Source organism: Aeromonas rivipollensis, assembly GCF_037811135.1.
Lineage (GTDB): Bacteria > Pseudomonadota > Gammaproteobacteria > Enterobacterales > Aeromonadaceae > Aeromonas > Aeromonas rivipollensis.
Genome location: NZ_CP149130.1, coordinates 721,768 through 776,758 on the forward strand (window position 1 = coordinate 721,768; position 54,991 = coordinate 776,758).

A 54,991-nucleotide genomic window follows, 5' to 3' on the forward strand; every position below is an offset into this window, starting at 1 on the left:
GGCGCCAACCTGGGGGATGATGTCATCTACTCTGGCACTGTCGCAGCGGCCACCGAGGGGCGCCACCTCGGCTTCCCCTCCATCGCCATCTCCCTGGTAGGCAAGACCCACTTCGCCACGGCTGCCCACTACGCGGCCCTGCTGGTGAAGGGGCTGATGAAACACCCCCTGCCTGCCGATCAGATCCTCAACGTCAATGTGCCTGACCTGCCCCTCGAGCAGATCAAGGGGATCAGGGTGACCCGCCTTGGCAACCGCCATCCCGCCGAGTCGGTGATCCGCAGCGAGGATCCCCGTGGTCAGCCCATCTACTGGATAGGCCCCCCCGGCAGCCAGCAGGATGCGGGAGATGGCACGGATTTCGCCGCCATCGAGCAGGGTTATGTCTCCATCACCCCGTTGACCATCGACATGACTGCCTATGACAGTCTGGCGAGTCTGGGTGCCTGGCTGGATCTGCAGGGATGACGTTGTGATAGTACAGCGCCTGTTGAATCAACTGATTGCCCAGGACATTCGTGATTTCCGCGTACTCGCGGCGATTGCGAAAGTGCCGCGTCAGCTGTTTGTGGATGAAGCCATGGCCCACAAGGCCTGGGACAATACTGCCCTGCCCATCGGCCACGGCCAGACCATCTCCCAGCCCTATATAGTGGCGCGGATGACGGAGCTGCTGATCCAGAACGATCCGGCCCATGTGCTGGAGATCGGCACTGGATCCGGCTATCAGACCGCAGTACTGGCCCATCTGGTGGAGCATGTCTACACGGTGGAGCGGATCAAGTCGCTGCAGTTCCAGGCCCGGCGTCGGCTGCGCCAGCTCGACCTGCACAATGTCTCTGCCAAGCACGGCAACGGCTGGCTGGGCTGGCCCAACAAGGGACCGTTCGATGCCATCCTGGTGACGGCGGCGGCGAGCGAGGTGCCCAAGGCCCTGACCGATCAGCTGGCCGAAGGCGGGCGTCTGGTGCTGCCGGTGGGGGATAGTCAGCAGACTTTGCAGCTGATCGAGCGATCCGGCTCCCAGCTGACCAGCCGGATCCTGGAGCCGGTGCGTTTTGTCCCCCTGATTGATGGAGATGTGGAGTGAAGTTGTTTTCCCGTTTGTACGTACTGGTGATGCAGTGGGCCCGCCACAAGCACGCCCCCTGGTATCTCTCCATCACCGCCTTTATCGAGTCGGTGTTCTGGCCGATCCCGGTGGACGTGATGCTGGCCCCCATGGCGCTCGCCAAGCCGCACAAGGCGTGGCATTACGCCGGGTTGGCAACCTTCTTCTCTGTGCTGGGGGCGCTGTTTGGTTATGCCCTGGGCTATGCCCTGTGGGAACCCGTGGTTCAGCCGCTGGTGGTCTCTGTTGGCTATGAAGACAAGATTGCGCTGGCCGAGCAGTGGTTCACGCAGTGGGGGATCTGGGTGATTTTCATTGCCAGTTTCACGCCGATCCCCTACAAGGTGTTTACCGTCACGGCAGGCTTGCTTCATATGGCGCTACTGCCTTTTATCGTGACCTCCCTCATCGGTCGTGGCATGCGCTTCTTCCTGGTCGCGGGCCTGATGCGGTGGGGGGGTGAGAAGATGGAGCGCAAGCTGATGCACTATGTGGATGTGCTCGGCTGGCTCTGTATTGGTTTGGCCATTGCGGCCTATTTCTGGTTTAGTCGTTAAGGATCCACTATGCGTTCGCGTGTTTGGCAAGGAAGCAGTGTCGTCGTGTTGTCATGGCTACTGCTTGCCTGCTCTTCCAGCAAGACTGCTGCCCCGGTACAGAGTCTCGGCAATGACCCTATTGCCTCGACCATCCCGACTCGTCAAAGCATGGCCAATTCGGGCATGCAGGGTGGCAGTTACACAGTGGTGAAGGGGGATACCCTGTACTCCATCGCATTCCGTTCGGGCATGGATGTCGCTTCCCTGGTCAGCCTCAACGGGATCAGCCCTCCCTACAACATCTATCCGGGCCAGCAGCTCAGGCTGGATGGCTCTTCCGGCGCCGTGGTCAGCACCGGCATGGCGATGAACCGCCCTGTCACAAGCGGCAACGGCACCTATGAGGTGCGTCGTGGGGATACCCTGAGCAGCATAGGCCGCCAGTTCAATGTCTCCAATCAGACTCTGGCACAGCGCAACAACCTGCAGGCACCCTATTCGCTCCATGTTGGCCAGGTGCTCAACGTGGGGGCGAGTGCGGCGGCAGGCGGCCAGATGGTGGCGGCGACCACTCCGTCGGTGACCAGCTCCGGACCCAAACCGCTGGCGACGGCACCGGCAGGTACGACCACCCCGTTTATTGCTCAGAAAACGATTGCTCCTGCACCGTCAACAGCATACGCTCAGGCGAAAGAACAAAAAAACATCAGTTCCCAGTCAACTCTCTCCTGGCATTGGCCAGCTAAGGGACGGATAGTCGAAGGCTTCTCCGTTGCGGAACAAGGCAACAAGGGCATAGACATCTCCGGCCAGAAGGGCCAGCCCGTTTACGCCGCCAGCGGCGGCAAAGTGGTCTACGCGGGCAGTGCACTCAGGGGTTACGGCAAGCTGATTATTCTCAAGCACAACGATGACTACCTCTCTGCTTACGCCCACAACGACGAGTTGAGGGTCAGGGAGGGAGACTCCGTCAAAGGCGGAGCCGTCATCGCCAACATGGGTAGCACGGATGCGCCGGATGTGCGCCTGCACTTTGAAATCCGGTACAAAGGCAAGTCAATCAACCCGATGGGCTATTTGCCAAAGCGTTAACCCAGAGAGCTAGGTCTTACTCTGGTTCAGGTCAGGGAGACATATCATGAGCCAAGAACAACTGGTAATGCAGGATGCAGAGTTAGAGTTCGACGAAGAGCTGGAGGCCCAGGAGGAAGAAGAGGTTCAGGAGGTGGTTGCCGAGACTGAGGAGACCATCTCCGATGAGCTCATGGTGCCGGAACTGAACAAGGTGATGGACGCCACCCAGCTCTATCTGGGGGAGATCGGCTTCTCCCCCTTGCTCACGGCCGAAGAGGAAGTCTACTACGCCCGTCGTGCCCTGCGCGGTGACAAAGCTGCGCGCAAGCGCATGATCGAATCCAACCTGCGCCTGGTGGTCAAGATTGCCCGGCGCTACAACAACCGCGGCCTGGTGCTGCTGGATCTCATCGAAGAGGGGAACCTCGGCCTCATCCGGGCGGTCGAGAAGTTCGACCCCGAACGGGGTTTCCGTTTTTCCACCTATGCCACCTGGTGGATCCGCCAGACCATAGAGCGGGCCATCATGAACCAGACTCGCACCATCCGGCTGCCTATCCATGTGGTCAAGGAGCTGAACGTCTACCTGCGCACCGCGCGTGAACTCTCCCACCGCCTCGACCATGAACCCACCGCCGAAGACATCGCCTTCGCGCTGGATCGCTCGGTCGACGATGTGAACCGCATGCTCAAGCTCAACGAAAAGATCACCTCGGTGGATACTCCCATCGGCGGCGATCGCGACAAGGCCCTGCTCGATGTTCTGTCCGATGAGCGCGGCATGGGGCCCGAGCTGGAGTCTCAGGAAGATGACATGCGCAGCAGCATAGTCCACTGGCTGGAAGAGCTGAATCCCAAGCAGCGTGAGGTGCTGGCTCGCCGCTTTGGCCTGCTCGGTTACGAGCCGGCCACCCTGGAGGATGTAGGGGCCGAGATCGGTCTGACCCGCGAGCGGGTGCGCCAGATCCAGGTCGAAGGGTTGCGCCGCCTGCGGGAGATACTGCTGGGGCAGGGGCTCTCCATTGAGGCCCTGTTTAGAACCAATTGATCCTAACCAACGGACGGCTACTATGCCGACGACAGATACAACAAAGGGGCCAGAGGCCCCTTTTTTATTGCGAGAGGATCCTTGGGATCACACGGGATCCAGGGTATCCAGTGGCCAGCGCGGCACCGCCTTGACCACCAGCGGCTCGAACACGCCCGCTTTCAGGCGCTGCATGCCGGCATAGGCGATCATGGCGCCGTTGTCGGTGCAATACTCGGTGCGCGGATAGAACACCTCGCCCTTGAGGTTATCCATCAGCTCGGCCAGCTGGGCGCGCAGATGACGGTTGGCGCTGACGCCCCCAGCCACCACCAGACGCTTGAGGCCTGTCTCCTTCAAGGCGCGACGGCACTTGATGGCCAGGGTATCGACCACAGCATCCTCAAACGCCCGGGCGATGTCGGCACGGGTCTGCTCATCGTCACCGTTGGCGGCGATGGTGTTGGCGGCGAAGGTCTTGAGGCCGGAGAAGCTCATGTCGAGCCCGGGTCTGTCCGTCATGGGGCGGGGGAAGGTGAAGCGTCCCGTGGTGCCTTTCTCGGCCAGGCGGGAGAGCAGGGGGCCGCCCGGGTAGTCCAGTCCCATCAGCTTGGCGGTCTTGTCGAAGGCCTCGCCGGCGGCATCGTCGATGGATTCCCCCAGCAGCTGATAACTGCCGATGCCGTCGACCCGCACCAGCATGGAGTGACCGCCGGAGACCAGCAGCGCCACGAAGGGGAATTCGGGAGCCCGCTCCTCCAGCATGGGAGCCAGCAGATGGCCTTCCATATGGTGTACCGCCACGGCGGGTTTACCCCAGGCCATGGCGAGGGAGCGGCCTATGGTCGCCCCCACCAGGATGGCGCCAACCAGACCCGGCCCCGCAGTGTAGGCGATGCCGTCGATGTCATCTTTGCCCAGTCCCACCTCTTGCAATGCGGCCTGGATCAAGGGGATCGTCTTGCGGACGTGATCCCGGCTGGCGAGCTCGGGGACGACGCCACCGTAGTCCGCATGCAGCTTGACCTGGCTGTACAACTGGTGGGAAAGGATCCCTTTTTGATCGTCGAAGATCGCGATCCCGGTTTCGTCACAGGATGTCTCTATGCCCAATACACGCATTGCTAAAAAATTTCACTGCTAAAATGAGACGGCTATGGTAACCTTCGCGGGTTTTTTAAACCAGAGCGATCTCTGCGGGTTTACTTTCATTCCCTGTCCAGAGTATAATTTCGCACCATTTTAAGACATGCTGATCGATTGAAGGTCAGCTAACCATATATCACTGAGGTGAAAGGCACATGCCAGTAATCAAAGTCCGTGAAAATGAGCCGTTTGACGTTGCTCTGCGTCGCTTCAAGCGTTCTTGCGAAAAGGCCGGTATCCTGTCTGAAGTTCGTAGCCGTGAGTTCTACGAGAAGCCGACTACCATTCGCAAGCGTGCCAAAGCGTCTGCCGTCAAGCGTCACGCCAAGAAGCTGTCCCGCGAAAACGCACGTCGTATCCGCCTGTACTAATCGGGGGATCATGCCGTGTCTCTGAAGGATCAACTCAAGGATCAACAAAAACTCGCCATGCTGGCCAAAGACAAGGCTCGCTTGGGAGCGATCCGTTTGTTGATGGCAGAAATCAAGCAGCGTGAAGTCGATACCCGTGTCGAGCTCAATGATGAGGATATCCTCGCTGTCGTGACCAAGATGGTCAAACAGCGCCGTGATTCCATCAGCCAATTTGAAGCTGCCGGTCGTCAGGATCTTGCCGACAAAGAGTCCGCCGAGATCTTGGTGTTGCAGGAGTTCCTGCCGCAACAGCTGACCGCAGAGGAAATTGTCGTGTTGATCGAGCAAGCCATCACCGAAAGTGGGGCTGCCGTCATGGCGGACATGGGCAAAGTCATGGCTGTCTTGAAGCCGAAAATTCAGGGGCGTGCCGATGTCGGCGCCGTCAGTGCTCAGGTGAAAACCCGCTTGGCGTAACAGGCATTTCTCTTGTTAGTCGAAAGAAGCCGTGCTTCCCTGTGAATGCGCGGCTTTTTTATTTTCTCTGCAGTGAAACAGGACGGTTATGGCAGGCAGGATCCCACAATCCTTTATCGATGATCTGCTCGTACGCACAGACATTGTCGAGCTGATCGACTCGCGAGTGCGGCTGAAGAAGGCCGGCAAGAACTATCAGGCTTGTTGTCCTTTTCATAACGAAAAAAGCCCCTCTTTCACCGTCAGTCAGGAGAAGCAGTTCTACCACTGCTTCGGTTGCGGTGCTCACGGCAATGCCATCGGCTTTGTCATGGAGTACGACGGACTCGAATTCCCGGACGCCATCGAAGAGCTCGCCAGCATGCAAGGCATGCAGGTACCTCGCGAGCAGAGCCTGGGCGGCTCTGGCAGTGCCCAACCCGCCGTCAGCAAGGATCTCTACGAGCTGATGAACCAGATCGCCCGCTTCTACGAAAGCAACCTGAAGAGCGCCCACAATGCGGTGGAGTACCTGAAGGGACGCGGTCTGACCGGGGAAGTGGTCAAGCGCTTCAACATAGGTTATGCCCCGGGAGACTGGGATCAGGTGAGGCGCCGTTTTGGGACCAGCCGGGATCACGAGCAGTTGCTTATCTCCGGCGGCATGCTGATCCCTCGCGACAGCGGTCCTGGCAGCTATGATCGCTTCCGCGATCGCATCATGTTCCCCATCCGTGACAAGCGGGGTCGGGTCATCGGCTTCGGTGGCCGGGTGCTGGGGGATGGCACTCCCAAGTACCTCAACTCCCCGGAAACCCCCATCTTCCACAAGGGGCGTGAACTGTTCGGCCTCTACGAGGTGAAGCAGGCACACAAGGATCCTCGCCGGATCCTGGTGGTTGAAGGCTATATGGATGTGGTGGCGCTCGGTCAGTACGACATCGACTATGCGGTGGCCGCGCTGGGGACGGCCACCACCAGCGACCATATCCACACCCTTTTCCGCACCACGGCCGAGGTGGTCTGCTGCTACGATGGCGACAACGCCGGTCGTGAGGCGGCCTGGCGGGCGCTGGACAATGCACTCTCCCATCTGCAGGACGGGCGCGAACTCAAGTTCGTGTTTCTGCCCGATGGCGAGGATCCCGACTCTCTGGTCCACCAGATCGGCAAGGAGGGATTTGAGGCCTTGCTGGATCAGGCCCAGCCCTTCGCCGATTTCATGTTCGAGCGTCTCGGGCGTGATGCCGCCCTTTCTGGCGAGGCGGGCAAGTTTGAAGTGGCCAACAAGGCTGCCGAACTGATCCGTCGCGTGCCGGAAGGCTTTACTCGAGAAGGATTGATCACCCGGCTCTCCAGCATGATGCGCTGGGGGGAGAACAAGCAGCGGATCGCCGAGCTGTTTGCCCGCAATAGTCAGCCCAAGGGCGAAGTCAGCAAGCCCAAGGCCGCCAAACTGACCCCTATTCGCCGTGCACTGGCTCTGATGGTGCAATATCCGGCGGTGACGGCCGAACTGCCGGCCATGCCGGAACTGGCTGGGCTGCGGGTGCAGGGCATCAAGTTCCTGTTGCAGCTGCATCAGCAGATCCTGACTCAGCCAGGGATCACCACCGGTATCCTGCTGGAGCACTGGCGTGGCACCAAGGAGGGGGAGATCCTGGCTCAATTGGCCATGCACGACCTGTTTGAAGAGATCAAGCTCGACCAGGAGCCGGATATTCTGGGAGAATTGCAGGATACCTTCGTCGGTTTCATCAACCAGTTTCTGAAGCAACGAATCGAAGAATTGCAGGCCAAGGTGGCGCAGGAAGGGCTAAGCTCTGAAGAAACACAGGAGCTGATGATGCTGATCAGAGAGGTACAGATTGAGAAAAGAAATGAGAGCGGGGCTTGATATTTGAGTGATTAACCCCAATATGAATACCGTTGCCCGAATCGACGGGATTAAAAGCAAACATTTTATAACCGCCTGGCCCCGACAATACTGCGGGCAGGGGTTTCTCATGACCGACGCCGCAACCAGACATAGCATGTCTGGCGGTTTTCTATTAGAATTGGCTATTTGCGCAGCAGCGCACTGTACGCGCAACCTAGCAACACCAACCGGATGAGTTCTATGGAGCAAACCCCGCAGTCTCAGCTTAAACTCCTCGTTGCCAAAGGTAAAGAACAGGGCTACCTGACCTATGCCGAGGTGAACGATCACCTCCCGCAAGACATTGTCGACTCTGACCAGATCGAAGACATCATCCAGATGATCAACGATATGGGTATCCAGGTAGTGGAAAACGCCCCGGACGCCGATGATCTGATCATGGCTGAAGGTGGTACTGCCGATGAGGACGCTGCCGAAGCAGCGGCCCAGGCTCTGGCATCTGTTGAATCTGAGATTGGTCGCACGACCGATCCCGTCCGCATGTACATGCGGGAAATGGGTACCGTCGAACTGCTGACCCGTGAAGGCGAAATCGACATCGCCAAGCGGATCGAAGACGGTATCAACCAGGTACAAAGCTCCGTTGCCGAGTACCCTGAAGCCATCACTTACCTGCTCGAACAGTACGACAAGTACGAAGCCGAGCAATTGCGTCTGTCCGACATCATCTCCGGTTTTATCGATCCGAACGAAGCGGACGACGTGGCGCCGACCGCCACTCACATCGGCTCTGAACTCAGTGAAGACGATCTCGCTGACGAAGACGAAGATGAAGACGAGGACGAAGACGAAGACGGCGACAGCTCCGACGACGATGGGGACGGTGGTCCGGATCCGGAAGTCGCCCGCGAGAAGTTCGGTGAACTGCGTGCCCAGTACGAAGTCACCCGTCTCTCCATCCAGAAGAATGGTCGCGCCCACGACGACACCCAGGCTGCCATCGCCCAGCTGGCCGATGTGTTCCGTCAATTCCGCCTGATGCCCAAGCAGTTCGATCGTTTGGTCAACAACATGCGCGAGATGATGGAGCGGGTTCGTGTGCAGGAACGCATCATCATGAAGCTCTGCGTTGAGCAGGCCAAGATGCCGAAGAAGACCTTCGTAGCGGCTTTCACCAACAACGAGTGCGAGACTGCCTGGTTTGAATACCAGAAGCAGGCTGGCAAGGCCTGGTCTCCCCGTCTGCTCGAGATGGATGAAGAAGTGCTGCGTTCCATCGGCAAGCTGCAGCAGATCGAAGAAGAGACCGGTCTGTCGATCGCCCAGATCAAGGACATCAACCGTCGCATGAGCATCGGTGAGGCCAAGGCCCGCCGTGCGAAGAAAGAGATGGTCGAAGCCAACTTGCGTCTGGTTATTTCCATCGCCAAGAAATACACCAACCGTGGTCTGCAGTTCCTGGATCTGATCCAGGAGGGCAATATCGGTCTGATGAAGGCGGTGGACAAGTTTGAATACCGTCGTGGCTACAAGTTCTCGACCTATGCCACCTGGTGGATCCGTCAGGCCATTACCCGCTCCATCGCGGATCAGGCCCGTACCATCCGTATCCCGGTGCACATGATCGAGACCATCAACAAGCTCAACCGTATCTCCCGTCAGATGCTGCAGGAGATGGGTCGTGAACCGAATCCGGAAGAGCTGGCCATGCGCATGGGCATGCCGGAAGACAAGATCCGCAAGGTACTGAAGATCGCCAAGGAGCCCATCTCCATGGAGACGCCCATCGGTGATGATGAAGATTCCCACTTGGGCGACTTCATCGAAGATACCACCCTGGCCCTGCCGGCGGATGCGGCGACCAGCGAGAGCCTGCGCAACGCCACCCGTGAAGTGCTGGCCGGCCTGACTGCCCGCGAAGCCAAGGTGCTGCGGATGCGTTTCGGGATCGACATGAACACTGACCACACCCTTGAGGAAGTGGGCAAACAGTTCGACGTCACCCGTGAGCGTATTCGTCAGATCGAAGCCAAGGCACTGCGCAAACTGCGCCACCCGAGCCGCTCGGAAGTGCTGCGCAGCTTCCTGGACGAATAGTCCTGAGGCACTGCCTGAGCCCTGTCTCAAAAGCCCCGCCATGCGGGGCTTTGTTTTATCCGGAAGTCTGGGTGCAAAAGATTAGCGGATTAGTGGACAAAAACTCGCCAAGTGGTTGATCTGCCTATGGACGGCTTATCTCGCATCCCCTATAATCCACGCCGCAAAACCAAGATTTTGGCCCCTTAGCTCAGTTGGTTAGAGCAGTCGACTCATAATCGATTGGTCGCCCGTTCAAGTCGGGCAGGGGCCACCACATTCAGACAAAGCCGCTCATCATGAGCGGCTTTGTCGTTTCTGGCGCTTACCAGCGCCTGTCGAGATCCTCGGCGTAGAGTGCCATGGCGCGCCTGTAGGGGACGAGGGCAGGATCTGCGGTCGTCTCGGCCAGCACCGCCAGCAGCGTCTCCATCCCCTCCTTGTGGTGCCCCAGGTTATGGCAGGTCATGGCACGAAACACCCTGAACTCGGTGGCGTCCGGAAAGCGGGTCAACCCCTGGTCGAAGGCGGCAAGGGCCTCGGCATATTGCCCGGTGCAGCGATAGGAGCTGCCAAGGCCGAGCCAGGCGCCGCGCAAGGAGGTCTCACCCAGCCCCAGCCTGATGGCCTTCTGGTAGAGGGGGATGGCCTGGGCCTCGCGCCCCTGCATGTCGTGCAGGCTGGCTACTTCATAATGCAGTTCGGCGTGTTGCGGGTGCTCGATGAGTTGCAGCAGGCCGTGCTGGCGGGCTTCTTCGATCCGTCCCTCGGCCTTGAGGGTTTCCAATAGTTTCATATGCGCTCCTGCATGGGGATGTGGAGGCAGTATGCCTGCCCGTCGGAAAACAGGGAATGGGGCACGTGATGGTGTCATCGGGCCAATGAAAAGGCCTCCTGCCCTGTGGGAAGGAGGCCATGGGAATGCCCGATGATCAGAGGGGCGTTACGCCCCTGCGGCTTACTGGGCGCTCAGGCTGTAGGCCAGGGTCTGGTCGTTGAAGCGCACCACATAGGCACCGACCACTGCGGTGGTGATGTCGGCTCCGGCCAGCTCGGCCACGCCGTCCTTGTTGGTGTCGCCGTAGTTCTGGGTCCAGTCGCCCTTGACGTCGAACTTGAAGCGCTGGCCGCCGCTGGCATCACCGGCCCCCGTGAAGGTGACACCGGCCTGCCACTGGTGATCCCCCACCAGCGTCATGGGAGTGGTGCCCCAGCCATTGGTGGTGCCACGGATGTTCAGGCTGGCGATGTTCTTGGCATAGCCGACGCTGACCGGGGTCAGGCTGTATTGCAGGGTCTGGTCGTTGAAGCGCACCCGGTACTGGCCGCTGACCGGGGTCACTATGTCGGCGCCTCCCTGTTCGGCCACCCCATCCTTGTTGGTGTCACCGTAGTTCTGGGTCCAGTCTCCCTTGACGTCGAACTTGAAGCGCTGGTTGGCCTGGCCGTTGAAGGTGGCCAAGGCCTCCCACTGGTTGTCGGCAACCAGCGTCATGGCGAGCGTCCCCCAACCATTGGGGGTGCCACGGAAGTGCAGGGTCGGCAGCACGCTGTTGTAGGCGCCGTTGCTGTCGGTGACAGTCACAGTTGCGCTGGCACTGGCGGTCAGCCCCTCGGCATCGGTGACTGTCAGGGTGACGGTATGGGTGCCCGGGGTATCGAACTGGACGGTCTCAGTGGGGGCGTTGCCGCCGGTAGACCAGCTGTAGCTCGTCACGGCTTCATCGTCGGTGGAGGCAGAGCCATCGAATACCACGCTCTCCCCCGTCTTGACGCTGAGGACCTTGGGCGAGAGGGCGGCGACCGGTGCCTGGTTGCTGGTGAGGGGGGTGACCGTATAGCGCAGATCCCCTTCGTTCAGGGTGATGCGGTAGCTGCCCGCCCCGCTGACCAGGATATCCTTGCTGCTGCCCTTGTCGGCGATGCCGTCCCCTTCGTTGTCGCCGTAGCTCTCGGTCCAGTTGCCGAAGACGTCGAACTTGAAACGCTGGGCACCGGTGGCGTCACCGCTGCCGGTCAGGGTCAGGGTGGCGGACCAGACACGGTTGGCATCGACTGTCATGGGGGTGTTGCCCCAGGCGTTGTGGGTGCCACGCAGGTTCATGCTGCTGAACTTGTTGCCCGGCAGGGCGGTGCCGCCGCAGGGGTTGGCCTTGGTGCAGCCGGCGATGATGGCGGCGGCCTTCATGCCCGGCACGTTCAGACTGGCCTTGCCGCTGCCGTCGACGGTGACATAACCCCCGCTGCAGTAGTCATTGCCGCCGAGGAGGTTGCAGTACTCGCCCGCCGGCAGGCCGGTCTGCACCGAGGCCACCAGGCTGCCGCTCTCGTTGTTGATGGCGACGAAGCCTTTGTCTCCCCGACCGAAGGCTATTTGGTTGTTGCCGTTGTCCCACCAGTGACTGACAGCTTGCCCCTCGGTTCTGTTGTGGAACAGGGCCATGTTCATGATGGTCGGGCGACGCTGCTCGCAGTTCCACTGGCCGTCTGTGCAGGGTGTGCTGCCCGGCGCCCCCTTGTCGGTTTCATAGGTGCCCATGTTCTCGAAGCGATAGCCCGACATCACCTGCTTCCAGCCATAGGGCCAGGCCATCATGAAGGTGTTGGCCAGATCGTAGCGGGCACCGCCCATGAAGGTGAGCATGCCGCCGCCACCGTGGCCGCGCTCGCGGTCGTGGTTGACCACGAAGACGAAGGCCTTGCTGGAGGGGAGCAGGCCCCAGCTCTCGCCCAGGGTCTTGAGGTTCTTGATCTGGCCGTTGAAGTTGGCGGCCAGATCGGTGCCGTATTTGAAGTCGGTGACAGTGTCGATATAGGTGTAGCGGCCCGGCTGGATGTCTGCCGACTCTCCCCCTGCACCTATCACCTCCAGGTAGGCTTTGGGGCTGCCCGCCTTGTCGAGTATGGCCTTCACCTCGCCGGGGGCCATGTGCTTGGCCGCATCGATGCGAAAGCCCGCCACGCCCCAACCCAGCAGGGTCTTCATGTAGCTGGCTATCTGATCCTGCACGTAGGGAGAGCCGGTATTGAGATCCGGCATGCCGTAGAGGGCGCCGTTCCAGACGTTGTTGCTGTCACCGTAGTTGGTGATGTCACCGCTGTGGTGGAAGTCGTTGTAGCCGAACTGGGGATACTGATATTGCCCCGAGTTGTAGCTGCCGCCGCCGGTGGCTGTCCCGCTGCCCGAGGCCAGCTGGTTGAAGACGGCGTCCGCATAGACCTTGACCCCGGCCGCGTTGCAGCGGGTGATCATGCTCCTGAGCTCTGCCTCGCTGCCGCCGAAGCTGTTGAAGTTCTTGAAGCTGACGGGCTGGTAGACGGTCCACCAGACCTGGCTCCCCTGCTTGTGCTCGGCGGGCGGAGTGATCTGGACACCACCGAATCCCTTGGGACCGAGCACTGTCTCGCACTCGTTGGCGATGTCGTTGAACTTCCATTGGAACAGATGGACCATGACCCCTTCGGCGGCGGCTGTGTGGCTGAATGAGCCCAGCACCGCGGCGAGCATGGCGGTTCGAAACATTGTGTTGTGCATGACGATTTTCCCTTCGATCTTGTTATTGACGTGTCACTGTCATCATGTCGAACGGACCACAAACAACCTCGTTCGGCTCTGTAGCATTCATGAATTCGAGGGGATTGAAAATCGTACAACCGGGATTAGTTAAGAAGTGTGAATGAAAATGCTTTCATGACGACCGGGCAAAAGAGGGGTGAGGCATAGCGCCGTTGAGGGGATAAAGCCGGTGCGGCCGCCTGGAAGAGGTGGGCTTGGGGTCGGACAAGCGGGGAAAGGAAGACGGACACATTGGTGTCCGTCTGCTTCAGGAATGGGGCTCCTGCTGACGCTGCGGCACCCTGCGCCGGTGGCGGGGCAGCATCCGGGTCACCAGGTTGCTGCGCTGACGCCAGGAGGTGTAGACGATGGCGCACAGGTGCAGGGCTATCATGGCCTGCAGTGCCCAGGTACACCAGACATGCCAGTCGTCCGCCCCCAGCTCGAAGCCGGTCTCGGTGTTCTGGAACCAGCCGCTGCCAGCGGTCGCCAGCACCAGCAGCCAGAGTGCCCAGACCGCCAGCTTGCCGCTGCCGTGATGGCCGGGCGTCGCTGGGGCGCGCTCGCGCAGCGCCACCGCCTGCTGGCGGAAATCGTCCCGGCTCGGGATGAGGGCGCTCAGGCGGGCATGGCCCCGTGCCAGGGTGAGACCCCACAGCAGGCGCAACCCGATCAGGGCCATGGCGCCATAGCCCAGCCATTCATGCCACTCCTCGCCCGCCTCGTTGAGCCAGAGGTTGCCGATGCAGACCGCTGCCACACCCCAGTGTGTGAGGCGGACCAGACCATCCCAGTGGAAGGGATCAGCCTTTCTGCTTGGCATATTGGTGGTACTCCTTCTTCAGGTCGTTGACCTTGGCCAGATGGGCCTGGGCCTTCTCCTGATCACCGGCCTGCAGGGCCGCCAGGCTGGCATCCAGCTCGCTCTGCACCTTGTTCATGCCCTCGAGGAACTTCTCCTTCTTGGCAGCCGGCATGTTCCTCTCCTTGGCCACATCGAGCTGAGCCTTCATCTCCTTGATGTGTTTCTCCATGGTGGCCGCATCATCTGCCTTGACGGCCTGCTTGTAGTTGAAGCCGATCTTCTTCATCGGCTGTTCCAGATCGCCAGCCATGGCGGGCAGGGTCATCAGGCCAAACATCAGGGGCAGCAGCAGGGGACGCACAGTTTTCAACATGGGATTTCCTTATGAGACGACGATATTGCAGGTTCTTATGGCACTCATTTGAGTGCGGTATCATACAGCATGATGCCATGAAAGCGGGGCAATTGTATGGGGAAAGTGCGACCAATTGTGACGAAATGTGTGCATTGTGCTGTACATATGTAGTCAGAAGGGGTGAGCCGGGGGCGGAAAAAGGGTGGCAACCCGGGGCCACGTGCCCTAGGCAGTGAGCGGTGCCAAGGGAATGGATGCCGCCTTGCCACCACCATGTCGGGCTTAGGGGGAAGTCTGGGGCTGGCAGGGCGGCCCCGGCAGCAAAAAGGGCCCGCAGGCCCTTGTGTTCTATGGGGGGAGGCGGCCTTTACTTGGCCTGCTCGCGCTCGATGGCGCGCCAGCCGATGTCCTTGCGGTAGAAGACACCGTCCCACTGGATGCGACCCGCCAGCTGGTAGGCGCGTTGCTGCGCCTCGGCGACGGTGTGGCCCAGCGCGGTGGCGCAGAGCACGCGGCCACCGGCGGTGACTATGGTGTCTCCCGCCAGCTGGGAGCCGGCATGGAATACCTTCTCGCCGCTCGCCTCTTCCACCGGCAGGCCGCTGATGGGCTTGCCCTGCGGGTAGTCACCGGGGTAACCGCCCGCCGCCAGCACCACACCGATGGCGACGCGGGGATCATAGATGGCTTCGACCTGATCCAGCTTGCCGGCACAGGCGGCCAGGCACAGCTCCACCAGATCGGAGCGCATCCGCAGCATGATGGGCTGGGTCTCGGGGTCGCCGAAGCGGCAGTTGAACTCGATCACCTTGGGGTTGCCCTGGGGGTCTATCATCAGGCCGGCGTAGAGGAAGCCGGTGTAGACGTTGCCCTCGGCCGCCATGCCGCGCACCGTCGGCATGATCACCTGCTCCATCACGCGTTGATGCACCGCATCTGTCACCACGGGCGCCGGGGAGTAGGCCCCCATGCCGCCGGTGTTGAGGCCGGTGTCGCCGTCGCCGACCCGCTTGTGATCCTGGCTGGTGGCCATGGGCAGCACGTGCTCGCCATCCACCATGACGATGAAGCTCGCCTCTTCCCCGTCCAGGAACTCCTCGATCACCACCCGGGCGCCGGCATCGCCGAAGGCATTGCCGGAGAGCATGTCACGCACCGCCGCTTCCGCCTCTTCGAGGGTCATGGCGACGATGACGCCCTTGCCGGCGGCCAGACCGTCAGCCTTGATGACGATGGGGGCGCCCTTCTCGCGCAGGTAGGCCAGCGCCGGCTCCACCTCGGTGAAGTTCTGGTAGTCGGCAGTGGGGATGGCGTGGCGCGCCAGGAAGTCCTTGGCGAAGGCCTTGGAGCCCTCCAGCTGGGCGGCGGCGGCGGTCGGGCCGAAGATGGCGAGCCCTTCGGCACGGAAGGCATCCACTACCCCTTTCACCAGGGGGGCTTCCGGCCCGACTATGGTGAGACCTATCTGCTGGGCCTTGGCGAAGGCCAGCAGGGCCTGGATGTCGGTCGCCTCTATGGCGACGTTCTCTATGCTGCCCTCGTGGGCGGTGCCGGCATTGCCGGGGGCGACGAACACCCGGGTCACCATGGGGGATTGCTTGGCCTTCCAGGCCAGGGCGTGCTCACGGCCGCCGTTGCCAATGATCAGTACTTTCATCGTATCGCTCGCTTCTATTTGTGATAACCGCCTGGGGCAGCGGTTGAAAATAGTCAGTTGAAAAGAGACAACAAAAGGGCCGCCAGTGGCGGCCCTGACTCATCAGTGACGGAAATGGCGCATGTTGGTGAACACCATGCACATGCCGTGCTCGTTGGCGGCCTCGATCACCTCGTTGTCGCGCATGGAACCACCCGGCTGGATGACGCAGGAGATGCCCGCGGCGGCGGCGGCATCGATGCCGTCGCGGAACGGGAAGAAGGCGTCGGAGGCCATGACGGAGCCCGCCACTGCCAGCCCTTCATCCTCGGCCTTGATGCCGGCGATCTTGGCGGAGTAGACCCGGCTCATCTGGCCAGCGCCGACGCCTATGGTCTGGCCGTCTTTGGCGTAGACGATGGCGTTGGACTTGACGAACTTGGCGACCTTCCAGCAGAACAGCAGGTCCTTGAGTTCGGCCTCGGTCGGCTGACGCTGGCTGACCACTGTCAGATCCCCCAGTGTGACCATGCCGTGATCCCGCTCCTGCACCAGCAGACCGCCGTTGACACGCTTGAGGTCAAAGCCTTGGGCCGGGGCAGTCCAGTGGCCGCATTCGAGCAGGCGCACGTTCTGCTTGGCGGCGACAGCGTCGCGGGCTGCCTGGCTGATGCTGGGGGCGATGATCACCTCGACGAACTGGCGGGCGACGATGGCCGCAGCAGTGGCACCATCCAGCTCGCGGTTGAAGGCGATGATGCCGCCAAAGGCGGAGGTGGGGTCGGTCTGGTAGGCGCGATCATAGGCACCCAGCAGATCCTCACCGATGGCGACGCCACAGGGATTGGCGTGCTTGACGATGACGCAGGCCGGCTCGGCGAACTCCTTCACGCACTCCAGCGCCGCGTCTGTGTCGGCGATGTTGTTGTAGGAGAGCGCCTTGCCCTGCAGCTGGATGGCGCTGGCCACCGAGCCAGGTGCGGCCTGCTCTTCGGCGTAGAAGGCGGCAGCCTGGTGGCTGTTCTCGCCGTAGCGCATGTCCTGCTTCTTGATGAACTGGGCGTTGAAGGTGCGCGGGAAGCGAGACTCGGCGTCGCCCTCCTTGTTGTCGCCGTAAGAGGGGACCAGGGTGCCGAAGTAGTTGGCTATCATGCCGTCGTAGGCGGCGGTGTGCTCGAAGGCCGCGATGGCCAGATCGAAGCGGGTAGCCAGGGTCAGGCTGTTGCCGTTGCCATCCATCTCGGCGATCACACGTCCGTAATCGGCAGCCTTGACGACGATGGTCACGTCTTTGTGGTTCTTGGCGGCGGAGCGGACCATGGTCGGGCCGCCGATGTCGATGTTCTCGACGGCGTCTTCCAGGGTGCAATCGGGCTTGGCCACTGTGGCGGCGAAGGGATAGAGGTTGACGACGACCATGTCGATGGGGGAGATAGCGTGCTGGGCCATGATGGCGTCATCCCGATCGCGGCGGCCGAGGATGCCACCGTGCACCTTGGGATGCAGGGTCTTGACCCGGCCGTCCATCATCTCGGGGAAGCCGGTGTAGTCGGAGACCTCGGTCACCGGCAGGCCCGCGTCGGCCAGCAGCTTGGCGGTACCGCCGGTGGAGAGCAGGGCCACACCACGTTCGTTGAGTGCCTTGGCAAATTCCAGGATGCCAGTCTTGTCAGACACACTCAGCAGCGCACGGCGAATGGGTCGAGCTTGTTCCATCACACTATCGTCCTCAGCATAACGGGGACCGTTCCATGGGAGGCGAGGCTCAACACAGAGAGTCCCCAAATAAATGGAAGTGGGGGATTTCGCAAACCACTCTCGCCCGGCGAGCCGGGGGTTGGCAAAAGCGTTTTAGGAAATGCCCGCTTGACGCGACGCTCTCTTGTGGGCGCGTATTCTACACAAAAAATGTGAGCCGTGGTGGATTTTTTAAAGAGACAAAGCCTTGTGTGGTGCGGTGTTAAACGTTTTCCGGTGATTTTTTGTGAAACGTTTGTCTTTTCAGTGTTTTGAGGATAAAGAGCCGGGAAGGCCAGGGTTGGCTGCCGCTTTCCTGCCTTTGGCTGGCAATCGCCGGGCAAAGGGGCGATAGTGGATGCCGGTTTATATTGAGTACCATTTTGGGCGCTATGCCATGTCGGGGAGAGGGTTATGTATCGGATCGGGGAACTGGCCAAGGCGTGCGGGGTGAAGGCGGACACCCTGCGCTTTTACGAGAAGAACGGACTCATCTCGCCGGGGATCCGCAACGAGTCGGGTTACCGCCTCTATGGGGAGCAGGACAGGCGGCGACTGGAGTTCATCATCCGCGCCAAGTCGGTGGGCTTCTCCCTGGCGGACATCGGCGAGCTGCTCGCCCTCGACACCAACAAGGCCAGCGTCACCTGTCAGGAGGTGAAGGCGGTGGCCGACACCAAGCTCGAACAGGTGGAGCAGAAGATTGTCGAGCTGACCCGCTTTCGGGAGAACCTGAAGGCGCTCTCCGACATCTGCTGCGGCGGCCCTCGCTCGGCGGAGCACTGCGCCATTCTGGAGACCCTGGAGTCCGGCACCCCTTCCCGTCACGAACATCACGACCATGAACACTGAGCTGCACCGACCCCGGATCTCCGCCTTTCTCGCCCTCTCCCTCGACGGCTTTATCGCCGGGGAGGGGAACGATCTCGCCTGGCTGGAACCCTACAACGGCGACGCCCAGGAGGAGACTGGCTACAGCGCCCTGATGGCTAGTGCGGATACCCTGCTGATGGGGCGCAACACCTACGACATAGTGAGCGCCTTTCCCGAGTGGTTTTATGGCGACAAACCTGTGGTGGTACTGACCCACAGACCCGCCGCTCCCCGTGAGCACGTCTCCTTCCGGCAGGGGGCGCTGGCGCAGGTGCTCGGGGAGCTTTGGCAGGCGGGAAGCCGCCACCTCTACCTGGACGGCGGCGATCTGGTGCGCCAGGGGTTGCAGGCCGGGGTCGTCGACGAGCTGACCCTGTTCTGGGTGCCGGTCACCCTGGGGCGCGGTGTTTCCCTGTTTGCTGGTGCCCTGCCCGGGCGGCTCACGCCGGTGTCCAGCGTCGTGCTGGCGAGCGGCCTGGTGCGGGTGGTCTACCGGCCCGCTCCCTGAGCCTGGGCAATCAGCCCCGGCCTCTTGCACTCGGGGGCCGGGAGGCGCACAATCGGCGCGTTTTTATTTCCACTGGCGTATTTTTAGCCAGTTTCAACCACACAGACAGGAGCCAATATGGCCAAGAAGAAGCGGGTCGATATCATCGATCAGGCCCACGATCATGGGCGGGGCGTCATCCAGGACAATCACCTCAAGGCATTGGTGACCTCAACCCTGTTTCAGGCCAGGGTCGAGCCAAGCAAGAAGGGCAAGGGGAGCTACCAGCGCAAGGCCAAACACGGCAAGCGGTGGGAGCCCGGTCAGCAGCAGATGGTACGCGTCTGCTGCTGAGCGGGTTTCTGCCGCCAGGCATGACTGAAACAGAGAGGGTGCCATGGGCACCCTCTTTGTTTTGGCGGTGAAGCCAGACCTTGATGCCCCGTCGGCTTATTCGTCCATAAAGAGCTCGAGCAAGACGTTGAGATAGCGATGGCCGAGGGACGTCAGCTGCCAGCACTCCCCCAAGTCTTCGATAAGCTCTTTGGTCTGGGCAATGGCGAGCATGGTTTCCACCCGCTCCAGCGGCAGTCCGGTATAGGCCTCGAACTCCGCCTTGGGGGCGGGCTCGAACAGTCTGAACCTGTTCATGAAGTACTCCAGCGGCAGATCGTCCGCGCTCACCTGCCACTGGCTGTCCAGATAGGGGCGGGCAGGGTCCAGATAACCCTTGGGGTGCTTCACCTTGGCGGTGCGCAGGATCTGCTGGTTCGCGAGATCCGTCACCTTGCCGTGGGCGCCGCAGCCTATGCCCAGATAGTCGCCAAAGCGCCAGTAGTTGAGGTTGTGGCGGCATTGATAGCCCGCCTTGGCGTAGGCCGAGATCTCGTACTGCTGATAACCCCGGGCGGTGAGCATGGCGTGACCCTGCTCATAGATGTCCCACAGGGTGTCATCCTCTGGCAGCTTGGGCGGTTTGGAGGCGAACGCCGTGTTCGGCTCTATGGTGAGCTGATACCAGGAGAGGTGTGGTGGCGCGCAGTCCATGGCCTGCTGCAGATCATAGAGGGCGTCCTCCAGGCTCTGATCCGGCAGGCCGTGCATCAGATCCAGGTTGAAGGTGGGCAACTTGATGGCATGGGCCAGTTCGGCGGCCTTGCGTGCCTCCTCCGGGCCGTGGATGCGGCCGAGGCGGGTCAGCTTCTCCTGCTGGAAGCTCTGTACCCCGATGGAGATGCGGTTGATGCCAGCGCGCTGGAAGCCGGCGAACTTGTCCGCCTCAACCGTGCCAGGGTTGGCCTCCATGGTGATCTCGCAATCCGGGGTCAGGGGGATGCGGGCGCGCACCCCGTCCAGCAGCGCCTGCATGGCTTCCACGGAGAGCAGACTCGGCGTACCACCGCCGATAAAGATGGAGGAGAGCGGACGCCCCTGGGCCCAGTGCAGATCCTGGCTCAGATCCTCCAGCAGGGCGGCCACGTACTCGAGGTGGGGCAGTTCCCCCTTCTGGGCGTGGGAGTTGAAGTCGCAGTAGGGGCACTTCTGGACGCACCAGGGCACATGGATATAGAGGGAGAGGGGCGGCAGTTGCAGCATGGGGTTTCCAATAATCAAAAATCAAAACGGGGGCCTGGCTGGCTCCCCATGGTCAATGAGGGCCTGCGCTCGTTGAGCCGGGAGGCCATAAGCAACACGGGGGCCGACGGCCCCCATTGTAGATGAAATGCTGGCCGGCGTATCCCGGAGCCCGGTCGGGTCTCAGTGCGCCGCGGCCAGCGCCGCCTTGAGCTTGGCCAGGGCCTGGCCGCGATGGCTGAGCTGGTTCTTGAGCTCCGCCGGCATCTGGGCCGAGGTGCAGTCGTGATCCGGCACGAAGAAGACGGGATCATAGCCAAAGCCGTGCTGGCCACGGGGTTCGTCGATGATCATCCCCTCCCAGCTAGCCTGGCAGATTATGGGAGTGGGATCGTCGGCGTGGCGCATATAGACCAGCACGCACCAGAAACGGGCGCTCTTGAGGTAGTCGGGTGCCCCTTGCAGCTCGGCCAGCAGCTTGTCGATGTTCTCCTTGTCGCTGGCACCGGCACCGGCAAAGCGGGCGGAGTAGACGCCGGGGCGACCGTGCAGCAGGTCCACTTCGAGACCTGAGTCGTCAGCGACGGCGGGCAGGCCCGTGATGCGGGCGGCGTGGCGTGCCTTGATGATGGCATTCTCGACGAAGGTGGTGCCGGTCTCGTCGGCATCGGAGACCGCAAACTCGCTCTGTGGGATCACCTGGATCTTCATATCGGCCAGCATGGCGGCCAATTCCTTCACCTTTTTCTGGTTCCCTGTTGCCAGGACAAGCTTGTTCATCACGCACCTCCGCAAAAATAATCTGCGCATTCTATGCGGGGCAGGGGTTTAGGAAAAGCGCCAATTGCCTGCAATCCGGCACCGGATGAGGGCCGCCCTGGCCGCGATGAGAGGTGGATAAAATACATCTTTCCCCATGGGAATAACCAAAGTGATTAAATACCATTTCAATTCATTACTCTGAGTCAGTAGACTCGCGCACCAATCGATTTTCCCCCTAGGGCTTGAGGTGACTGATGCCATTGATTCTTCTGCTTGTACTACTGGTGCTGTTCAGCCCGCTGGCCATCGACATCTATCTGCCCGCCATCCCGCAGATGGCCGAGCAGCTGGGGGCCGAGGTGACCCTGATGCAGGGCACCATCACCTGGTTCCTGTTCAGCATGGGGCTGGGTCAACTGCTGGTGGGGCCGCTCGCCGACCGCTACGGCCGCAAGCCCATCGCCCTTGGCGGCGTGCTGCTCTACGGGCTGAGCGCCCTGGCCGCGGGCTTTGCCGCCAGCCTGGGTGAGCTGATGCTGGCGCGGGTGCTGCAAGGCTTCGGTGCCTGCGCCACCTCGGTCGCCGCCTTCTCGGTGGTGCGGGACAGCTATGGCCCCAAGAAGAGCGGTCAGATGATCTCCTACCTGAACGGCGCCATCTGCTTTATCCCCGCCCTGGCACCCCTGCTCGGTGGCTGGCTCACTGCCAAGGCGGGTTGGTCGGCCAACTTCTGGTTTATGGCCGGGTACGCCGTTGTGGTCGGCAGCTGGCTGCTGTGGCGCATGCCGGAGACTCGCCCAGAGGAGACCAGCAGCAGCGGCCCGCTCATCAGCTGGTCCCGCTACAGCCCTGTGCTGCGCTCCCCGAGCTTCCTGTTCAACGCGGCGCTCTGCATGCTGGCGATGGCGGTGATCCTGGCCTATGTCACGGCGGCGCCGGTACAGCTGATGGTGAAGCTGGGTCTGGACATGAATGGGTTCAGCTACTGGTTCACCGCCAATGCGGCGCTCAACATCCTGGCCTGCTTCCTGGCGCCGCGCTTCATCGCCAGGGTAGGACCGAGACGCACCCTGCGTATCGGCCTGCTGGTGCTGCTGCTGTCGGCGATCCTGCTGACGCTGACCATGCACCTGGCTCATCCGCTGGCGATGATGGGGCCCGTATTCCTCTCCAGCATCGGCTTCGCCATGATACTGGGTGCCGCAGCCGGCATGGCGCTGGCCCCCTTCGGCCACTGCGCCGGCACCGCCGCAGCCCTGCTCGGCCTGTTCCAGATGAGCGGCTCCGGCGCCCTGGTGGGGATCACCGGATGGCTGATGCCGGATCCCCTGAGCCAGTTGGCACTGCACATGTGGCTGCTGCTGCCCCCCTTGCTGATGCTGATGACGCGGCAGGGTCGTCGCCTCTGCTTGCAGCCTTGATGCGCGGGGGCACAACCCCCGGCGTTGATGGATAACGTCGCTTGCACAGGCAATAAATCCTGTGCTCTGATGAACGAAACGGGGGCTTTAGGCCCCCTTCTTTTTTGGGCGCAACCTCGCCAGGTGTCTATCATCAGGTGCCTATCATATTGGACAGTTCAGCGGAGAATCCCATGAGTCAGACAATCAACGCCGCCCTGGTGGGCTACGGCTTTGCAGGACAGACCTTCCACGCCCCCTTCCTGACCAGCACCCCGGGGCTTGCCCTGCGCTGGGTAGTGAGCCGTGATGCCGCCAAGGTGCAGGCCGAGCTGCCCGGTTGCCGCGTCGGCTCGCTGGACGAGGTGCTGGCCGACAGCACTGTCGATCTGGTGGTGATAGCGACCCCCAACGATACCCATGCCCCCATCGCCCGTCAGGCCCTGCTGGCGGGCAAGCACGTGGTGATCGACAAGCCGTTCGCCCTGGATCTGGCCGAAGCGCAAGCGCTCGTCGAGCTGGCCGGGAAGCAGCAGCGGCTGCTCAGCATCTTCCACAACAGGCGCTGGGACGGGGATTTCCTCACTGTGCGCCGCCTGCTGGCAGAAGGTGCCCTGGGCCAGATCGCCCAATTTGAATCCCACTTCGACCGCTATCGCCCCGAAGTGCGCCAGCGCTGGCGCGAAGCGGGCGGCCCGGGTTCCGGGCTCTGGTTCGATCTCGGTCCCCACATCCTGGACCAGGCGTTGCAACTGTTCGGCCAGCCTGACTGGATCCAGGCGGATTTGGCCGCCCAGCGCCCGGGGGCACTGAGCGATGACTACTTCCACGTGGTGCTGGGCTACGGCGCGCTTCGGGTGATACTGCACGGCAGCTGTCTGGTCTCTGCCACCATGCCACGCTTCGTCATCCACGGCAGCGAAGGATCCTTTATCAAGTTCGGCATGGATGTGCAGGAGGAGCAGCTCAAGCTCGGCCTGCGCCCGCCCGCGGCGAACTGGGGCCTGGATCCCGAACCCGGCCAGCTCAGCCGCATGGTGGAGGGGCAGCCCTCGGTGCAGGCGGTGAGCGGGGAGGCCGGGGATTACGGCGCCTACTACCGCGGTGTCTGCGCCGCCATCAGGGGGGAGGCGGGCAACCCTGTGCCCGCTGTGGAGGCCCTGGCGGTGATGGCGCTGCTGGATCTGGCCAGAGAGAGCGACAGCCAGGGGCGGCGGCTGATTTGTCAGAAGCTGTCTGACTGAGGGGCCTTTCACGATACCGATGACGGCTGCCGAAATGGCAATGATTGACTGACAATCGTTCTCTTGTTGGTGTTTAATCGTGCTGTTGCGCGTCAATAAAGGCGTATTGTATTAATATTTGTCGTTGCAGTAGTTCTTTTTATCTAGCCAACGAGAAAATATCATTGTGATACGCGTTTTCATTGGCCGCATATGGGGATATATTTCGCGCGCCTCCTGACTCCCGGTGGCTGGCTGTTTTACCGGGAGCGAAGACGCACAGTGATGGTCATTGACACCATCTCTCCATCTTTTTTTGAGGGTATGCACATGAACAAAGTACTGGTAGCCGGTATCCTGGGTCTGATGTTGACCGCCTGTGGTCAGAAAGAAGAAGCCGCCGCTCCGGCTGCTACTCCGGCCGCCGACGTTGCTGCAACTGTTAGCGAAGCTGCCTCTACCGTAGAGAAGGCCGCTTCCGAAGCGTCTGCTACCGTCGAGAAGGCTGCTGCTGACGTGGCCACCAAGGCAGAAGCTGCTGTGAGCGATGCCAAGGCCAACTAAGCCTGCACCTCATAAAAAAACGGGCCCGGCGGTAACGCCGGGCCCGTTTTTTTATGGCCACTGTGGGGGCAGATACTGCCCGGTCAGGGCAGCGGCTCCACCAGCAGTATGTGGGAGTCGGCCCCCACCACCTTGACCCGGCTGCCCGCCGGCAGCGGCACAGGGCAGCGCACCGTCCAGACGGTGTCATCCAGATGCACCCGGCTGGTGCCCTGGCTCACCTCATCCAGCAGTGTCAGCTCCCGCCCCAGATAGCTCTGCATCCGCTCGTTGATGGGGGCGGCCGCATCGCGGCTCGAGCGGTCGCGCTTGTGCTGCCAGCGCCACCAGGCCCAGGTGGTCACCAGGGACTGCGCCGCAAACAACAGCAGCTGGGCCTGCCAGCCGAAGGGCCAGAGCAGCAGGATCAGCCCCACTTCCAGCGCGGCTATGCCGGTCCAGAGCAGAAAGCCCACCGACCCCAGCACTTCGATGGCCAGCAGCACGAAGCCGAGCCCCAGCCAGTGCCAGTGGGTCAGCCCCTCGAACAGGGCTGTCATGACTTGTCGACCTTGCCATCTTTGTTGAACAGCTCGGCCATGCCCGCCACCGAGCCAATCAGGCTGCCCGCCTCCAGCGGCATCATGATGATCTTGCTGTTGGGCCCCTCACCGATGCGGGCTAGCGCCTCTGTGTATTTCTGGGCCACGAAGTAGTTGATGGCCTGCATATCCCCTTCCGCTATAGCTTTTGAGACCATATGGGTCGCCTTGGCTTCCGCCTCGGCGGCACGCTCCCGCGCCTCGGCGGCGAGGAAGGCGGCCTGACGTTCCCCCTCGGCCTTGAGGATCTGGGACTGCTTCTCCCCTTCCGCTTTCAGGATCTTGGACTGGCGTACCCCTTCGGCCTCCAGCACCTCGGCCCGCTTCTGCCGCTCGGCCTTCATCTGGGCATTCATGGCTTCCACCAGGGCCAGCGGCGGGCGCACATCCTTGATCTCGATCCGGGTCACCTTGATGCCCCAGGGGGCGGTGGCGGCATCCATGGTGCGCAGCAGCTTCTCGTTGATGGTGTCGCGCTGGGAGAGCATCTCGTCCAGCTCCATGGCACCGAGCACGGTGCGCATGTTGGTCATGGTGAGATTGCGGATGGCGCTGGTGAGATCGTTGACCTCATAGGCTCCCTTTCGGGCATCCACCACCTGCACGAAGCTGATGGCGTCTATGGTGACGTTGGCGTTGTCCCGGGAGATCACCTCCTGGGCCGGGATGTCCAGCACCTGCTCCATCATGATGATCTTGTGGCCGACTCTGTCCACATAGGGGATCAGCAGGTTGAGACCGGGGGAGAGGGTACGGGTGTAGCGGCCGAAGCGCTCCACAGTCCAGTTGAAACCCTGGGGCACTATCTTGATGCCCGCGCTCAGGGTGGCCAGCACCAGGAACACGAAGATCCCCAGCACAATCAATGACTCATTCATGGTAAAGCTCCTTATGAAACACTTTCACTAGCCTAGAGTCTGGTGCGAACCACCACAAGGACATTCGCTCCCCTTTGCCACGACATGGTTTTACTAATTACTAAAACGCATTAAAGAGCATTTTTTATTATTTTGAGGGATAAGGACTCCTGCCTATAGTCGCCCCAGATGTCGTCGTATGCCGAGGAGTGGGCCCTGATGGATTATTTACCTATGTTTGCCAGGTTGGAAGGCCGCCCGGTATTGCTGGTGGGCGGGGGCGAGGTTGCCCTGCGCAAGGCGCGCCTGCTGCTGGCGGCAGGTGCCCGGCTGACCCTGGTTTCTCCCGAGACTGAACCCGAATTCGCCGAATTTGCCGGCCGTTTCACCCATCTGGTCGAGCGTTTCAGCCCGGCTCATCTGGCCGGCCAGATCCTGGTGGTGGCCGCCACCGACAGCCTCGAGGTCAACGCCCTCGTCTATCAGAGCGCCAACCAGCTCGGGCTCTTTGTGAATGTGGTGGACGACCCCGAGCGTTCCAGCTTTATCTTCCCCTCGATCATCGACCGCTCGCCCCTGATGGTGGCCGTCTCCAGCGGCGGTAAGGCCCCCGTGCTGGTGCGCCTGCTGCGCGAGCGGCTCGAGAGCCTGCTGCCCCGCCATCTCGGTGGACTGGCCGAGCTCTCGGGCCGGGTGCGGGTCAAGGCCAAGCGGGTGCTTGCTTCTCTCTCGGATCGCCGCCGCTTCTGGGAGCGGGCATTTGCCTCCAACACCCTCGCCGGTCTGATTGAGAAAGAGGATTGGCAGGGGGCAGAGGGTTGGCTCAATGAGGGGCTCGACAAAGCCCAAAGCGAAGTGGGCGAGGTGGTGCTGGTGGGGGCGGGCCCAGGGGATCCTGGCCTGCTGACCCTCAAGGCGCTGCAACAGATCCAGCAGGCTGAAGTGGTGCTCTATGACCAGCTGGTCTCCCCGGAGATCCTGGACCTGGTGCGCCGGGACGCCACCCTGGTGTCGGTCGGCAAGAAGGCCGGTGCCCACAGCGTGCCCCAGGAGGAGACCAATCGCCTGCTGGTGGAATACGCCAGGGCGGGCAACCGTGTGGTGCGGCTCAAGGGGGGAGATCCCTTCATGTTCGGCCGCGGCGGTGAGGAGCTGGAAGTGCTGGCAGAGGAAGGTATCCCCTTCTCGGTGGTGCCCGGCATCACGGCCGCCGCTGGCGCCACCGCCTATGCGGGCATACCGCTCACCCACCGCGACCATGCCCAGAGTGCCGTCTTCATCACCGGCCACTGTCAGAAGGAGGGCAAGGAGCCCGACTGGCAGCAGCTCGCCGCCACCAACCAGACCCTGGTCATCTACATGGGGCTGATGCGCTCCGAGCACATCCAGCAACAGCTGGTGAGCCATGGCCGAGGCCAGGTCACCCCTATCGCCATCATAGAGCGGGGCACCACCGCCCGTCAGCGCGTGCTGACCGGCACCCTGGCTGACCTTGCCGTACTGGCCGAGCAGGCAGTTAGCCCGTCGCTCATCGTCATCGGCGAGGTGGTGGCTCTGCGCAAGCAGCTCGCCTGGTTTGGCGAGCAGGGTGGCGAGCAGACCGAAACAGAGGCGAGCCGCCACGAACTGAAGCTGGTGAGCCTGGCCTGAGCCCGGCCACGACAGCAACCGATTAGACGGTGCGGCCAAGGCGGCACCGAACTGAACCAGAACAGCGCCCCGAGCCGGCGCGATAGCAATGAACCGAGGACCCAGACATGGACCGTGAAAGACTGACACACCTGCAACAGCTGGAAGCCGAGAGCATCCACATCATCCGCGAGGTGGCCGCCGAATTTGAAAACCCGGTGATGATGTACTCCATCGGCAAGGACTCCTCCGTCATGCTGCACCTGGCCCGCAAGGCCTTCTATCCGGGCAAGATCCCCTTCCCCCTGCTGCACGTGGACACCAACTGGAAGTTCAAGGAGATGATCAAGTTCCGGGACGAGACCGCCAGGAAGTACGGGCTGGATCTCATCGTCCACAAGAACCCGGATGGTCTCGCCATGAACATCAACCCCTTCGTGCACGGCAGCGGCAAGCACACCGACATCATGAAGACAGAGGGGCTCAAGCAGGCGCTCAACCAGCACGGCTTCGACGCCGCCTTCGGCGGTGCCCGCCGCGACGAAGAGAAGTCCCGCGCCAAGGAGCGGGTCTACTCCTTCCGTGACAAGTCCCACCGCTGGGATCCGAAGAACCAGCGCCCGGAGCTGTGGCGGGTCTACAACAGCCAGGTCAACAAGGGGGAGAGCATCCGTGTGTTCCCGCTCTCCAACTGGACCGAACTGGACATCTGGCAATACATCTATCTCGAGAACATCGACATAGTGCCGCTCTACTTTGCCGCCCATCGCCCTGTGGTGGAGCGCAATGGCATCAAGATCATGGTGGATGACGAGCGCATGCCCATAGGCCCGGAAGACGAAGTGAAGCAGGAGCTGGTGCGCTTCCGCACCCTCGGCTGCTACCCGCTGACCGGGGCCATCGAATCCAATGCCACCACCCTGCCCGAGATCATCGAAGAGATGCTGCTCACCACCTCGAGCGAGCGGCAAGGGCGGCTCATCGACCACGATCAGGCCGGCTCCATGGAGCAGAAGAAGCGTCAGGGATATTTCTAAGGAATCGCATCATGAACAACCATATTCAGACCGCCATCAGCGAACAGGGCATTGAAGCCTACCTGCACGCCCAGCAGCACAAGAGCCTGCTGCGTTTTCTCACCTGCGGCAGCGTGGACGACGGCAAGAGCACCCTCATCGGCCGCCTGCTGCACGACTCCCAGCAGATCTATGAAGATCAGCTCAAGGCGCTGGAGTCCGACAGCCAGAAGCTCGGCACCACCGGCGAGAAGCTGGACCTGGCACTGCTGGTGGACGGCCTGCAGGCGGAGCGCGAGCAGGGCATCACCATCGACGTGGCCTACCGCTATTTCTCCACCGCCAAGCGCAAATTTATCATCTCGGACACCCCGGGCCACGAGCAGTACACCCGCAACATGGCCACCGGCGCCTCCACCTGCGATCTCGCCATCATCCTGATCGATGCCCGCAAGGGGGTGCTGGATCAGACCCGTCGCCACAGTTTTATCGCCAGCCTGCTCGGCATCAAGCAGTTCGTGGTGGCGGTCAACAAGATGGACCTGGTGGAGTTCAGCCAGGAGGTGTTCGATCGCATCAGCCTGGAGTACCGCGAGTTCGCCAAGAAGCTCAGCGTCGACAGCATCCACATAGTGCCGGTCTCGGCCCTGGACGGTGACAACGTGGTCAACCAGAGCGACAAGCTGGCCTGGTACCAGGGCGAGACCCTGCTCGCCCTGCTGGAGTCTGCCGAAGTGGAGCGCGAGCTGGAGCGCCACCCGGTGCGCCTGCCGGTGCAGTACGTGAACCGCCCGAACCTCGATTTTCGCGGCTTCGCGGGCACGCTCGCCTCCGGTATCCTGCGGGTCGGCGACCGGCTGGCGGTGCTGCCGTCCGGCAAGGAGAGCACTGTCACCCGCATCGTCACCTTCGATGGGGATCTGGACTACGCCCTGCCGGGTCAGGCCATCACCGTCACCTTCGCGGACGAGATCGACATCAGCCGGGGTGACCTGCTGGTGGATGCGGCGAAAAAGCCCCAGGTGACCCAGAACCTGCTGGCTCACATCGTCTGGATGGGGGAGGAGTCCCTGCAACCGGGCCGGGTCTACGACGTCAAGCTGGCCACCAAGAAGAGTCGCGGTCAGGTGGAGGCCATCCGCCACCGCATCGAGATCAACAAGCTGGACGAGCTGCCCGCCTCCGAGCTCAAGCTCAACGAGATTGGCCTGTGCGAATTCAGCCTGACCGATCCTGTGGCGTTCGACCCCTACAAAGAGATCCGCGATACCGGCAGCTTCATCCTGATCGACCGGCTGACCAACGTCACAGTGGGGGCGGGCATGATAGTGGAAGGGTTGGCGGCCAAGGTAGTCAAAGGGCACTACAGCGAGTTCGAAATCGAGCTCAACGCCTTGGTACGCAAGCACTTCCCGCACTGGCAAGCCCTTGCCATCGGTAACGACACAAGCAAGGAGTAAGCCCATGACCTGGCAACAATCCCTGGTGCTGGGTCTGCTGGCTGCCCTCGTCGCCCTGCTGATCCAGGGCAAACTCCGGCCGGCGCTGCTCTTCTCGGGCGCCGTGCTCATCACCTATCTGAGCGGCCTGGCGGACATCAACGCCGTGGTGGCGGGCTACACCAACAGCGCCCTGCTGACCCTGGTGTTGCTGCTGCTGGTGTCGCTCGCGGTGGAGAAGACCCGGATCATGAGCTGGTTCGCCAACCTGGTGGGCACCGGCTCCTTCAACAAGGTGCTGGTCAAGGTGTGGTTCTCCACCGCCTTCCTGTCGGCCTTCGTCAACAACACCGCCGTGGTGGCCTCCATGCTGGGGGCGGTCAAACGCAACCCCAACCATGCCCCCTCCCGGCTGCTGCTGCCCATGTGCTTCGCGGCCACCTTTGGCGGCGTGCTGACCCTGATCGGCACCTCCACCAACCTCATCGTCAACAGCTTCCTCATCAAGATGGGGGCGCCGCCGCTCGGCATGTTCGACTTCTTCATGGTGGGGGCGGGAACCCTGCTGACCGGCCTTGTCGCCGTGCTGCTGTTTGCCCGCCACCTGCCGGAGCAGGACACAGAGATGAGCCGGGAATCCGGCTACTTTCTCGAGGCCAAGGTGGGCCCCGGTTCCCCCATGGCCGGGCGCAGCGTCAAGGAGAACGGCCTGCGCAGCCTCAAAAGCCTCTACCTCGCCGAGATCATCCGGGGCAACCAGGTGATCTGCCCGGTGCAGCCGGAACACGAGCTGCACGAGGGGGACATGCTGCTGTTTTGCGGCGACGTGGAGAGCGTCGGCGTGCTGCAGGAGCTCAAGGGGCTGGATCTCTACGGCCAGCACCGCCTCAACGGCCAGCACCTGGTGGAGGTGATCGTCAGCCACAGCTCGCGGCTGGTGGGTCAGACCATCAAGGATGCGGAGTTTCGCACCCACTTCGATGCGGTGGTGCTGGCGGTGCGCCGGGGCGAGACCCAGCTCACCGGCGGCCTCGGCCAGATTGAGCTGCACGCGGGGGATACCCTGCTGCTGGCGCCGGGCCCCAAGTTTGCGGGCAACAAGTCCCTGTCGCGGGAGTTCGTGGTGGTGAGCGGGCTGGAGGCCTCCACCCGGCTCGATGGCAAGCGCAGCGCCGCCGTGGTGCTGGGCTTTCTCGGGGTGCTGGCGCTGTCGGTGTTCGATCTGGTGCCGCTGTTCAAGGGGCTGCTGGTGATGCTGGTGGTGCTGCTCTTCTCCCGCATCCTGACCCTGGACGAGATCCGCCGCCGCTTTCCCCTCGACATCTGGCTGGTGGTGGGCGGGGCGCTGGCCATCGCCGATCAGCTGGAGAAGAGCGGCCTGGCCAGGTTGATTGCCGACTGGCTGATGGGGGAGTTCAACGGTTCCAGCCCTATCATCGCCTTTATCGGCATCTACCTGTTTACCCTGGTGCTGACCGAGCTGATGAGCAACAACGCCGCCGCGGCTCTGGCCTTCCCCATGGGTTACCAGCTGGCGCTCAGCATGGACGTCTCCACCATGCCGTTTATCCTGGCGGTGCTGTTCGGGGCGAGTTCCAGCTTCATACTGCCCTACGGCTACCAGACCAACCTCATGGTCTATGCGGCGGGCAACTACAAGATGCCGGATTACCTCAGGCTGGCGGTGCCTGTCTCCCTGGCCTACAGCATCGGAGTGATCGTCATGGTGCCCCTGCTGTTTCCGTTTTAAGGCGCAACCCTCTTCGTTTTGGGGCCTTGATGCCTCCCAAGGAGTTTGAATGAGCAATACCATGGCATCAGCAAGTTATCGGCTGACAGTCCGAGTCGGCTCCCCGTGGTGGCGGACAGTTTCAGTGTTGAGGCGTGAGCGCCAATCAAGGAGTGTTGGATGAGCAATATCGTGTGGCATGCCCATGCCGTCGACAAACAGAGCCGGGCCGAGCAGAAGGGGCAAAAGCCCCTGGTGATCTGGTTCACCGGGCTATCGGGGGCGGGCAAGTCCACCCTGGCGGGGGCACTGGAGCAGGCGCTGGCCGCCTCGGGCAAGCACACCTATCTGCTGGATGGGGACAATGTGCGCCACGGCCTGTGCGGGGATCTCGGCTTCGATGACGCCGCCCGCCAGGAGAATATCCGCCGGGTCGGCGAAGTGGCAAAACTGATGGTGGATGCGGGACTTATCGTGCTCACCGCCTTTATCTCGCCGTTCCGTGCCGAGCGGGCTCTGGTGCGAAACCTCCTGGGCGCCGACGAGTTTGTCGAGGTGTTTGTGGATGCCCCGCTCGCCGTGTGCGAAGAGCGCGACCCCAAGGGGCTCTACAAGAAGGCGCGAGCCGGGGAGATCCGCAACTTTACCGGTATCGACTCCGCCTACGAGGCCCCCGAGCAGCCGGAAATCCATCTGCTGAACGCCGGCAAGCCGGTGGAAGCGCTGGTGGATGAACTGCTGACCGCCCTGCGGCAGGGGAACTACCTGTAATTGCCGAGTGGCGCCAGCGAGCCTTGAGCTGCTTCAAAGCGGTCGATAGCAACCCCGCAAGAGGATCTTCCTATCCTTGCTTATATCGCGGCGGGGTTATTCGCGATTGTCCGAATACGCTGCGCTATTCGAACCTACGGGCTGTCAAGGTGTGAGCAACGCAATGCCTGAGTTTCCGCATATCACCTTAACCACAAAAACCAACGCATAGTAAAAATGCCACGCGTTGCGAATCACTCTTAAACATTTTGTTATCTGCTGATTTCGTATAATTTTTCTATTGGTGTCAGTAATAAAATTGAGCCACTATTAGAAACCGACATAAAAGTATCATCTGAGTCATTTAATATTTGCTCTTTATAATTATATGAGATTAATTCTTCATAATTTTGAGAGTTAAGAATTTCAATAAGCCTTTCTTCCATTGGATAAAGTGAAACATATCCATCAAATTCTTTTCTAAATCCTGAATTATTACCTCTAGGAAAGAAGACTTTACAGCTAATATCGTTGTTGTATACCTCTAGCGATCGGCCTAATTTTAATACGTTATCGTAATCAAGCTGTTTATTTTCGATTAAACTTATTTCCACGCCATTAAATATTGCTTGAGATCTTTCTAGAAGGAGCTCCGACAATCGCCAAAAACCAGCGACATCAGCAACTTTTGAGTAGTGCATTAATAATAACCTAATCAATTCCTTTCTTGGCACCTCTTGTGGAATGAACTCAGGATCAATTACTTCTATTGAGGTTGGACTTTCACCACGTGGTATTTTTGATATTATTCCGTACTTTGGTGAGATCGCATTATAATTAGCCTTCTTTGTAAAAACGTCTCTAACTGCTGAACTTATACTCCCTTTTCGCCCCTTAGCTTCCAATAAGTAATCCAAGCCGTCCTTTACCATATAGAAATCACATCTTTTACCACCACCTTCAATTAATCTAAATCTATTTTTGTTTACATCAAATAACTTTGAAGATAAGGCTATGCATAAACCAACACTTATAACCTCTGAAGATCTAGTCTGAAATTCGCCATTTTCATTATTATTGAAGTATAAAAGGCCATCAGAGTTATAATTTTCTATTGATGCGATCATTTCAATAAATGAATTTATAAACCTTAGACTAACACTATTAGGATATCGACCTTGATAATGCACAGTGGCAGAATGCATAATTTTTAATGGTGATACCTTAAATCCATCGGTATCAATTTCTGTGTATTTTACTTGATTAAAGAGTGTCGTATCGACTGGGTTGCCTGGATACGAAACAAAGTCAACAGGAACTGTACGTTCCTTTACTAATTTTTTATAAACATCAGTTAACACGATAATTCCTATTTATATTAAAAGCAGATAACAATTTATTATGCGGAATGTTTCCACATAGAAACATGTCGCTGTTCCGCATACCCTGACAATTTTTATGTATCACACTAATGATATTTTGATTTTTTTTCAATGTGTTACATCAATGTTTTCGCATTAACCGTAGGATAAATGGGCGCATTTCCCCTATATCGAACATAGGGCTCCACTAGCATCTATACTGTATGCAAACACATCTCGTATGTTGGGCTAAAAATCGTAGGTTGGTGCTGAACGAAGTGAAGCCCAACGTTTACCGCGAAACGTATCTAAAAATTTGTGTTCTCGATCTGCCCAATCCATCTTTATCCCGCTCTGGTTGAGGTGATAATGCTCGTCTGTTGGGCTTCGCTACGCTCTGCGCCAACCTACAAGAGCGAGGCTACCGAGTATAAATATCGGAACGCTCGTTTATTTTACCTAAACGAACTAACCTAGATGCAATGGAACCTTTTGTTCTTTTATGGATTCTAGATAATTCATCAATGCCTAAGCCTGAATCAAAGCTATTTGCTAATAGCTCATCTTCGTCTGGCTTCCACGGCTTACCAGCATTTTCTGGTAAATCAGATTTGCGCTTTTCAGAATTAATTTATGCTTCGAGGCTCTGTCTTGCAATAAATAAAGCACGAATGACTTTCGGCTGGTTGAAACAGCTCTCTTCAGATAACTCTTCACCGGTTTCAGGATTAACTCCCTCTGACAATGCTGAGATGATTTCTAAAGCCTTAATGACATCCATATTTTCCCCTTTAACGCTGAAGAACTCGTATGTTGGGCTGCGCTACGCTCTGCTCCAACCTGAAAAAAAACCACGCTACCGTCCCTGAATTTCAGCCTCCAGTCTGCTGCTTTTTACCTGCGAGTAGCACTGGCTTGGCTCATGGCTGACTCCTGCGAGAGGTTGCCAAGCAGCTATGTTACCGAACGGGGCTGGGGTGAAAAGTGCAAGCGGGCCGTTTCCTGAGCAAGATCAACAAATTAATCAGTAATGGGCGGCGATATGGCCGTGCTACTGCGGCTGCCATCAGTGCAGAGGGAAATTGAACTGTGAAACGACAGTCTCGCCATCTTGTTGGGGAGCATTAAAAAAACCTATGGGCCTGCTGGCCCATAGGTTTTTCTGAGGAGGTTGTTTGTGTGCGGTGGTTATCTGACTTGGCTTACCGGTACGGCGTTTGCAAGCGGTACTTTATGGTGAGGCAGAAGGTGCTTTCTTAAACTGGTTCACCAGCCGGCGGTAATCGAGTTTAAAAAACTCATAGTGAAAATCTTACGCGCTATGTATTGCTCTCAGACATTGTTATATACGTGCAACCTGCTTGGCCAAGGCTGCCAACAGATCAATATTGAATGGCTCTTTATACATTTTCTCGAATAGATTGAAAGTAGGTTGGTCATGCTGCTGTAAATAATGAAAGCTATTCTTTGAGCCTAGATACCACAAGTCGCGAATATCAAAATATATCTCTAGAAGGTCATGTTGAAGCCAGGTACGACGATAATGGCTATCTATGTCTTTATCATGCGCACGCTCCAACATTTTCATCACCCACTGTTGAAGGTGTGCCCTATCCACCTCCGATGTCGCCGGTTTGCCATCTGCGAGCTTCTGCTTAACGCGAGCCAGGTAGCTGCTTCCTAAACCTTGCGTATCATAAATGACTTTTCCGTCCCCGAAGCGAAGGGCCTCTTCGGGAATTGAGCTTAGATAATCGGTTGGGTAAACCCATACATCAAGATAAATGCCATGAAATAACCTTGCATCCCTTTGTTCGTTCGGATTATCGCAAAAACAGGCTATGTCGATATCACTAGTGTCGGTTTCCTCATTGCGGGCATAAGAACCATAAAGAATGATTGTATGAGGTGCGTATTTTCCTTTGAGATCTTCCATGGCCAAATCTAGAATCTTTTCCATTTCTACTCCGGGTATATAACACCTGTCAATTTGTCCCTGACAACACAGCAATCCTTGCCGCATCTCTACTCGGAAAGTCCGGGTCGACATACACGTACATGCGGCTTATCAGCTTGCCTGTAAATTCAAACACACTACAAAAACGGCCCATGGAGATCTTATTGTCCGGCCAAGAGGTACCATCACTCATTACTCCCCCCTCTTGTCCCTCAACAATCACGGTGTTGCCAGCAGTCATTATCTTAAAGCCATCTATGTCATGCCAGATGCTGGTGAGCGAACTACCAATTCTATTGCCAAACTCAACCAATGCATCCTTTCCTTTAGCCTGACCAAATTTGGGGAAGAAAAAATCAACATTCTCTGAGAAGAGGTCAAGATAACTGGGATCACCTGCATCTATTTTCTTGAAATATTCAGTCGCTATCTCAACTAGACTTTCTTGTTCCATCACCATTCCTATGTCTCTATTAGTTGTTCGCATAACCGTGATTGGACGGCGGGGGCTAACTCGCTGGTGCCATCGCCTTTATAAATCCATTTCACCCTGACTGTCGTTATAAAAAAGCGTTAAATAGATGCCTCGCCAGCAAGTCTGAATCAGTTAATCTTGTGCTTCTTCGGATCGCCTAACTTGGACTGCAACCATGTATTCATGTCGCTGACGACCTCTTTGCGCTGACTTTTCCCGTCACTGTTCTTCAATCCATGGTCAAGCGTTTCATAACGCCGATACTCGATATTGTTCTTCCCGAGATTTTTAAGATGCTGCATCAATTCATCTGTTTTTTGAGGTGATACAGAAGTGTCTCTCCCTCCCTGAACGATCAGCAAAGGAGATTTTACGTTTTGCAGGGTATCAAGCTGATCGATGGAGAGCATCTGCTGCCACCAATGATAACCATGTCCGCTCACCTCAAGCTCTAATGGTTTGCTGTTAAGAACATGCTCGGCAAACTCTTTAAAACCGTCGATCTCTTTTCTCGCCGCTGCGTGGTTTTTATGCTTTACCGCGATGCTGTGTGAAACGTCATCGATAAACCAGCGGCCACCGCCATTAAAGGCGATGGTGGCATCGATATAGTCAACATCTGCGGTCACCAGGTTGGCGATAACGGCACCTTCACTGCCGCCCAATAGGATGAGCTTTTTGTATTGCCCGTCTTTTCGAACGATATCGAGCACAGTTTTGATATCCGCGACCCGCTGCGCAGGATTGTCCTTTTCAAGGTACTGGGCAGGGCAATCCTTGTGTTCGGCATCTTTACTGTATTTTAATTTGCGATTGATGCCGTACTTTTCGATTAGCAAAACATCAGATTCTGGCCAGACATTTTTATACTCGGTGAGTATGGACTCTATTTTCAACACACTATTGCAATCAGAGCCTTGCAGGATCAACAGCAGTGTATCTGTGTCATGGGCATGTTGGACAAGATAATAGGAGATAGGCGAACCATCATCCCTGCTAACTGTGCGAGTCATGATCTCTGTTGCGCTTACCGAGCAGGAAAAAATGAGCAAGAGTAAAGATATTGTGCGGACTTGCATCTTATTCCCTGATAGTCATGATAGAGGCCGTACGTTAATCGGTGCTGAAACCTTCATTCCTCTTGAATGGAAAAAGGGCTGAGGAAGTGTAGTGAAAACCGCCCCAGCCCGGCTTTTATTGGTACTCGCGCCTTGTTATCAGCGATTAACCACCAAATTCACGGCTAATAATTTGTGTGGGGACAACATTCTCTGGTAAGTCACTCGACATTTGTTGAGCAAGTTCACCAGCTAAACCAAACGCGTTGTCAACGGGCTCTACTTTAATTCCGCTTTCGACAGCTAACTCCAAAAATTTCTTGCCAATATCATTGCAAGCATCAACCCAGTTTTTGGGCAGTTCCCCCATGGTGAGTTTGGGTTGACAGACCAGTTGAAATGTATTCTTTCCTTCTTGTATTTGAAATGCCACATCAACAAATTCACTTTTATATGGGTTGGCTAACGCACTTGAGCTAAGTAAAAACATGGCTCCAATAGATGATTGTTTCATGACACGTCCTTGTGATTTGTAACGCCCACCAAGGGGCTGATAATATACGACCGCTGAATTCAGCGGCAAAAAAGATACCATTGTGGTTAATGGGGTTGGAAACGTTACGCGTTGACAGTCCCTCTTAAACAATTTGTTAATTGTTTTTTTGCATACGCTCTAGAATATAGTCTTGAAGTGCTAAGCCTTTTAATTTTTGTTTACACCCATTAACTCGAACCCAAGTGTCACCAGAAGAGTTGAAAAACAAACCAATGGTGTTGGATTTAGGCACATTCACCTCTAAAACATATCCGTTATCTGCATTAATTACAGAGTGAAATTTAACACTGATCTTGGTTGGGTCTATAGCTGGCTCAATCGTACCAATCTTAGCGTTAACAACTTTGTTTATTTCGTCCTTTTGCGCGGTAGATAGATGTAAACTCTTTACTTTACCATCATCGCAGATGCCCCAGAAAATACTACCACCCGAACCGTTAAGAAATGCAACCACATATTCATCAACTAAATTCTGAATAGACTTTACAGGGTTATTTCCTTTAACTTCCTTAAATTCATGGGTCAAATCCTCTTCCAGAGAACACACCTCGCCCTCAATAAATTTGTGCTGGGAATTATCTTCAACCGTTTCCAGTTCATCAGGGAGAGATTCAAAAAACGCTCTAAGTTTTTTTATGCTCCCTGAGCTCATACGGACAGACTGAGACATCTTGTTTACAGAGCCACAACTCTCAATCAACATATCTAGTTGCTCAAGTGCTTTAGTTTTACCAACTAATTGTCCCCAAGTCTCAATTTGTCGATTGCGTTGAGGACCACTTTGCAAACCGCCGGGATAATATCTGTCGTTGATTACTTCAAATGCAACGTCTAGATCCCAGTTCTTATTAATGATCAAAATTGCTTCCTATTATTCCGAGATTTGGTAACACATCTAACTCCACACCGCCTGATACAGGCAATAAGAATTATATTTAAACCAATGAGGTACATGCCAGCCTTTGAAGCTGAACGTGTTCGCTGGACTTCCTCTCTTTAGCGCAACCATTACCACCGAATATAGAAACAGTAAGGGAGTGGACCGAGAAAAGCACCGGCAAAGCTACCGCCCCTGAATTTCAGCTTCCAGCTTGCTGCGCTTTCCCTGTGGCTCTGGTCTGGTTCATGACGGACTCCGACAAGAGGGGATCTGATGGTCATGTTACCGAACGGAGCCTGCTAGGAAAGGGGGAATTGGTGGTTTCTCGGGCAAGATCAATAAATTGAGTGGGTATGGAGTTGTGGTCGGGAGGGATGCTGGATAAGAGGGATCTCAAGGCCCTACTCTTTCACGCTCAACGCTCAACGCTCAACGCTCAACGCTCAACGCTCAACGCTCAACGCTCAACGCTCAACGCTCAACGCCCAACGCCCGGTTCACGATTCACGGCGTATGAATGGGGGAGTGAACGAGGTCATTGCCTTGCTGAGGGTCATGCGGCGTAGCCGAGATGGTCGGCGTGGCAAGGGAGAGCAGGTGGTTGGGGGGACGATACACCTGCTTGTCTGGCCGCCGACTCAAATGTGCAACCCGGTCAGACTCGTATTCCCACCAGAGATAATTGGGCCCGCTGCCGGTGACGACAGGGGCCCATGTTTTTTGTGTTAGCGCACGGTCTTGAGGTCTGGTTTGTTCCGTGAAGGCTCAACGGGCCAGCAGGGGTTGGCCGTCAGGCAAGGACGTATTGACGGTATGGGTGGCGGGATGCTGCTGGAACTGGCGTACCAGCCTCTCCAGCTCGCCGAGTTGGCGCACCAGCTGGACTATGCCCTGCACTGCGTGGCGGCTGCCCAGGCTGGAGTCGTCGGCCAGGGTCTTGATGCTGAGCACGCTGCGGTCTATGTCGGCGGTGACCTGGGATTGCTCCTGCACCGCCTGGGCTATCTGGTTGCTGCCGGCGGCCACCTGCAGCAGGCGATCGCTGATCTGTTGCAGCACGTCGCCGGTGGCAGCGGCCTTGAGGCGGCAGCTGGCGGAGAGCCGCTCCCCCTGCGCCATGGCCTGCTCTGCATCCCCGGCACTGGCCTGCAGCAGGCTGATCATCTTCTGGATCTCGCCGGTGGAGGATTGGGTCTTGATGGCCAGGGTGCGGATCTCGTCCGCCACCACCGAGAAGCCGCGGCCCGCCTCGCCAGCACGGGCCGCCTCGATGGCGGCGTTGAGGGCCAGCAGGTTGGTCTGGTTGGCGATGTTGTTGATGACGTCCAGTATGCCGTCGATGGCCCGGCACTGGGTGGCGAGGGTGTTGATCACCCCCTTGGAGGTCATCAGCTCGCCGTGCATCCCTTCCACCTCTTCGATGGTCTCCTGCACGCGGAGGTTGCCCTCCCTGAACAGGCCGGCGGTCTCGTCCAGCCGATCGGAGGCGGCGGTCGAGCTGTGGGAGACCTCGCGGATGGATTCCGCCATCTGGGTGATGGCAGTCGCCACCTGGTTGGTCTGGGCCTGTTGCTGCTGCAGGTTGTCGGTGATGGTCTCGGCGTTGTGCAGATCCGTCTGGGCGGATGTCAGGATCTGCTGGCAGGTCTGCTGGGTACGGGCCAGCACCGCATTGAACTCCGCCTGGTTCATCTGCATGGCGAGCTCGACGGCGGCGAGGCGATCGACCCGGCCTGTGTAGAGCAGCTGCATCAGCGGGTTGTCGAAGCGGCTGCGGGCCAGGGTTTCCAGTCTCGCGAGACGACGGGAGAGGGCCTGGTTGATGACGAGCGCCAGCATCAGGGACAGGGCGCCGAGCAGAAGGGGCCAGCCAGGGCCCTGCTGATAGCCGAGTGCAACCAGGGCTGCCAGGCAAGGCAGCATGCAGAGGAGGATCCCCAGGGTGTGGGAGCAGGGAGGCAGGCGCAGGGCCAGCGGTGTCTTGCCGCTGCGCATCTCCTCATAGACCCGCTCCGCCCGCTGCTTGACAGTGTCGTCCGGCGCAGTGCGCACCGACTGGTACTCCACCACCTTGCCGCTCGCGTCCTGGATGGGGGTGACGAAGGCGTTGACCCAGTAGTGATCCCCGTTCTTGCAGCGGTTCTTGACCGGGCCCATCCAGCTCTTCTTCTGGCGCAGGTGGGCCCACATGTCGGCGAAGGCCTGGGGCGGCATGTCGGGGTGGCGGACCAGGTTGTGCGGCGATCCCTGCAGCTCCTCCAGGGTGAAGCCGGCGATCTGGCAGAACTCGTCGTTGGCATAGGTGATGCGACTCTCCAGATCCGTGGTGGAGATCAGGTTCTGATGCACCGGGTAGAGGCGCTCACGCTGGGTAACGGGTTGATTGACTCTCATGGTAGCGTCCGGCTGTGGAGGGGATGATGAGTCCCATTGCAAGCCGTGCACCAGAGTGTCAGAGGGCACTTAAATTGCGTTCAAAATGAATCTTGTTTGCTCAAAATCCGGAGATTGACGAAAACGGCCCGGCCCGGTGTCTCCGCCTGCTGAATCGATTCGCTTTTTGGGAGCCGTTTTGGCAACGGCGTGACGGGTTTCGCAATTTGGCAAGGCGGGGCCGGGGGCGCCGCCGGGATCAGCTGGGGAGATCAGGCTCGCCGGCCGGGGCCAGCATCAGGGTCTCTATCTGCAGGTTGGTGGAGAGCAGTGTCTTCAAGTCCTGCAGGTACTCCTCCAGGGGGGGCTCTTCCAGCAGCAGGGCAAGCTCGTTGCCGATGGGGGTGAGGCGGTAATAGAGCAGGGTGAGGTTGCTCTGGCGCTGGCGCAGGCGCCAGCGCTGATTGCCGAAGGCCAGCTCGACCCCGTCCGCAGGCAGGGGACCTGATTCCAGCTCGCCGCGGTGCAGCAGGCCGAGATCGCACAGCAGCAGCAGGGCGCTGTAGGGGACCCGGTATTTGCCAAGCCCCATGCGGGTGACCTTGGCGCGGCTGAGGAGGCCGGCCCCCTTGTGCATGCCCAGCAGCAGGCGCTGCTCGTCGCTGCCCTCGTAGTGACAGGAGAGGGCGCAGATGCGCTGGAACAGCTGGGCTTCGCGCTGGGTCATCTCCTTGAGGGTGTTGAGGGCCCGGATGGAGAAGCGGCCCGGGGTCGCCACCTCCAGGGCGAAGATCCGTCCCCACAGCTGCTGCATGGGCACCATGCTGATGTCTTCGGCCAGTTGCAGGAAGCGGGTCAGCCAGTCGCTGTCCATCTCGCCGCCGGCCGCCGTCTCTTCGCAGTGGCGGGCGGCCATCACCATGATGGCTTCCAGATTGCGCTGGCGGGCGGCCTGATCCGCCAGATGGCGGAAGGTGGCGCGCTGTTCGAAGGTGCTGTCGCTGTTGCGGGTCAGCATGCCGTCTATGCCGCGACTGCGGGCCAGGCGCAGGGTCTGCTCCTGGCTGCTCAGGATGGCACTCTCTTTCTTGGGGGGCAGGTCAGCCATGCTGGCTCCGTGATCGCAGGGTCTGGTGTTGAATGTTACTCCAACCTGGCCCATGAACAATCCCTCAGGCGGGGACGACGTCAGCGGGCTGTCACAGGATAAAAAAATGGCCTCCCGCAGGAGGCCATCGGTATGGCTTACTCTTCGTAGACGCTGACCTCGACCGCCTCCATGGAGTAGGAGGCGGTGGCCATCTCGTGGCTGGAGCTGAGGGTGTGCATCTTGCCCTTGACCCAGATGGCGTCCCAGAGATCATCCACAGGTGCTCCCTTGGGGTAGCTCACATAGATCACCTGGTTGGTGGGGGGGGGCGGCACATGGATGCAGGCGCCGAAGTAGGGCACCAGCAGGAAGGCGGTGATGGTCTTGGCATCCCCCTCCAGCGGCACCACGAAGCCCGGGATCCGCACCTCCTGATTGTCCAGCTTCTTGTTGACGCCCCCCACCGGCTGCGGCACCGACATGGGGTCTTCGTGATTGACCTGGGGCGGTGGCAGCAGCTTTTCCCCCTCCGGGATCAGCACATCCCAGTCGATGGTCTTGTAATCGGCGGCCATGGCAGGCAGCACCAGCAGGCTGGCCAGCAGCGCCACTATTTTCCACTTCATCATCTGTCCTTCTCTGTTTTGTCAGGGGCCAAGGCGTTAGACGCGGATGCTCATGCCATCGCTCAGGCTGTAGCGGTAGGCGCGGGCGGCGGGGAGCAGGCCTATCACCATGCCCGCCAGCCACACCAGCCCCAGCAGTTGCCACTCGTAGGCGCTCGGCAGCCCCAGGCTCAGTTGCAGGCCATAGTGGCTGAGCAGCCAGGGGGTGGCAAGCCCCTGGCCGAGATAGAGCAGGGCCACCCCGAGGGCGATGCCGAGGGTGGTCAGCGCCATCGCTTCCAGCGCCAGCAGCAGGAAGAGGTGGGAGGGACCCGCACCCAGGGATCTCAATATGGCGAGCTCGCGGCGCCGCTCGTTGAGCCCCGCCAGCAGGGTAGTCAGCATGCCGATAAGACCCGCCACCACCACGAAACCGGCGATCACCGACAGTGCCGTCTCCGCCACGCTCATCAGGCTCCAGAGCTCCTGCAGGGCGGCCCCGGGCAGTATGGCCATCAGCGGCTCCCTGGGGTAGGTATTGATGCTGCGCTGCAACTGGAACGCCAGAATCCGGTTACTTAAGCCCACCATAAAGGCGGTGATGGTTTTCGGGGTGAGATCCAGTGCCAGCGCCTGCTCCGGGGTCACATTCTTGCTGTGGCGGCCGCTGTCCCAGCCGAGGTGTATCGCCTCTATCCCCGCCAGCGGCACATGTATGGTGCGATCGATAGGAGTGCCGGTCGGTGCCAGTATCCCCACCACCTTGAACGGCAGGTTGTCGTGCTGGCTGAAAGAGGTGTTGCCGGCGCCGTGGGCGATGACGATGGCTTGATCCAGCTTGTAGCCGAGTTTCTGTGCCACCTGGGCGCCGAGCACCGCCTCGAACGGCGTCTCGAACGGCCGTCCTTCGCGCAGTTGCAACGACTGCTGCTGGCCGTACTTCAGATGGGTGAAGTAGTCGCCGTTGGTGCCGAGCACCCTGAACCCCTTGTGGGAGTCACCGAGGGAGAGGGGGATGGTCCAGGCGACGCCTGGCTTTGTCTTGATGGCCTGATAGGAGTCCCAGCCCACGTTGTTGGTGGGGTTGCCGATGCGAAACACCGAGTAGAGCAGCAGGTTCACCTGACCGGAGCGGGCGCCGACGATGAGATCGGTACCCGAGACTGTGTTGGAGAAGCTTTCGCGGGCCTGGGTGCGCACCCGTTCCACCCCGAGCAGCAGGGTAACGCTGATGGCTACGGCCAGCAGGGTAAGCCCGGCGGTGAGGCGTCGGGCCCAGAGACTTTGCAGGGCAAGTTTCAGCATGATGCCCTCCGGTTTTGTTGTCGTACCGCGTGGGTACGCATGGCATTCATCAGGGAGACGCAGTGTTGAACGGTGCTCAGCATGATGCCCTCCGGTTGAGCTGTTGCAGGTTTTCGACCCGGGGGAAGAGGGGCTCCAGATAGGGGTCGTGGCTCACGAAGACAAGGGTCGAGCCCTGCTTGTCGCACTCCTCGAACAGGAGCTTGATAAAGGCGGCCCTGTTGTCGGTATCCAGGGCCGAGGTGGGCTCGTCGGCGATCACCAGGGGCGGCGAGCCGATCAGTGCCCGGGCGGCGGCGACCCGCTGCTGCTGGCCGATGCTGAGGGCATGAACGGGACGATGCAGCGCCTCGTCTGGCAGTTGCAGCTCCCCTAGCAGGCGGCGCGCCTCCTGTTCCGGGCTCCCCTGCAAGCGGGCGCGCTTCTCGGGGGAGAAGGTGAGGGCGGCGGTGACGTTGTCCAGCACGGATAAAAAGGGCAGCAGGTTGAACTGCTGGAAGATGTACCCCAGATTGGCCGCCCGGAAGTGGTCACGGGCACGGCCGGAGAGCCGGGCCAATGGCTGGCCCAGCACCTCCAGGGTGCCGTGGTTGGCGGTCTGGATCCCGGCCAGCAGGCCGAGCAGGGTCGACTTGCCGGAGCCCGACGGTCCCTTGATAAACACCCGTTCACCTTCGCTGATGCGCAGGGCGGGCAGATCGAGTACAGCCTCGCCACCTGGCCAGGCAAAGGCCAGATCGCGGATCTCAACCACGGCGTTTTTCATGGCGTTACCAGCTCAGTTTGTTTGCGGACGGGGTCAGCTCGGCTGCGGTCTGGCCGGTGGGCAGTATCCCCTGCACGCTCAGCTTCTCCAGGCTCGGATAGAGGCTGAACAGGGTCGCTTCAAGGCCATTGAGCTTGGCCGGAGTGGCGCAGGTGTAGGTATACATGGCTCCGAGATCGGCGTGGCCGGTGTCAGCGTGACCCGCTTCGTCATGATGGTGTTCATGTTCGTCGCTGGCAGCCTTGTCATGGTCATGGTCATGGTCATGGCCATGGTCATGGTCATGCTCGTGATCCTCTTTGGCGGCCTGCAGCTCCTGCTGGGTCAGCTTGCAGCCGGCGGCCGGGTCCAGGCGGAACAGGGCGTCCGGCTGCTGGAGGCGGGAGACCGCCTTGGCGTATTGCGCCTTCTCTTCATCGCTCTTGGCGGCGTGCTCGAAACCCACCAGATCGGCGGCGGGTGCCTGCAGCTCGATCATCAGCTGGTTGCCATCGACCACCAGATTGAGGTGGCCGTGGCCGTGCTCGTGGGCGCCATGGCCGTGGCTGTCGTGTTCGTCGTGGTTTGCCTGGGCGCCGAATGCGGCGGCCGCCAGTAACAGGGTGACTGCTTTCATCGTTAATCCTTTGAAAAATTTATTGAAAAATGGATTTAGCCGGATAAGCGATGAAGCGGTGGTGGTGCACGAATGCGGCACTGGCCAGCAGTGGTGGGAGTGACATTCGGCAGGGTGGCGCCGATAAACAGCGCTATGGCAGAGGACGGGGTGGGGACGATGGGGGTCGGGGTCAGTGCCAGCTTGCCATCCAGATGCAGGGCGCAGAGGGTGCAGGCATGGCTATGGTCGGGCAGGTCGGCTTCAAGCGGGTGCTGTGCCAGCGCCGGTTGCATCCACAACCAGCCCAGCAGCAACACCCAGATTGTCAACGTGGAACGACCCATAGACCCTTATGGAAAGGGCGCCATCAGCGCCCTTCTCTCTGATTCAGAGATGGGACTTTATGAGTCCCATCACCTTGGTTATCTCGGTGGCATCGAGCTGGCCATCTTTGGCAAACAGCACCTTGCCCTCTTTATCCAGCACTATGATGGCCGAACTCTCCGGCGCCAGATCCCAGGCGTTGCGGGCCATGCCCTTGGCATCCAGCACCATGGCGGACCAGGGGAACTCTTTCTTGCTGTCTTCGGCGCTGCTCTTCACAAAGCCGGAGGTGCCCCAGATGGCGTCATTGCTGTTGATGATGGTGACTGTCTGGTACTTGTCATGGGGCAGCTTGGCCGCCTTGATCGCCTCTATCATGGGGGCGTTGAGCTCCTTGGCGCTGGAGCGACCCGCGATATGCTGGATCAGAAAGACCTTGCCGGTCAGTACCTTGCTTTGCCAGGGCTGATAGCTGATCTCTTTCTCCTTCAGCACCAGTTCGCCCTTGTCGCCGATGTTGACCAGCGGTACCTGGGCCGACTCCTTGATGTTGTGGGCCAGAACCAGGGTTGGCAGCAGCGCCAGGGTAAGTACGAGATGTTTCATCCGTATGACACTCCTTTGTTATGTTATAACGATTTTGGGATCGAGGGAATGGGACAACCCACATCCTAAACTGATCGGATCTGTTTAAAAAGTGTTAAATAAAAGCGAGGGTTGACCCGGTCGCAGAATCAATCTGCCCTTGAATCTGCAAATAACGGCGGCAAGGATGGCATGGAGTCGATAAAAATCAACCGCTTGCCTATGTTTTGGGAGCTGGACTCAATAGAGTGGCTCACTGATCAGGGGGATCTGGGCCATGGTCATCTGCTGGGCCAGCAGGGGGGAGCCGGTCAGCAGCACGTGGCGCTGGTTGTCTATCACCAGGGTATCCCCTTCCAGCCCGCTGTCGGCGGTGATGGCGAGCCAGGCCGGCGAGACGCTGCCGATGCTGATGCCCGGATAGATGATGCTGAGGTTGTATTGCGGCGCCAGCTCGGCCAGCAGACTGGCCATCAGCAGCGCCTTCTCGTCACTGTCGGCCTTGTTGTCCTGCAGGGCCTGCAGGGGAGGGGCAAAGTGATCCATCTGTTCGGGCGGGGTGGGGATGCCACTTAACCACTCCTGCAACAGGTTGACGCTGGTGGCCAGATCCTTGGCCGAGAACTGCCTCGCCAGGGGCTTGAGATCTCCCTTGAACTGGTAGAACAGCTGGGAGTAGTTGGGCCTCACGCAGGGGAGCTGGCGATTGGCCGGGTGTACGCAGGGCAGCACCCGCATCTCGTAGAAGGCATCTTCCTGATACTGCTCATAGGCCTGCCAGAACTGGGTGGATTCGAGGCTGTTGTCATGCAGGGTGAAGGCCTGCTCCAGATTGCGGAACTTGGTCGCCGTCTCCGGGCTGTTCTGGTTGATCTGGTTGATGCTGTTGTAGAGCCTGGGGCTGATGTAGGAGTAGAGGGTCTCCAGCGGGTAGTTGAGGGAGGCATCGAGCAGCGTCATCTCGTGGCGGCTGGCCAAGAGGACCCGCTCGTCCGTGCTCAGTTGCAGGTGCTTGCGTTGACCGTCGGCTGATTGCCACTGCCAGCTCAGGTTGACCTCGTTGGCCATAGCCGCGGAGCCGAAGAGTAGACTCCACATCAGGCCTTGTGCCAGTTTCATGGTGTGCATCCTGCTTGGGTGATACTAAACAACTAGGTGAGCCGACGGAATCTGGATTGGTCTAGTGATGACGATATTGGTAATTATCTGATCCAGCTTTAAATTTAATCAGGGAAATAAGTCATGTGGGAAATAGCCATGAAGCCTGTTTCAATGTTTTTGCTGATATTGCTCTCGTTGCCGGCACTGGCGGGCCAGGTGATCGTCAATCAGGGCATGTCCACGGCAGATACCTTCGCCCTGCGGGATCAGCTGGCGCGGGAACATGAATGGCAGGAGTGGTTGCGGTTCCAGCAGGCCGTCAAGTGGCTGGAGGTGCTGCCGGTCAACTGCGATCTGGTGGGGGGCGCCGGGCAGGAATATCGCTGTGGTGACAACTATTACCGCCCCTATCGACAGAACGGGCGCGACCTCTATATCCAGGGGGACCCCCTGGACAGTCCCCGCAGCGGCCAATAAAAAAGGCGCCATAAGGCGCCTTTTTTATGCGAGAGAGACGCTTACTTGGCAGCGTAACGCTCGGCAGAAGTCAGGATTTCGGCTTCGGCAGCTGCCTTGTCGCCCCAGCCTTCCACCTTGACCCACTTGCCCGCTTCCAGCTCTTTGTAGCGCTCGAAGAAGTGCTGGATCTGGGCTTTCAGCAGCTCGGGCAGGTCGTTCACATCCTGGATGTGATCGTACTGCTTGGTCAGCTTGGAGTGCGGCACGGCCACGATCTTGGCATCTTCGCCAGATTCGTCGGTCATCTTCAGCACGCCGACCGGACGGCAGCGAATGACGGAGCCGGCCAGCAGCGGGTAGGGAGTCGGCACCAGCACGTCGACGGGATCCCCGTCCAGGGACAGGGTGGCGTTCACGTAACCGTAGTTGCACGGGTAGAACATAGGGGTGGACATGAAGCGATCAACGAAGATGGCACCGCTGTCCTTGTCGACTTCGTATTTGATCGGGTCGGCATTCTGCGGGATTTCGATGATGACGTAGATGTCGTCAGGCAGGCTCTTGCCAGCCGGTACCAGGTTCAGGCTCATGACGTTTCCTTTGAGTGTTGGAGTCAAGTTTGCAGGCCGACATTATAGCGATGTCCCGTGAAATGACCATATTTCGCGGGCAGGGGAGCGCGCTGGCGGATGCCGCGTCGCCTGAGGTCGTCCGATTTCTGTCGCCTTGCCGGGCCTGGCTGCGCTCTGGCCATGGTCGCGGCTTGTGCCACCGGGTCAAGAGACCCTAGAATGCGCACTCCCTTTACTGGAAAAGGCAGCGGTATGCACATTCACATTCTCGGGATCTGCGGCACCTTCATGGGTGGTCTGGCGGTGTTGGCGAAACAGCTGGGCTATCGAGTCACCGGCTCGGATGCCAACGTCTATCCCCCCATGAGCACCCAGCTCGAGCAGCAAGGCATAGAGTTGACCGAGGGTTATGACCCCTCCCAGCTCGATCCGGCGCCGGATCTGGTGGTGATCGGCAACGCCATGAGCCGTGGCAACCCTTGCGTGGAGTATGTGCTGGATCGCAATCTGCCCTACATCTCCGGCCCTCAGTGGCTGCTGGAACACGTACTGCAGGATCGCTGGGTGCTGGCCGTGGCGGGCACCCATGGCAAGACCACTACCGCCAGCATGCTGGCCTGGGTGCTGGAATACGCCAAGCTCGAGCCCGGCTTCCTCATCGGTGGCGTGCCGGGCAACTTCCCGGTCTCCGCGCGACTGGGCTCAGCCCCCTTCTTCGTCATCGAGGCGGACGAGTATGACTGCGCCTTCTTCGACAAGCGCTCCAAGTTCGTCCACTACCATCCGCGCACCCTGGTGATGAACAACCTGGAGTTCGACCACGCGGACATCTTCCCGGATCTCGCCGCCATCCAGCGCCAGTTCCATCACCTGATGCGCACAGTGCCGAGCAACGGCCGGGTGCTCTTCCCCCAGGCCGACGACAACCTCACCGCGGTACGCAAGATGGGCTGCTGGAGCGAAGTGGAGCTGGTGGGCCAGGACGACGCCAAGTGGAAGGCGGTCAAGCTGGCCGATGACGGCTCCGTCTTCGAGGTGTGGCTGGATGGCGTCAAGCAGGGCGAGGTGCACTGGGAGTGCATAGGCGAGCACAACGTCAACAACGGCCTGATGGCCATCGCCGCCGCCCGCCATGCCGGTGTCATGGTGGAACACGGGATCAAAGCCCTCTGCCAGTTCAAGTCCCCCAAGCGGCGGATGGAGCTCAAGGGCGAGGTGGCGGGCATCAGCGTCTATGACGACTTCGCCCACCACCCCACCGCCATCGAGACCACTCTGGGCGGCCTGCGTGCCAAGGTGGGTAAGGCCCGCATTCTGGCGGTGCTGGAGCCCCGCTCCAACACCATGAAGCTGGGGGTGCACAAGGAGGAGCTGGCCGGCTGCTTCGACGGCGCCGACGAGGTGTTCTTCTTCCAGCCGGCGAACATCGGCTGGGACCTTGGCGAGGTGACCGCCCACATGAGCCGTCCGGCGAAGGTGTTTGACGATCTGGAGACCCTGATCAACCGGCTGGTGGCCGAGAGCCGTGCGGGGGATCATATTCTGATCATGAGCAACGGCGGCTTCGGTGGCATTCACGACAAGCTGATAGCCCGCCTCAAGCAAGGCACATCATGAACAAGCAGATCACCCTGGCGCTGACCGGCGCCTCAGGCGCCCCCTATGCCCTGCGCCTGCTCCAGTGTCTGGTGCAGGCGGACTATCGGGTTTATCTGCTCGCCTCTTCGGCCGCCCGGGTGGTGCTCAAGACCGAGCAGCAGCAGGAGTGGCCCGGCTCGCCGAAAGAGCTCTCTGCCTATCTCTGTCGCCAATATGGCGCCAGGGAGGGACAGATAGTCGCCTGCGGCAAGGAGGAGTGGTTCTCGCCGGTGGCCTCCGGTTCGGCGGCGCCCAGGCAGATGGTGGTCTGCCCCTGCTCCATGGGTACCGTCTCGGCCATTGCCAACGGCACCTCCGACAACCTGCTGGAGCGGGCGGCGGACGTGGTGATCAAGGAACGCGGCCAGCTCATTCTGGTGCCCCGCGAGAGCCCCTTCTCGGCGATCCATCTGGAAAACATGCTGAAACTGGCGCGACTCGGGGTGACCATCATGCCCGCCGCGCCGGGGTTCTATCATGAGCCGAAAAGCATCGAGGATCTGGTGGACTTCATGGTCGCCCGCATCCTCGATCATCTGGGGGTCGAGCATGCGCTGACCAGTCGCTGGGGCTATGCCAAGTCCTGAGTCAGCGAGACGAAAGAGAGACAAACAAAAGCGGCGCCGACCTGAACAGTCCGGCGCCGCTTTTTATTGGCAGGTAGGATCAGACCACCTGAAGGGGGGCCGTCACGTACTTGAACAGAAAATCGGTCACTTCTTCCCGGCTCGGGCGCTGTGGCTGATTGATCATCTGCATCATGACGTAGCCGAACCCGGTCAGGGAGCGGGCCAGATCCTGCGCCGACAGCACGCTCTTGATCTCGCCGCTGTCCATGGCCGCTTGCAGGTGGGGGGCGATGCGCTCCAGCGCCTTGTCCAGCAGACGGGTGTAACGGGGCCAGACCTCTTCCCGTACCGATGAGCTCCATTCCAGCCAGATGCTGGCGTGGTCCGGTTTGTCATAGGCGGCGTCAACGAACAGCTTCACATGGCGGTGGATGCTGTCCCTGACCGAGCCCTGGCCGTTGTAAGCCTGCTCGAGGATCTGCTGCACAAAGCCTTCAATTTCGGCCAGCACTTCATCGACCAGATCTTCACGGGTGTTGAAATAGTTGAACACTGTGGCAACCGAGACTTTGGCCTGCTCGGCAATCTCGGCATGTCCCGCACGGCCGATGCCGCGACGGGAAAATACCTCGATGGCACATTCCATCAATTGATCACGACGAGCCTCCGGCGACAGCCGGGTCCGACGTCTTATTTCTGCGCGTGGTTCCATAGTTTTTTCATCTAATAGTTATTGATTATGGTGTTTATAGTATTGTCACCGATAATGCCCGAAGGCTTGCTAACTCTATCAATTAAAATAAGCCGATAAAAGCATCACGTATGCCTGACGCCTTCCGGTTGGAGTGGTAGAATCATCGGTTTTGATGTTAATGAACGGCCAATAACCCTTTGGCCATTATTGGAGTAAGTGATGAAACACAACGTCGAGGTGATGATCTCCGAGGCTGACGTCGCCGCCCGGATCGCCAAACTGGGTGAAGAGATCACCGCCCGTTACCAGGGCTCCGATGAAGTCGTGATGATTGGCCTCTTGCGCGGCTCCTGCGTCTTCCTGGCCGATCTCTGCCGTCAGTGCCAGCTGCCCATCACCCTGGATTTTATGACTGCCTCCAGCTATGGCTCCGGCATGCACAGCACCCGTGACGTGCGCATCCTCAAAGATCTGGATGATGACATCAAAGGCAAGGACGTGGTGATCGTCGAGGACATCATCGACACCGGTTACACCCTCAACAAGGTGCGCGAGATCCTCTCCCTGCGCGAACCTAAATCCCTGGCCATCTGCACCCTGCTGGACAAGCCGTCCCGTCGTGAGGTCCAGGTGCCGGTGGACTGGATTGGCTTCGCCATCCCGGATGAGTTCGTGGTGGGCTGTGGCATCGACTACGCCCAGAAGTACCGTAATCTGCCCTTCATCGGCAAGGTAGTTCCGCAAGAGTAAGCAAGGCTCGGACGTGGCAGGGCAGCTTGGCCGCCCGCCATCGACTGTCTTCAGGCGGCGCTAAAGCCGCCTTTTCTGTCTCGAGATGGGCTCATCCATCACAGGGGTTGCAATGAACGCATTGGAAATCAGCGGTCTGAAGAAGACCTATCAGGGGGGCGTCGAAGCCCTCAAGGGCATAGATCTCACCGTCAAGCAGGGAGATTTCTTCGCCCTGCTCGGCCCGAACGGGGCAGGCAAGTCCACCACCATCGGCGTGATCAGTTCGCTGGTGAACAAGAGTGCCGGCAAGGTCAAGGTGTTCGGTTACGACATCGACACCGATCTGGAGCTGGCCAAGGCCCAGCTCGGGCTGGTGCCCCAGGAGTTCAACTTCAGCCAGTTCGAGAAGGTGAGCCAGATTGTCACCCACCAGGCCGGTTTCTACGGTGTGCCAAGGGCCGAGGCCAAGGTGCGTGCCGAGAAGTACCTGCGCCAGCTCGATCTGTGGGACAAGCGTGACATGGCGGCCCGTACCCTCTCCGGCGGCATGAAGCGCCGGCTAATGATAGCCCGCGCCCTGATGCACGAGCCCAGGCTGCTGATCCTGGATGAGCCGACCGCCGGGGTGGACATCGAGATCCGTCGTTCCATGTGGAGTTTCCTCAAGGATCTGAACGAGCAGGGTGTCACCATCATACTCACCACCCATTACCTGGAAGAGGCCGAGATGCTGTGCCGCAACATCGGCATCATCGACAAGGGGCGCCTCATCGAGAACACCAGCATGAAGAACCTGCTCGGCAAGCTGGGGCGGGAGACCTTCCTGCTGGATCTGGTGCCTGGCAGCCAGGTGCCGACCCTGCCCGAGTTCAACGGTCGCATGCAGGATGAGCACACCCTGGAGGTGGAGCTGGACAAGAGCCAGTCCCTCAACAGCCTGTTCGAGCAGCTCTCCGCCCAGGGGGTGCAGGTGCTGAGCATGCGCAACAAGGCAAACCGGCTGGAAGAGCTGTTCGTCAACCTGGTAGAGGAGGGTCGCAAAGCATGAATCCCATGACCTATTACATCGCCTTCAAGAGCATACTGGCCAAGGAAGTGAGCCGCTTTACCCGGATCTGGATCCAGACCCTGGTGCCGCCGGCCATCACCATGAGCCTCTACTTCGTCATCTTCGGCAACCTCATAGGGTCGCGCATCGGTGACATGGGGGGCTTCAGCTACATGGAGTTCATTGTGCCCGGCCTCATCATGATGTCGGTCATCACCAACTCCTACTCCAACGTTGCCTCCTCCTTCTACAGCGCCAAGTTCCAGCGCAACGTGGAGGAGCTGCTGGTGGCGCCAGTGCCCAACTACATCATCATCGCCGGCTATGTGGGCGGCGGTGTGGCACGGGGCCTCTGTGTCGGCCTCATCGTCACACTGGTCTCCCTGTTCTTCGTGCCGCTGCAGGTCCACCATCTGTTCAGTGTCTGCTTCACCGTGCTGCTGACCTCGATCCTGTTCTCCCTGGGGGGGCTCATCAACGCCGTGTTCGCGAAGTCGTTCGATGACATCAGCATCATCCCGACCTTCATCCTGACGCCGCTCACCTATCTGGGGGGAGTCTTCTACTCCATCAGCCTGCTGCCGCCGTTCTGGCAGGGGGTCTCCCAGGTGAACCCCATCATCTACATGGTGAACGCGTTCCGCTACGGCTTCCTCGGCATTTCCGACGTGCCGCTCGGCACCGCCTACCTCATCATCATCGGCTTCATAGTCGCGCTCTACGGACTTGCCTGGTGGCTCATCTCCCGCGGGACAGGGCTGCGCCACTGAGGTGCAACCGGCCAGCAAAAAGGCGCCCTCGGGCGCCTTTTTTATTTGTCTGGTGCAGAGCCTCAGAGGGCTGGCGCGTTGTAGTCCGCCGGCTCGTCGCTGTAGACGCAGACGTTCCACTTGGCCGCCAGACCCTCTTCGGCCAGACAGTAACGCTCGAAGAAGGCCTTGATCTCGGCGCGCTGGCAGTGGGCCTCGAAGCTGGCCATGTCTTGCCAGATCTCGTTGAAGACGATGGGGAAGCTCTCCCCCTCGGCGAAGGGGCTGGCAATGTGGCGGGTGACTCTGTACTGCAGGCAGCCGTCCTCCCTCAGGGTGTTGGGCTCCAGCCCCTGCAAGACCTGGAACAGAGCCTGCTCCTTGCCCGGCTTGGACTGGAACTGGGCGATGCAATAAACCTTCTTGGACATCTTTGTCTCCTTGCCGTGTCTCAACCCTGAAGGGTGACGACACTATTGTCGATAAGGCGGGCCTTGCCGGGGTAAGGGTCGGCCATCGGGACTGTCAGTCGTTGCTTGCGCTGATGAGGGTGACAACGCGGTTGTCGATGAGGCGTGCCTTGCCGAGATAGGCAGCCATCAGGATCACCAGCCGCTTGCTGGCGGCGCTGGCCGATTCGAGGGTGTCGGCATCGACGATGTCGATGGCATCCGTCCTGAATCCGGCGTTGTCGAGACGCTGGCTGGCCTGGGCTACCAGGGAGGGGAGGTGGTGGTTCCCCGCTTCAATCTGCTCGGCAATCCAGTTCATGGTGCGCGCGAGCTCGGGGGCCAGGGCCCGCTCGGCGGCAGTCAGGTAGCCGTTGCGCGAGGAGAGGGCCAGCCCGTCCTCGGCCCGCAC

The 54,991-nt window shown here is 59.5% G+C and carries 56 protein-coding genes, 1 tRNA gene and 1 pseudogene (2 of these 58 running past the window's edge); 27 read left to right on the forward strand and 31 right to left on the reverse strand.

Translation table 11 applies throughout. From position 1 onward, the window contains the following. The 5 genes in view from surE to rpoS are tightly spaced (at most 46 nt apart) and all read left to right on the forward strand, a layout consistent with a single transcriptional unit that may run on beyond the window. Positions 1-468: the 3' portion of a 5'/3'-nucleotidase SurE gene (gene surE / locus WIR04_RS03435; protein WP_005332745.1), read on the forward strand. The gene continues 294 nt to the left of window position 1, outside the view; only the last 468 of its 762 coding nucleotides appear in the window; the start codon falls outside the window, past its left edge; its stop codon occupies positions 466-468. Further along, the gene (locus tag WIR04_RS03440; protein ID WP_205598792.1) at positions 422-1,090 is read left to right on the forward strand and encodes a protein-L-isoaspartate(D-aspartate) O-methyltransferase; all 669 of its coding nucleotides are present in this window, start codon (positions 422-424) and stop codon (positions 1,088-1,090) included. Before surE ends, WIR04_RS03440 begins: the two co-directional genes overlap by 47 nt. Next, a complete protein-coding gene (locus WIR04_RS03445; protein ID WP_025328241.1) occupies positions 1,087-1,668 on the forward strand; it encodes a YqaA family protein in 582 nt (193 codons plus the stop codon). Before WIR04_RS03440 ends, WIR04_RS03445 begins: the two co-directional genes overlap by 4 nt. Before the next feature lie 9 nt (positions 1,669-1,677). Beyond that, entirely contained in the window at positions 1,678-2,742 is a 1,065-nt protein-coding gene (locus WIR04_RS03450) for a LysM peptidoglycan-binding domain-containing protein (protein WP_338890491.1), read from the forward strand. Positions 2,743-2,788: 46 nt separating this feature from the next. Beyond that, on the forward strand, positions 2,789-3,772 hold the full coding sequence (gene rpoS, locus WIR04_RS03455) for an RNA polymerase sigma factor RpoS (protein ID WP_025328239.1): 984 nt from the start codon (positions 2,789-2,791) through the stop codon (positions 3,770-3,772). A gap of 87 nt (positions 3,773-3,859) precedes the next feature. Here rpoS and tsaD read toward each other — a convergent pair whose 3' ends face one another. Beyond that, on the reverse strand, positions 3,860-4,873 hold the full coding sequence (gene tsaD, locus WIR04_RS03460; RefSeq protein WP_338890494.1) for a tRNA (adenosine(37)-N6)-threonylcarbamoyltransferase complex transferase subunit TsaD: 1,014 nt from the start codon (positions 4,871-4,873) through the stop codon (positions 3,860-3,862). 179 nt (positions 4,874-5,052) lie between these two features. Between tsaD and rpsU the strand changes: the two genes are divergently transcribed. From rpsU to WIR04_RS03485, 5 genes are all read left to right on the forward strand, one after another. Continuing rightward, positions 5,053-5,268 carry a 30S ribosomal protein S21 gene (rpsU, locus tag WIR04_RS03465; RefSeq protein WP_005309452.1) on the forward strand — a complete coding sequence of 72 codons (216 nt, stop codon included), beginning with the start codon at positions 5,053-5,055 and terminating at the stop codon, positions 5,266-5,268. Positions 5,269-5,283: 15 nt separating this feature from the next. Further along, positions 5,284-5,727: a GatB/YqeY domain-containing protein gene (locus WIR04_RS03470; RefSeq protein ID WP_338890497.1), complete on the forward strand. Its 444-nt coding sequence runs from the start codon at positions 5,284-5,286 to the stop codon at positions 5,725-5,727. An 88-nt stretch (positions 5,728-5,815) separates the two neighbouring features. Then, a complete protein-coding gene (dnaG, locus tag WIR04_RS03475) occupies positions 5,816-7,603 on the forward strand; it encodes a DNA primase (protein WP_338890499.1) in 1,788 nt (595 codons plus the stop codon). Between the two features lie 222 nt (positions 7,604-7,825). Continuing rightward, positions 7,826-9,682, forward strand: a complete 1,857-nt coding sequence (gene rpoD / locus WIR04_RS03480) for an RNA polymerase sigma factor RpoD (RefSeq protein ID WP_234567017.1) — start codon at positions 7,826-7,828, stop codon at positions 9,680-9,682. 179 nt (positions 9,683-9,861) lie between these two features. Then, a tRNA-Ile gene (locus tag WIR04_RS03485) sits at positions 9,862-9,938 on the forward strand. A gap of 48 nt (positions 9,939-9,986) precedes the next feature. Here WIR04_RS03485 and WIR04_RS03490 read toward each other — a convergent pair. The 6 genes from WIR04_RS03490 to purH all read right to left on the reverse strand — a co-directional run bounded on the left by WIR04_RS03490 (position 9,987) and on the right by purH (position 17,729). Then, positions 9,987-10,457, reverse strand: coding sequence for a tetratricopeptide repeat protein (locus WIR04_RS03490; protein WP_338890503.1), 471 nt, complete (start codon positions 10,455-10,457; stop codon positions 9,987-9,989). A gap of 162 nt (positions 10,458-10,619) precedes the next feature. Further along, the gene (locus tag WIR04_RS03495; protein ID WP_338890505.1) at positions 10,620-13,196 is read right to left on the reverse strand and encodes an alpha amylase C-terminal domain-containing protein; all 2,577 of its coding nucleotides are present in this window, start codon (positions 13,194-13,196) and stop codon (positions 10,620-10,622) included. A gap of 289 nt (positions 13,197-13,485) precedes the next feature. After that, positions 13,486-14,040, reverse strand: a complete 555-nt coding sequence (locus tag WIR04_RS03500; protein ID WP_338890507.1) for a cytochrome b/b6 domain-containing protein — start codon at positions 14,038-14,040, stop codon at positions 13,486-13,488. Beyond that, a complete protein-coding gene (locus tag WIR04_RS03505; RefSeq protein ID WP_025328232.1) occupies positions 14,021-14,395 on the reverse strand; it encodes a cytochrome b562 in 375 nt (124 codons plus the stop codon). Before WIR04_RS03505 ends, WIR04_RS03500 begins: the two co-directional genes overlap by 20 nt. A gap of 349 nt (positions 14,396-14,744) precedes the next feature. After that, complete coding sequence (gene purD, locus WIR04_RS03510) at positions 14,745-16,034, reverse strand: phosphoribosylamine--glycine ligase (RefSeq protein WP_338890509.1); 1,290 nt, start codon at positions 16,032-16,034, stop codon at positions 14,745-14,747. Positions 16,035-16,136: 102 nt separating this feature from the next. Further along, the gene (gene purH / locus WIR04_RS03515; RefSeq protein WP_338890511.1) at positions 16,137-17,729 is read right to left on the reverse strand and encodes a bifunctional phosphoribosylaminoimidazolecarboxamide formyltransferase/IMP cyclohydrolase; all 1,593 of its coding nucleotides are present in this window, start codon (positions 17,727-17,729) and stop codon (positions 16,137-16,139) included. 435 nt (positions 17,730-18,164) lie between these two features. Here purH and zntR point away from each other — a divergent pair, with 435 nt between their 5' ends. The 3 genes from zntR to WIR04_RS03530 all read left to right on the forward strand — a co-directional run bounded on the left by zntR (position 18,165) and on the right by WIR04_RS03530 (position 19,464). After that, positions 18,165-18,602: a Zn(2+)-responsive transcriptional regulator gene (zntR, locus tag WIR04_RS03520; RefSeq protein WP_338890513.1), complete on the forward strand. Its 438-nt coding sequence runs from the start codon at positions 18,165-18,167 to the stop codon at positions 18,600-18,602. Continuing rightward, positions 18,592-19,131, forward strand: coding sequence for a dihydrofolate reductase family protein (locus tag WIR04_RS03525; protein WP_338890515.1), 540 nt, complete (start codon positions 18,592-18,594; stop codon positions 19,129-19,131). Before zntR ends, WIR04_RS03525 begins: the two co-directional genes overlap by 11 nt. 117 nt (positions 19,132-19,248) lie before the next feature. Continuing rightward, positions 19,249-19,464, forward strand: a complete 216-nt coding sequence (locus WIR04_RS03530; RefSeq protein ID WP_338890517.1) for a ribosome alternative rescue factor ArfA — start codon at positions 19,249-19,251, stop codon at positions 19,462-19,464. Between the two features lie 96 nt (positions 19,465-19,560). Here the strand turns inward: WIR04_RS03530 and hemW are convergent, their stop codons facing one another. Together hemW and rdgB are read right to left on the reverse strand one after the other, a co-directional pair. After that, positions 19,561-20,706: a radical SAM family heme chaperone HemW gene (hemW, locus tag WIR04_RS03535; RefSeq protein WP_338890519.1), complete on the reverse strand. Its 1,146-nt coding sequence runs from the start codon at positions 20,704-20,706 to the stop codon at positions 19,561-19,563. Between the two features lie 162 nt (positions 20,707-20,868). Next, on the reverse strand, positions 20,869-21,465 hold the full coding sequence (rdgB, locus tag WIR04_RS03540) for an RdgB/HAM1 family non-canonical purine NTP pyrophosphatase (protein ID WP_025328225.1): 597 nt from the start codon (positions 21,463-21,465) through the stop codon (positions 20,869-20,871). Positions 21,466-21,701: 236 nt separating this feature from the next. Here rdgB and WIR04_RS03545 point away from each other — a divergent pair, with 236 nt between their 5' ends. The 3 genes from WIR04_RS03545 (at position 21,702) to WIR04_RS03555 (ending at position 24,634) form a co-directional block, all read left to right on the forward strand. Then, positions 21,702-22,868, forward strand: a complete 1,167-nt coding sequence (locus WIR04_RS03545; RefSeq protein ID WP_162519103.1) for a multidrug effflux MFS transporter — start codon at positions 21,702-21,704, stop codon at positions 22,866-22,868. 173 nt (positions 22,869-23,041) lie between these two features. After that, the gene (locus WIR04_RS03550) at positions 23,042-24,091 is read left to right on the forward strand and encodes an oxidoreductase (RefSeq protein WP_338890522.1); all 1,050 of its coding nucleotides are present in this window, start codon (positions 23,042-23,044) and stop codon (positions 24,089-24,091) included. 309 nt (positions 24,092-24,400) lie between these two features. Further along, positions 24,401-24,634, forward strand: coding sequence for a hypothetical protein (locus WIR04_RS03555; protein WP_025328222.1), 234 nt, complete (start codon positions 24,401-24,403; stop codon positions 24,632-24,634). Between the two features lie 83 nt (positions 24,635-24,717). Here the strand turns inward: WIR04_RS03555 and WIR04_RS03560 are convergent, their stop codons facing one another. After that, the gene (locus tag WIR04_RS03560) at positions 24,718-25,173 is read right to left on the reverse strand and encodes an NfeD family protein (RefSeq protein WP_106885852.1); all 456 of its coding nucleotides are present in this window, start codon (positions 25,171-25,173) and stop codon (positions 24,718-24,720) included. Beyond that, entirely contained in the window at positions 25,170-26,093 is a 924-nt protein-coding gene (locus WIR04_RS03565; RefSeq protein WP_338890528.1) for an SPFH domain-containing protein, read from the reverse strand. Before WIR04_RS03565 ends, WIR04_RS03560 begins: the two co-directional genes overlap by 4 nt. Positions 26,094-26,291: 198 nt before the next feature. Here WIR04_RS03565 and cysG point away from each other — a divergent pair, with 198 nt between their 5' ends. From cysG to cysC, 5 genes are all read left to right on the forward strand, one after another. Next, positions 26,292-27,722: a siroheme synthase CysG gene (cysG, locus tag WIR04_RS03570; RefSeq protein WP_338890530.1), complete on the forward strand. Its 1,431-nt coding sequence runs from the start codon at positions 26,292-26,294 to the stop codon at positions 27,720-27,722. 107 nt (positions 27,723-27,829) lie between these two features. Further along, positions 27,830-28,738 (forward strand): sulfate adenylyltransferase subunit CysD, encoded by a 909-nt coding sequence (gene cysD / locus WIR04_RS03575; protein ID WP_338890532.1) that lies wholly within the window; start codon positions 27,830-27,832, stop codon positions 28,736-28,738. An 11-nt stretch (positions 28,739-28,749) separates the two neighbouring features. Next, on the forward strand, positions 28,750-30,177 hold the full coding sequence (gene cysN, locus WIR04_RS03580) for a sulfate adenylyltransferase subunit CysN (RefSeq protein ID WP_338890534.1): 1,428 nt from the start codon (positions 28,750-28,752) through the stop codon (positions 30,175-30,177). 4 nt (positions 30,178-30,181) lie between these two features. After that, positions 30,182-31,906, forward strand: coding sequence for an SLC13 family permease (locus tag WIR04_RS03585; protein WP_338890536.1), 1,725 nt, complete (start codon positions 30,182-30,184; stop codon positions 31,904-31,906). A gap of 159 nt (positions 31,907-32,065) precedes the next feature. Beyond that, the gene (cysC, locus tag WIR04_RS03590) at positions 32,066-32,656 is read left to right on the forward strand and encodes an adenylyl-sulfate kinase (protein ID WP_338890538.1); all 591 of its coding nucleotides are present in this window, start codon (positions 32,066-32,068) and stop codon (positions 32,654-32,656) included. A gap of 251 nt (positions 32,657-32,907) precedes the next feature. Here the strand turns inward: cysC and WIR04_RS03595 are convergent, their stop codons facing one another. The 16 genes from WIR04_RS03595 to WIR04_RS03670 form a co-directional block, all read right to left on the reverse strand. Then, complete coding sequence (locus WIR04_RS03595) at positions 32,908-33,996, reverse strand: hypothetical protein (RefSeq protein WP_338890540.1); 1,089 nt, start codon at positions 33,994-33,996, stop codon at positions 32,908-32,910. A 631-nt stretch (positions 33,997-34,627) separates the two neighbouring features. Further along, positions 34,628-34,777, reverse strand: coding sequence for a hypothetical protein (locus tag WIR04_RS03600; RefSeq protein WP_338890542.1), 150 nt, complete (start codon positions 34,775-34,777; stop codon positions 34,628-34,630). 561 nt (positions 34,778-35,338) lie between these two features. Beyond that, positions 35,339-35,956, reverse strand: coding sequence for a nucleotidyltransferase domain-containing protein (locus tag WIR04_RS03605; protein WP_338890544.1), 618 nt, complete (start codon positions 35,954-35,956; stop codon positions 35,339-35,341). Between the two features lie 25 nt (positions 35,957-35,981). Continuing rightward, positions 35,982-36,407, reverse strand: a complete 426-nt coding sequence (locus tag WIR04_RS03610; RefSeq protein ID WP_338890546.1) for a nuclear transport factor 2 family protein — start codon at positions 36,405-36,407, stop codon at positions 35,982-35,984. 149 nt (positions 36,408-36,556) lie between these two features. Further along, entirely contained in the window at positions 36,557-37,507 is a 951-nt protein-coding gene (locus WIR04_RS03615; protein ID WP_338890548.1) for an alpha/beta hydrolase family protein, read from the reverse strand. 145 nt (positions 37,508-37,652) lie between these two features. Continuing rightward, complete coding sequence (locus WIR04_RS03620; RefSeq protein ID WP_338890550.1) at positions 37,653-38,000, reverse strand: hypothetical protein; 348 nt, start codon at positions 37,998-38,000, stop codon at positions 37,653-37,655. Positions 38,001-38,136: 136 nt separating this feature from the next. Continuing rightward, positions 38,137-38,901 (reverse strand): ATP-binding protein, encoded by a 765-nt coding sequence (locus WIR04_RS03625; RefSeq protein ID WP_338890552.1) that lies wholly within the window; start codon positions 38,899-38,901, stop codon positions 38,137-38,139. Between the two features lie 786 nt (positions 38,902-39,687). Then, positions 39,688-41,316, reverse strand: coding sequence for a PAS domain-containing methyl-accepting chemotaxis protein (locus WIR04_RS03630; protein ID WP_338890554.1), 1,629 nt, complete (start codon positions 41,314-41,316; stop codon positions 39,688-39,690). Between the two features lie 238 nt (positions 41,317-41,554). Next, on the reverse strand, positions 41,555-42,403 hold the full coding sequence (locus tag WIR04_RS03635; RefSeq protein WP_289976580.1) for a TIGR03899 family protein: 849 nt from the start codon (positions 42,401-42,403) through the stop codon (positions 41,555-41,557). 137 nt (positions 42,404-42,540) lie between these two features. Next, on the reverse strand, positions 42,541-43,014 hold the full coding sequence (locus WIR04_RS03640; protein WP_168235786.1) for a DUF3299 domain-containing protein: 474 nt from the start codon (positions 43,012-43,014) through the stop codon (positions 42,541-42,543). 33 nt (positions 43,015-43,047) lie between these two features. After that, complete coding sequence (locus WIR04_RS03645) at positions 43,048-44,295, reverse strand: ABC transporter permease (RefSeq protein ID WP_338890560.1); 1,248 nt, start codon at positions 44,293-44,295, stop codon at positions 43,048-43,050. A 76-nt stretch (positions 44,296-44,371) separates the two neighbouring features. After that, positions 44,372-45,061, reverse strand: a complete 690-nt coding sequence (locus WIR04_RS03650) for an ABC transporter ATP-binding protein (protein ID WP_338890562.1) — start codon at positions 45,059-45,061, stop codon at positions 44,372-44,374. Between the two features lie 4 nt (positions 45,062-45,065). Continuing rightward, positions 45,066-45,677: a DUF2796 domain-containing protein gene (locus WIR04_RS03655; protein WP_338890564.1), complete on the reverse strand. Its 612-nt coding sequence runs from the start codon at positions 45,675-45,677 to the stop codon at positions 45,066-45,068. A gap of 35 nt (positions 45,678-45,712) precedes the next feature. Beyond that, complete coding sequence (locus WIR04_RS03660; RefSeq protein ID WP_025328207.1) at positions 45,713-46,003, reverse strand: hypothetical protein; 291 nt, start codon at positions 46,001-46,003, stop codon at positions 45,713-45,715. Between the two features lie 43 nt (positions 46,004-46,046). Continuing rightward, the gene (locus WIR04_RS03665) at positions 46,047-46,589 is read right to left on the reverse strand and encodes a YtfJ family protein (RefSeq protein WP_338890567.1); all 543 of its coding nucleotides are present in this window, start codon (positions 46,587-46,589) and stop codon (positions 46,047-46,049) included. A 219-nt stretch (positions 46,590-46,808) separates the two neighbouring features. After that, positions 46,809-47,687: a hypothetical protein gene (locus WIR04_RS03670; RefSeq protein WP_307766187.1), complete on the reverse strand. Its 879-nt coding sequence runs from the start codon at positions 47,685-47,687 to the stop codon at positions 46,809-46,811. A gap of 123 nt (positions 47,688-47,810) precedes the next feature. Between WIR04_RS03670 and WIR04_RS03675 the strand changes: the two are divergent. Further along, positions 47,811-48,160, forward strand: a pseudogene (locus WIR04_RS03675) (hypothetical protein). 27 nt (positions 48,161-48,187) lie between these two features. On the opposite strand, the gene ppa reads toward WIR04_RS03675, so the two are convergent. Further along, on the reverse strand, positions 48,188-48,718 hold the full coding sequence (gene ppa, locus WIR04_RS03680; protein WP_005329022.1) for an inorganic diphosphatase: 531 nt from the start codon (positions 48,716-48,718) through the stop codon (positions 48,188-48,190). Positions 48,719-48,952: 234 nt separating this feature from the next. Here ppa and mpl point away from each other — a divergent pair, with 234 nt between their 5' ends. Continuing rightward, the gene (gene mpl, locus WIR04_RS03685) at positions 48,953-50,317 is read left to right on the forward strand and encodes a UDP-N-acetylmuramate:L-alanyl-gamma-D-glutamyl-meso-diaminopimelate ligase (RefSeq protein ID WP_338890570.1); all 1,365 of its coding nucleotides are present in this window, start codon (positions 48,953-48,955) and stop codon (positions 50,315-50,317) included. Next, the gene (locus tag WIR04_RS03690; protein ID WP_338890572.1) at positions 50,314-50,925 is read left to right on the forward strand and encodes a flavin prenyltransferase UbiX; all 612 of its coding nucleotides are present in this window, start codon (positions 50,314-50,316) and stop codon (positions 50,923-50,925) included. Before mpl ends, WIR04_RS03690 begins: the two co-directional genes overlap by 4 nt. A 79-nt stretch (positions 50,926-51,004) precedes the next feature. Here the strand turns inward: WIR04_RS03690 and WIR04_RS03695 are convergent, their stop codons facing one another. Beyond that, entirely contained in the window at positions 51,005-51,619 is a 615-nt protein-coding gene (locus WIR04_RS03695; RefSeq protein WP_338890574.1) for a TetR/AcrR family transcriptional regulator, read from the reverse strand. A gap of 201 nt (positions 51,620-51,820) precedes the next feature. Here WIR04_RS03695 and hpt point away from each other — a divergent pair, with 201 nt between their 5' ends. The 3 genes from hpt (at position 51,821) to WIR04_RS03710 (ending at position 54,151) form a co-directional block, all read left to right on the forward strand. After that, positions 51,821-52,351, forward strand: a complete 531-nt coding sequence (gene hpt / locus WIR04_RS03700) for a hypoxanthine phosphoribosyltransferase (RefSeq protein ID WP_025328200.1) — start codon at positions 51,821-51,823, stop codon at positions 52,349-52,351. A gap of 112 nt (positions 52,352-52,463) precedes the next feature. Then, positions 52,464-53,381, forward strand: coding sequence for an ABC transporter ATP-binding protein (locus WIR04_RS03705; RefSeq protein WP_025328199.1), 918 nt, complete (start codon positions 52,464-52,466; stop codon positions 53,379-53,381). After that, on the forward strand, positions 53,378-54,151 hold the full coding sequence (locus tag WIR04_RS03710) for an ABC transporter permease (protein ID WP_025328198.1): 774 nt from the start codon (positions 53,378-53,380) through the stop codon (positions 54,149-54,151). Before WIR04_RS03705 ends, WIR04_RS03710 begins: the two co-directional genes overlap by 4 nt. 62 nt (positions 54,152-54,213) lie before the next feature. Here the strand turns inward: WIR04_RS03710 and WIR04_RS03715 are convergent, their stop codons facing one another. Together WIR04_RS03715 and panC are read right to left on the reverse strand one after the other, a co-directional pair. Beyond that, on the reverse strand, positions 54,214-54,561 hold the full coding sequence (locus tag WIR04_RS03715; RefSeq protein ID WP_338890578.1) for a putative quinol monooxygenase: 348 nt from the start codon (positions 54,559-54,561) through the stop codon (positions 54,214-54,216). A gap of 94 nt (positions 54,562-54,655) precedes the next feature. Beyond that, positions 54,656-54,991: the 3' end of a pantoate--beta-alanine ligase gene (panC, locus tag WIR04_RS03720; protein ID WP_338890579.1), read on the reverse strand. The gene runs 531 nt beyond the window's last position; 336 of the gene's 867 nt are visible here — the last part of the coding sequence; its start codon lies beyond the right edge, outside the window; the stop codon is at positions 54,656-54,658.

What these genes read in the sequence shown, in the direction of transcription:
- WIR04_RS03440 (WP_205598792.1), top strand. Translation starts at nt 422, where the DNA reads ATGACAGTCTGGCGAGTCTGGGTGCCTGGCTGGATCTGCAGGGATGAC.
- WIR04_RS03450 (WP_338890491.1), top strand. Translation starts at nt 1,678, where the DNA reads ATGCGTTCGCGTGTTTGGCAAGGAAGCAGTGTCGTCGTGTTGTCATGG.
- rpoS (WP_025328239.1), top strand. Translation starts at nt 2,789, where the DNA reads ATGAGCCAAGAACAACTGGTAATGCAGGATGCAGAGTTAGAGTTCGAC.
- tsaD (WP_338890494.1), bottom strand. Translation starts at nt 4,873, where the DNA reads ATGCGTGTATTGGGCATAGAGACATCCTGTGACGAAACCGGGATCGCG.
- rpsU (WP_005309452.1), top strand. Translation starts at nt 5,053, where the DNA reads ATGCCAGTAATCAAAGTCCGTGAAAATGAGCCGTTTGACGTTGCTCTG.
- dnaG (WP_338890499.1), top strand. Translation starts at nt 5,816, where the DNA reads ATGGCAGGCAGGATCCCACAATCCTTTATCGATGATCTGCTCGTACGC.
- rpoD (WP_234567017.1), top strand. Translation starts at nt 7,826, where the DNA reads ATGGAGCAAACCCCGCAGTCTCAGCTTAAACTCCTCGTTGCCAAAGGT.
- WIR04_RS03490 (WP_338890503.1), bottom strand. Translation starts at nt 10,457, where the DNA reads ATGAAACTATTGGAAACCCTCAAGGCCGAGGGACGGATCGAAGAAGCC.
- WIR04_RS03495 (WP_338890505.1), bottom strand. Translation starts at nt 13,196, where the DNA reads ATGCACAACACAATGTTTCGAACCGCCATGCTCGCCGCGGTGCTGGGC.
- WIR04_RS03500 (WP_338890507.1), bottom strand. Translation starts at nt 14,040, where the DNA reads ATGCCAAGCAGAAAGGCTGATCCCTTCCACTGGGATGGTCTGGTCCGC.
- WIR04_RS03505 (WP_025328232.1), bottom strand. Translation starts at nt 14,395, where the DNA reads ATGTTGAAAACTGTGCGTCCCCTGCTGCTGCCCCTGATGTTTGGCCTG.
- purD (WP_338890509.1), bottom strand. Translation starts at nt 16,034, where the DNA reads ATGAAAGTACTGATCATTGGCAACGGCGGCCGTGAGCACGCCCTGGCC.
- purH (WP_338890511.1), bottom strand. Translation starts at nt 17,729, where the DNA reads ATGGAACAAGCTCGACCCATTCGCCGTGCGCTGCTGAGTGTGTCTGAC.
- zntR (WP_338890513.1), top strand. Translation starts at nt 18,165, where the DNA reads ATGTATCGGATCGGGGAACTGGCCAAGGCGTGCGGGGTGAAGGCGGAC.
- WIR04_RS03525 (WP_338890515.1), top strand. Translation starts at nt 18,592, where the DNA reads ATGAACACTGAGCTGCACCGACCCCGGATCTCCGCCTTTCTCGCCCTC.
- WIR04_RS03530 (WP_338890517.1), top strand. Translation starts at nt 19,249, where the DNA reads ATGGCCAAGAAGAAGCGGGTCGATATCATCGATCAGGCCCACGATCAT.
- hemW (WP_338890519.1), bottom strand. Translation starts at nt 20,706, where the DNA reads ATGCTGCAACTGCCGCCCCTCTCCCTCTATATCCATGTGCCCTGGTGC.
- rdgB (WP_025328225.1), bottom strand. Translation starts at nt 21,465, where the DNA reads ATGAACAAGCTTGTCCTGGCAACAGGGAACCAGAAAAAGGTGAAGGAA.
- WIR04_RS03545 (WP_162519103.1), top strand. Translation starts at nt 21,702, where the DNA reads ATGCCATTGATTCTTCTGCTTGTACTACTGGTGCTGTTCAGCCCGCTG.
- WIR04_RS03550 (WP_338890522.1), top strand. Translation starts at nt 23,042, where the DNA reads ATGAGTCAGACAATCAACGCCGCCCTGGTGGGCTACGGCTTTGCAGGA.
- WIR04_RS03555 (WP_025328222.1), top strand. Translation starts at nt 24,401, where the DNA reads ATGAACAAAGTACTGGTAGCCGGTATCCTGGGTCTGATGTTGACCGCC.
- WIR04_RS03560 (WP_106885852.1), bottom strand. Translation starts at nt 25,173, where the DNA reads ATGACAGCCCTGTTCGAGGGGCTGACCCACTGGCACTGGCTGGGGCTC.
- WIR04_RS03565 (WP_338890528.1), bottom strand. Translation starts at nt 26,093, where the DNA reads ATGAATGAGTCATTGATTGTGCTGGGGATCTTCGTGTTCCTGGTGCTG.
- cysG (WP_338890530.1), top strand. Translation starts at nt 26,292, where the DNA reads ATGGATTATTTACCTATGTTTGCCAGGTTGGAAGGCCGCCCGGTATTG.
- cysD (WP_338890532.1), top strand. Translation starts at nt 27,830, where the DNA reads ATGGACCGTGAAAGACTGACACACCTGCAACAGCTGGAAGCCGAGAGC.
- cysN (WP_338890534.1), top strand. Translation starts at nt 28,750, where the DNA reads ATGAACAACCATATTCAGACCGCCATCAGCGAACAGGGCATTGAAGCC.
- WIR04_RS03585 (WP_338890536.1), top strand. Translation starts at nt 30,182, where the DNA reads ATGACCTGGCAACAATCCCTGGTGCTGGGTCTGCTGGCTGCCCTCGTC.
- cysC (WP_338890538.1), top strand. Translation starts at nt 32,066, where the DNA reads ATGAGCAATATCGTGTGGCATGCCCATGCCGTCGACAAACAGAGCCGG.
- WIR04_RS03600 (WP_338890542.1), bottom strand. Translation starts at nt 34,777, where the DNA reads ATGGATGTCATTAAGGCTTTAGAAATCATCTCAGCATTGTCAGAGGGA.
- WIR04_RS03605 (WP_338890544.1), bottom strand. Translation starts at nt 35,956, where the DNA reads ATGGAAAAGATTCTAGATTTGGCCATGGAAGATCTCAAAGGAAAATAC.
- WIR04_RS03610 (WP_338890546.1), bottom strand. Translation starts at nt 36,407, where the DNA reads ATGGAACAAGAAAGTCTAGTTGAGATAGCGACTGAATATTTCAAGAAA.
- WIR04_RS03615 (WP_338890548.1), bottom strand. Translation starts at nt 37,507, where the DNA reads ATGCAAGTCCGCACAATATCTTTACTCTTGCTCATTTTTTCCTGCTCG.
- WIR04_RS03620 (WP_338890550.1), bottom strand. Translation starts at nt 38,000, where the DNA reads ATGAAACAATCATCTATTGGAGCCATGTTTTTACTTAGCTCAAGTGCG.
- WIR04_RS03630 (WP_338890554.1), bottom strand. Translation starts at nt 41,316, where the DNA reads ATGAGAGTCAATCAACCCGTTACCCAGCGTGAGCGCCTCTACCCGGTG.
- WIR04_RS03635 (WP_289976580.1), bottom strand. Translation starts at nt 42,403, where the DNA reads ATGGCTGACCTGCCCCCCAAGAAAGAGAGTGCCATCCTGAGCAGCCAG.
- WIR04_RS03640 (WP_168235786.1), bottom strand. Translation starts at nt 43,014, where the DNA reads ATGATGAAGTGGAAAATAGTGGCGCTGCTGGCCAGCCTGCTGGTGCTG.
- WIR04_RS03645 (WP_338890560.1), bottom strand. Translation starts at nt 44,295, where the DNA reads ATGCTGAAACTTGCCCTGCAAAGTCTCTGGGCCCGACGCCTCACCGCC.
- WIR04_RS03650 (WP_338890562.1), bottom strand. Translation starts at nt 45,061, where the DNA reads ATGAAAAACGCCGTGGTTGAGATCCGCGATCTGGCCTTTGCCTGGCCA.
- WIR04_RS03655 (WP_338890564.1), bottom strand. Translation starts at nt 45,677, where the DNA reads ATGAAAGCAGTCACCCTGTTACTGGCGGCCGCCGCATTCGGCGCCCAG.
- WIR04_RS03660 (WP_025328207.1), bottom strand. Translation starts at nt 46,003, where the DNA reads ATGGGTCGTTCCACGTTGACAATCTGGGTGTTGCTGCTGGGCTGGTTG.
- WIR04_RS03665 (WP_338890567.1), bottom strand. Translation starts at nt 46,589, where the DNA reads ATGAAACATCTCGTACTTACCCTGGCGCTGCTGCCAACCCTGGTTCTG.
- WIR04_RS03670 (WP_307766187.1), bottom strand. Translation starts at nt 47,687, where the DNA reads ATGAAACTGGCACAAGGCCTGATGTGGAGTCTACTCTTCGGCTCCGCG.
- ppa (WP_005329022.1), bottom strand. Translation starts at nt 48,718, where the DNA reads ATGAGCCTGAACCTGGTACCGGCTGGCAAGAGCCTGCCTGACGACATC.
- mpl (WP_338890570.1), top strand. Translation starts at nt 48,953, where the DNA reads ATGCACATTCACATTCTCGGGATCTGCGGCACCTTCATGGGTGGTCTG.
- WIR04_RS03690 (WP_338890572.1), top strand. Translation starts at nt 50,314, where the DNA reads ATGAACAAGCAGATCACCCTGGCGCTGACCGGCGCCTCAGGCGCCCCC.
- WIR04_RS03695 (WP_338890574.1), bottom strand. Translation starts at nt 51,619, where the DNA reads ATGGAACCACGCGCAGAAATAAGACGTCGGACCCGGCTGTCGCCGGAG.
- hpt (WP_025328200.1), top strand. Translation starts at nt 51,821, where the DNA reads ATGAAACACAACGTCGAGGTGATGATCTCCGAGGCTGACGTCGCCGCC.
- WIR04_RS03705 (WP_025328199.1), top strand. Translation starts at nt 52,464, where the DNA reads ATGAACGCATTGGAAATCAGCGGTCTGAAGAAGACCTATCAGGGGGGC.
- WIR04_RS03710 (WP_025328198.1), top strand. Translation starts at nt 53,378, where the DNA reads ATGAATCCCATGACCTATTACATCGCCTTCAAGAGCATACTGGCCAAG.
- WIR04_RS03715 (WP_338890578.1), bottom strand. Translation starts at nt 54,561, where the DNA reads ATGTCCAAGAAGGTTTATTGCATCGCCCAGTTCCAGTCCAAGCCGGGC.